The organism is Paenibacillus sp. NPDC056722 (assembly GCF_042790635.1).
Classification (GTDB): Bacteria; Bacillota; Bacilli; order Paenibacillales; family Paenibacillaceae; genus Paenibacillus_AQ; species Paenibacillus_AQ agri.
The window spans coordinates 1-57,671 of record NZ_JBHTYV010000001.1 but is presented as its reverse complement, the minus strand read 5'-3'; the positions used below and the strand labels follow the sequence as shown (position 1 = coordinate 57,671).

The 57,671-nt window shown below is 43.9% G+C and carries 55 protein-coding genes and 2 pseudogenes (1 of these 57 running past the window's edge); 13 read left to right on the top strand and 44 right to left on the bottom strand.

The window, feature by feature from the left end:
* On the top strand, window positions 1-1,162 hold the end of the coding sequence (locus tag ACFRAM_RS00285; RefSeq protein WP_379463892.1) for an MMPL family transporter. The gene continues 1,199 nt to the left of window position 1, outside the view; the window shows 1,162 of its 2,361 coding nt (coding positions 1,200-2,361); its start codon lies beyond the left edge, outside the window; its stop codon occupies window positions 1,160-1,162.
* A gap of 1,630 nt (window positions 1,163-2,792) precedes the next feature.
* On the opposite strand, the gene ACFRAM_RS00280 is transcribed toward ACFRAM_RS00285, so the two are convergent.
* The 4 genes and pseudogenes from ACFRAM_RS00280 to ACFRAM_RS00265 form a co-directional block, all read right to left on the bottom strand.
* Window positions 2,793-3,218, bottom strand: a complete 426-nt coding sequence (locus ACFRAM_RS00280) for an AAA family ATPase (RefSeq protein WP_379463890.1) — start codon at window positions 3,216-3,218, stop codon at window positions 2,793-2,795.
* Between the two features lie 651 nt (window positions 3,219-3,869).
* Window positions 3,870-4,451, bottom strand: coding sequence for a hypothetical protein (locus ACFRAM_RS00275; protein WP_379463888.1), 582 nt, complete (start codon window positions 4,449-4,451; stop codon window positions 3,870-3,872).
* 1,486 nt (window positions 4,452-5,937) lie between these two features.
* On the bottom strand, window positions 5,938-6,513 hold the full coding sequence (locus ACFRAM_RS00270; protein ID WP_379463886.1) for a dihydrofolate reductase family protein: 576 nt from the start codon (window positions 6,511-6,513) through the stop codon (window positions 5,938-5,940).
* 56 nt (window positions 6,514-6,569) lie between these two features.
* A pseudogene (locus tag ACFRAM_RS00265) lies at window positions 6,570-7,093 on the bottom strand (phosphotransferase-like protein).
* A gap of 137 nt (window positions 7,094-7,230) precedes the next feature.
* Between ACFRAM_RS00265 and ACFRAM_RS00260 the strand changes: the two are divergent.
* Entirely contained in the window at window positions 7,231-7,629 is a 399-nt protein-coding gene (locus ACFRAM_RS00260; RefSeq protein WP_379463884.1) for a hypothetical protein, read from the top strand.
* A 300-nt stretch (window positions 7,630-7,929) separates the two neighbouring features.
* On the opposite strand, the gene ACFRAM_RS00255 is transcribed toward ACFRAM_RS00260, so the two are convergent.
* From ACFRAM_RS00255 to ACFRAM_RS00245, 3 genes are all read right to left on the bottom strand, one after another.
* Window positions 7,930-8,565: a class I SAM-dependent methyltransferase gene (locus ACFRAM_RS00255; protein ID WP_379463882.1), complete on the bottom strand. Its 636-nt coding sequence runs from the start codon at window positions 8,563-8,565 to the stop codon at window positions 7,930-7,932.
* 199 nt (window positions 8,566-8,764) lie between these two features.
* A complete protein-coding gene (locus ACFRAM_RS00250) occupies window positions 8,765-9,106 on the bottom strand; it encodes a hypothetical protein (protein WP_379464719.1) in 342 nt (113 codons plus the stop codon).
* A 113-nt stretch (window positions 9,107-9,219) separates the two neighbouring features.
* A complete protein-coding gene (locus ACFRAM_RS00245; protein ID WP_379464718.1) occupies window positions 9,220-9,540 on the bottom strand; it encodes a winged helix-turn-helix transcriptional regulator in 321 nt (106 codons plus the stop codon).
* 211 nt (window positions 9,541-9,751) lie between these two features.
* On the opposite strand from ACFRAM_RS00245, the gene ACFRAM_RS00240 reads away from it, so the two are divergent.
* Window positions 9,752-10,312, top strand: a complete 561-nt coding sequence (locus tag ACFRAM_RS00240; RefSeq protein WP_379463880.1) for an NAD(P)H oxidoreductase — start codon at window positions 9,752-9,754, stop codon at window positions 10,310-10,312.
* A gap of 130 nt (window positions 10,313-10,442) precedes the next feature.
* Here ACFRAM_RS00240 and ACFRAM_RS00235 read toward each other — a convergent pair whose 3' ends face one another.
* Complete coding sequence (locus ACFRAM_RS00235; RefSeq protein WP_379463878.1) at window positions 10,443-11,333, bottom strand: hypothetical protein; 891 nt, start codon at window positions 11,331-11,333, stop codon at window positions 10,443-10,445.
* 922 nt (window positions 11,334-12,255) lie between these two features.
* On the opposite strand from ACFRAM_RS00235, the gene ACFRAM_RS00230 reads away from it, so the two are divergent.
* Complete coding sequence (locus ACFRAM_RS00230; protein ID WP_379463876.1) at window positions 12,256-13,365, top strand: PRK06851 family protein; 1,110 nt, start codon at window positions 12,256-12,258, stop codon at window positions 13,363-13,365.
* Between the two features lie 438 nt (window positions 13,366-13,803).
* Here ACFRAM_RS00230 and ACFRAM_RS00225 read toward each other — a convergent pair whose 3' ends face one another.
* Window positions 13,804-14,400: a dihydrofolate reductase family protein gene (locus tag ACFRAM_RS00225; protein WP_379463874.1), complete on the bottom strand. Its 597-nt coding sequence runs from the start codon at window positions 14,398-14,400 to the stop codon at window positions 13,804-13,806.
* A gap of 497 nt (window positions 14,401-14,897) precedes the next feature.
* Between ACFRAM_RS00225 and ACFRAM_RS00220 the strand changes: the two genes are divergently transcribed.
* Window positions 14,898-15,641, top strand: coding sequence for a suppressor of fused domain protein (locus tag ACFRAM_RS00220; protein WP_379463872.1), 744 nt, complete (start codon window positions 14,898-14,900; stop codon window positions 15,639-15,641).
* A 1,310-nt stretch (window positions 15,642-16,951) separates the two neighbouring features.
* Window positions 16,952-17,299, top strand: a complete 348-nt coding sequence (locus ACFRAM_RS00215; RefSeq protein ID WP_379463871.1) for a hypothetical protein — start codon at window positions 16,952-16,954, stop codon at window positions 17,297-17,299.
* Window positions 17,300-18,188: 889 nt separating this feature from the next.
* Here ACFRAM_RS00215 and ACFRAM_RS00210 read toward each other — a convergent pair.
* The 10 genes from ACFRAM_RS00210 to poxB form a co-directional block, all read right to left on the bottom strand.
* Window positions 18,189-19,406, bottom strand: coding sequence for an alpha-helical endospore appendage domain-containing protein (locus tag ACFRAM_RS00210; RefSeq protein WP_379463869.1), 1,218 nt, complete (start codon window positions 19,404-19,406; stop codon window positions 18,189-18,191).
* 442 nt (window positions 19,407-19,848) lie between these two features.
* Window positions 19,849-20,256: an alpha-helical endospore appendage domain-containing protein gene (locus ACFRAM_RS00205; protein WP_379463867.1), complete on the bottom strand. Its 408-nt coding sequence runs from the start codon at window positions 20,254-20,256 to the stop codon at window positions 19,849-19,851.
* A 39-nt stretch (window positions 20,257-20,295) separates the two neighbouring features.
* Window positions 20,296-21,177 carry a hypothetical protein gene (locus tag ACFRAM_RS00200; RefSeq protein ID WP_379463865.1) on the bottom strand — a complete coding sequence of 294 codons (882 nt, stop codon included), beginning with the start codon at window positions 21,175-21,177 and terminating at the stop codon, window positions 20,296-20,298.
* Window positions 21,168-21,569, bottom strand: a complete 402-nt coding sequence (locus ACFRAM_RS00195) for an alpha-helical endospore appendage domain-containing protein (RefSeq protein WP_379463863.1) — start codon at window positions 21,567-21,569, stop codon at window positions 21,168-21,170. Before ACFRAM_RS00195 ends, ACFRAM_RS00200 begins: the two co-directional genes overlap by 10 nt.
* Window positions 21,570-21,587: 18 nt before the next feature.
* Window positions 21,588-21,902, bottom strand: coding sequence for an alpha-helical endospore appendage domain-containing protein (locus ACFRAM_RS00190; RefSeq protein WP_379463861.1), 315 nt, complete (start codon window positions 21,900-21,902; stop codon window positions 21,588-21,590).
* A 227-nt stretch (window positions 21,903-22,129) separates the two neighbouring features.
* The gene (locus tag ACFRAM_RS00185) at window positions 22,130-22,447 is read right to left on the bottom strand and encodes an alpha-helical endospore appendage domain-containing protein (protein WP_379198308.1); all 318 of its coding nucleotides are present in this window, start codon (window positions 22,445-22,447) and stop codon (window positions 22,130-22,132) included.
* Between the two features lie 216 nt (window positions 22,448-22,663).
* Window positions 22,664-22,978, bottom strand: a complete 315-nt coding sequence (locus ACFRAM_RS00180; RefSeq protein WP_379198306.1) for an alpha-helical endospore appendage domain-containing protein — start codon at window positions 22,976-22,978, stop codon at window positions 22,664-22,666.
* Window positions 22,979-23,217: 239 nt separating this feature from the next.
* Window positions 23,218-23,523 carry an alpha-helical endospore appendage domain-containing protein gene (locus ACFRAM_RS00175; RefSeq protein ID WP_379463859.1) on the bottom strand — a complete coding sequence of 102 codons (306 nt, stop codon included), beginning with the start codon at window positions 23,521-23,523 and terminating at the stop codon, window positions 23,218-23,220.
* 216 nt (window positions 23,524-23,739) lie between these two features.
* Window positions 23,740-24,876 carry a hypothetical protein gene (locus tag ACFRAM_RS00170; RefSeq protein WP_379463857.1) on the bottom strand — a complete coding sequence of 379 codons (1,137 nt, stop codon included), beginning with the start codon at window positions 24,874-24,876 and terminating at the stop codon, window positions 23,740-23,742.
* A gap of 301 nt (window positions 24,877-25,177) precedes the next feature.
* On the bottom strand, window positions 25,178-26,899 hold the full coding sequence (gene poxB, locus ACFRAM_RS00165; RefSeq protein WP_379463855.1) for a ubiquinone-dependent pyruvate dehydrogenase: 1,722 nt from the start codon (window positions 26,897-26,899) through the stop codon (window positions 25,178-25,180).
* Between the two features lie 429 nt (window positions 26,900-27,328).
* Between poxB and ACFRAM_RS00160 the strand changes: the two genes are divergently transcribed.
* Together ACFRAM_RS00160 and map are read left to right on the top strand one after the other, a co-directional pair.
* The gene (locus ACFRAM_RS00160; RefSeq protein ID WP_379463853.1) at window positions 27,329-27,913 is read left to right on the top strand and encodes a TetR/AcrR family transcriptional regulator; all 585 of its coding nucleotides are present in this window, start codon (window positions 27,329-27,331) and stop codon (window positions 27,911-27,913) included.
* Between the two features lie 7 nt (window positions 27,914-27,920).
* Window positions 27,921-28,664 (top strand): type I methionyl aminopeptidase, encoded by a 744-nt coding sequence (gene map, locus ACFRAM_RS00155; RefSeq protein WP_379463852.1) that lies wholly within the window; start codon window positions 27,921-27,923, stop codon window positions 28,662-28,664.
* Between the two features lie 191 nt (window positions 28,665-28,855).
* Here the strand turns inward: map and ACFRAM_RS00150 are convergent, their stop codons facing one another.
* From ACFRAM_RS00150 to ACFRAM_RS00125, 6 genes are all read right to left on the bottom strand, one after another.
* Window positions 28,856-29,623, bottom strand: a complete 768-nt coding sequence (locus ACFRAM_RS00150) for an ABC-2 transporter permease (protein ID WP_379463850.1) — start codon at window positions 29,621-29,623, stop codon at window positions 28,856-28,858.
* Window positions 29,620-30,396 (bottom strand): ABC transporter permease, encoded by a 777-nt coding sequence (locus ACFRAM_RS00145; protein ID WP_379463848.1) that lies wholly within the window; start codon window positions 30,394-30,396, stop codon window positions 29,620-29,622. The genes ACFRAM_RS00150 and ACFRAM_RS00145 overlap by 4 nt, the downstream gene beginning before the upstream one ends.
* Window positions 30,393-31,115, bottom strand: a complete 723-nt coding sequence (locus ACFRAM_RS00140) for an ABC transporter ATP-binding protein (RefSeq protein WP_483875002.1) — start codon at window positions 31,113-31,115, stop codon at window positions 30,393-30,395. Before ACFRAM_RS00140 ends, ACFRAM_RS00145 begins: the two co-directional genes overlap by 4 nt.
* Window positions 31,116-31,198: 83 nt before the next feature.
* A complete protein-coding gene (locus tag ACFRAM_RS00135) occupies window positions 31,199-32,206 on the bottom strand; it encodes a sensor histidine kinase (protein WP_379463844.1) in 1,008 nt (335 codons plus the stop codon).
* Window positions 32,203-32,880 (bottom strand): response regulator transcription factor, encoded by a 678-nt coding sequence (locus tag ACFRAM_RS00130; protein ID WP_379463841.1) that lies wholly within the window; start codon window positions 32,878-32,880, stop codon window positions 32,203-32,205. Before ACFRAM_RS00130 ends, ACFRAM_RS00135 begins: the two co-directional genes overlap by 4 nt.
* A gap of 541 nt (window positions 32,881-33,421) precedes the next feature.
* Window positions 33,422-34,318, bottom strand: coding sequence for a LysR family transcriptional regulator (locus ACFRAM_RS00125; protein ID WP_379463839.1), 897 nt, complete (start codon window positions 34,316-34,318; stop codon window positions 33,422-33,424).
* 129 nt (window positions 34,319-34,447) lie between these two features.
* On the opposite strand from ACFRAM_RS00125, the gene ACFRAM_RS00120 reads away from it, so the two are divergent.
* From ACFRAM_RS00120 to ACFRAM_RS00110, 3 genes are read left to right on the top strand one after another with little or no spacing between them, the layout of a single operon-like run.
* Window positions 34,448-35,461, top strand: a complete 1,014-nt coding sequence (locus tag ACFRAM_RS00120; RefSeq protein WP_379463837.1) for a zinc-dependent alcohol dehydrogenase family protein — start codon at window positions 34,448-34,450, stop codon at window positions 35,459-35,461.
* A gap of 52 nt (window positions 35,462-35,513) precedes the next feature.
* Window positions 35,514-36,161, top strand: coding sequence for an SDR family NAD(P)-dependent oxidoreductase (locus tag ACFRAM_RS00115; RefSeq protein WP_379463835.1), 648 nt, complete (start codon window positions 35,514-35,516; stop codon window positions 36,159-36,161).
* Window positions 36,162-36,207: 46 nt separating this feature from the next.
* The gene (locus tag ACFRAM_RS00110; protein ID WP_379463833.1) at window positions 36,208-36,933 is read left to right on the top strand and encodes an SDR family oxidoreductase; all 726 of its coding nucleotides are present in this window, start codon (window positions 36,208-36,210) and stop codon (window positions 36,931-36,933) included.
* Between the two features lie 591 nt (window positions 36,934-37,524).
* On the opposite strand, the gene ACFRAM_RS00105 is transcribed toward ACFRAM_RS00110, so the two are convergent.
* The 12 genes from ACFRAM_RS00105 to ACFRAM_RS00050 form a co-directional block, all read right to left on the bottom strand.
* The gene (locus ACFRAM_RS00105; protein WP_379463831.1) at window positions 37,525-38,100 is read right to left on the bottom strand and encodes an MFS transporter; all 576 of its coding nucleotides are present in this window, start codon (window positions 38,098-38,100) and stop codon (window positions 37,525-37,527) included.
* 98 nt (window positions 38,101-38,198) lie between these two features.
* The gene (locus ACFRAM_RS00100) at window positions 38,199-38,945 is read right to left on the bottom strand and encodes an aldo/keto reductase (protein WP_379463829.1); all 747 of its coding nucleotides are present in this window, start codon (window positions 38,943-38,945) and stop codon (window positions 38,199-38,201) included.
* A gap of 30 nt (window positions 38,946-38,975) precedes the next feature.
* The gene (locus ACFRAM_RS00095; RefSeq protein ID WP_379463827.1) at window positions 38,976-39,590 is read right to left on the bottom strand and encodes a cysteine hydrolase family protein; all 615 of its coding nucleotides are present in this window, start codon (window positions 39,588-39,590) and stop codon (window positions 38,976-38,978) included.
* A gap of 299 nt (window positions 39,591-39,889) precedes the next feature.
* Complete coding sequence (locus ACFRAM_RS00090) at window positions 39,890-41,665, bottom strand: methyl-accepting chemotaxis protein (protein WP_379463825.1); 1,776 nt, start codon at window positions 41,663-41,665, stop codon at window positions 39,890-39,892.
* A gap of 133 nt (window positions 41,666-41,798) precedes the next feature.
* On the bottom strand, window positions 41,799-42,260 hold the full coding sequence (locus ACFRAM_RS00085; RefSeq protein ID WP_379463823.1) for a DinB family protein: 462 nt from the start codon (window positions 42,258-42,260) through the stop codon (window positions 41,799-41,801).
* A gap of 21 nt (window positions 42,261-42,281) precedes the next feature.
* On the bottom strand, window positions 42,282-43,322 hold the full coding sequence (gene msrA / locus ACFRAM_RS00080) for a peptide-methionine (S)-S-oxide reductase MsrA (protein WP_379464717.1): 1,041 nt from the start codon (window positions 43,320-43,322) through the stop codon (window positions 42,282-42,284).
* Between the two features lie 264 nt (window positions 43,323-43,586).
* Window positions 43,587-44,216 (bottom strand): response regulator, encoded by a 630-nt coding sequence (locus ACFRAM_RS00075; protein ID WP_379464716.1) that lies wholly within the window; start codon window positions 44,214-44,216, stop codon window positions 43,587-43,589.
* A 13-nt stretch (window positions 44,217-44,229) separates the two neighbouring features.
* Entirely contained in the window at window positions 44,230-45,471 is a 1,242-nt protein-coding gene (locus ACFRAM_RS00070) for a sensor histidine kinase (RefSeq protein ID WP_379463821.1), read from the bottom strand.
* Between the two features lie 157 nt (window positions 45,472-45,628).
* Complete coding sequence (locus tag ACFRAM_RS00065) at window positions 45,629-46,177, bottom strand: hypothetical protein (protein ID WP_379463819.1); 549 nt, start codon at window positions 46,175-46,177, stop codon at window positions 45,629-45,631.
* A 46-nt stretch (window positions 46,178-46,223) separates the two neighbouring features.
* On the bottom strand, window positions 46,224-46,760 hold the full coding sequence (locus tag ACFRAM_RS00060) for a hypothetical protein (protein WP_379463817.1): 537 nt from the start codon (window positions 46,758-46,760) through the stop codon (window positions 46,224-46,226).
* Between the two features lie 164 nt (window positions 46,761-46,924).
* Complete coding sequence (locus ACFRAM_RS00055) at window positions 46,925-47,539, bottom strand: cysteine hydrolase family protein (protein ID WP_066366439.1); 615 nt, start codon at window positions 47,537-47,539, stop codon at window positions 46,925-46,927.
* Between the two features lie 30 nt (window positions 47,540-47,569).
* A complete protein-coding gene (locus tag ACFRAM_RS00050; protein ID WP_379463815.1) occupies window positions 47,570-48,142 on the bottom strand; it encodes a TetR/AcrR family transcriptional regulator in 573 nt (190 codons plus the stop codon).
* Between the two features lie 341 nt (window positions 48,143-48,483).
* Between ACFRAM_RS00050 and ACFRAM_RS00045 the strand changes: the two genes are divergently transcribed.
* Complete coding sequence (locus ACFRAM_RS00045; RefSeq protein WP_379463813.1) at window positions 48,484-49,593, top strand: glycosyltransferase family 4 protein; 1,110 nt, start codon at window positions 48,484-48,486, stop codon at window positions 49,591-49,593.
* A 65-nt stretch (window positions 49,594-49,658) separates the two neighbouring features.
* Complete coding sequence (locus ACFRAM_RS00040; protein ID WP_379463810.1) at window positions 49,659-50,399, top strand: YheC/YheD family protein; 741 nt, start codon at window positions 49,659-49,661, stop codon at window positions 50,397-50,399.
* A gap of 177 nt (window positions 50,400-50,576) precedes the next feature.
* Here the strand turns inward: ACFRAM_RS00040 and ACFRAM_RS00035 are convergent.
* The 7 genes and pseudogenes from ACFRAM_RS00035 to ACFRAM_RS00005 all read right to left on the bottom strand — a co-directional run.
* Window positions 50,577-50,816 (bottom strand): annotated as a pseudogene (locus ACFRAM_RS00035) (NADPH-dependent FMN reductase); the annotation flags it as partial.
* 38 nt (window positions 50,817-50,854) lie between these two features.
* A complete protein-coding gene (locus tag ACFRAM_RS00030; protein WP_379463808.1) occupies window positions 50,855-51,661 on the bottom strand; it encodes an aldo/keto reductase in 807 nt (268 codons plus the stop codon).
* Between the two features lie 221 nt (window positions 51,662-51,882).
* Complete coding sequence (locus tag ACFRAM_RS00025) at window positions 51,883-52,461, bottom strand: TetR/AcrR family transcriptional regulator (protein ID WP_379463806.1); 579 nt, start codon at window positions 52,459-52,461, stop codon at window positions 51,883-51,885.
* Between the two features lie 189 nt (window positions 52,462-52,650).
* Window positions 52,651-53,325: an NAD(P)H-binding protein gene (locus ACFRAM_RS00020; protein ID WP_379463804.1), complete on the bottom strand. Its 675-nt coding sequence runs from the start codon at window positions 53,323-53,325 to the stop codon at window positions 52,651-52,653.
* A gap of 295 nt (window positions 53,326-53,620) precedes the next feature.
* On the bottom strand, window positions 53,621-55,705 hold the full coding sequence (locus ACFRAM_RS00015) for a serine hydrolase domain-containing protein (RefSeq protein WP_379463802.1): 2,085 nt from the start codon (window positions 55,703-55,705) through the stop codon (window positions 53,621-53,623).
* Between the two features lie 32 nt (window positions 55,706-55,737).
* Window positions 55,738-56,835 (bottom strand): DUF1648 domain-containing protein, encoded by a 1,098-nt coding sequence (locus tag ACFRAM_RS00010; RefSeq protein ID WP_379463800.1) that lies wholly within the window; start codon window positions 56,833-56,835, stop codon window positions 55,738-55,740.
* Window positions 56,832-57,233 (bottom strand): GntR family transcriptional regulator, encoded by a 402-nt coding sequence (locus ACFRAM_RS00005; RefSeq protein WP_379463798.1) that lies wholly within the window; start codon window positions 57,231-57,233, stop codon window positions 56,832-56,834. Before ACFRAM_RS00005 ends, ACFRAM_RS00010 begins: the two co-directional genes overlap by 4 nt.
* Window positions 57,234-57,671: the final 438 nt, after the last annotated feature.

Here is a 57,671-nt window from a genome sequence, read left to right as displayed (position 1 = left end):
AACCAACAAGCACGGCGTCGCGGACCGCTATGTCAAAGGCGTCGTCAAATACCGCTGGCTGGTTATCTTGGGCGTGATTGCCATTCTCGGTTTTGCGGCGATTCCGGCCACCGAAATGAAAATGGGCATGCCCAACGGATCGACCGCGAATCTGGATACGCCTCAACGCCAAAGCTATGACGCGATATCTAAGGGCTTCGGAGAAGGCTTCAACGGGCCGCTGCTGATTGTCGCGGAACCGAAAGATCCTACGGGTACCATTTCCCCGAAAATGTTGGGTGGTCTCGTTCAGGATATTCAGCAGGTGCAGGATGTGTCAGTCGTCTCGCCGCTCGGTTTGAACCAGGAAGGTAACATTGCCATTCTGAGCCTCATTCCGAAGACAGGCCCGACGGACACGGCGACCCGGGATCTCGTGCAGGATTTGCGCGCCGCCGATTCGAGCATTGCGGAAACCTACGGTGTGACCCTCGGAGTGACGGGGTTCACGGCGATCAACATCGACATGTCCTCCAAGCTGGCAGAAGTGTTCCCGATCTATATCGTAATCATTGTCATCCTATCGCTTATCATTCTGCTACTCGTTTTCCGTTCGATTCTTGTGCCGATCAAAGCGACAGTAGGCTTCCTGCTCAGCATTCTGGCGACGTTCGGCATTTCCACCGCCGTGTTTCAATGGGGCTGGTTAAGCGATCTGTTCGGGTTCGACACCGGTGGACCGATCATGAGCTTCATGCCTATCATGGCAACCGGGATCTTGTACGGTCTGGCGATGGACTACCAGGTATTCCTCGTCTCATCCATGCGCGAGGCGCACGTCCATGGGCATCGGGGCGTGAAAAGCGTGATCCACGGCTATGGCCAAGCCAGCCGTGTCGTCGTGGCTGCCGCCATCATCATGGTATCCGTTTTCGCCGGGTTTATTTTCACACATGACATTATGATCAAACAAATCGGTTTCGCGCTGGCCATCGGCATCCTGATCGATGCGTTCCTGGTGCGGATGGCACTTGTCCCCGCGGTCATGGCACTCTTCGGAGACAAGGCCTGGGCGCTGCCTAAATGGTTGGACCGCATCCTGCCGAACCTGGACGTCGAAGGCGACAAACTGATCGCCCAACTCAACGCCCAGGATGCGGCTGTCTCGAAACAAGTGCACTGATCAAAACAAAACGCCGTGGGCGGTATGTCTGCTTTCGCAGGCAACACCTTCGCGGCGTTTGTTTTACTAGAGTGAGTCTTCAAATTTGAAAGAGAAGAAGGAGTGGGGATTAACATTTTCCAAAAGTTAAGAGCACAAGGTATTCTAGCTAGGAGAGATGTAGCAATCTATTCTGAGGGATCGATAGATTCTGCAGAAGTAGAATCAGACTTACTGACTTTGGAGCTAAATTTCATCAATATGGTTTACTCAAGGAGGATTAATACTCTAAATAATAACTTAATTAAGCGTTTACATTACGGGGGATTCGCCTTTTTTTGTCTGAAGATTGTGGAAGGGGAAGATCGTCACAAATCTAAACTGTCACATACGGATTTGCTTAATTACTTCCATCCTTGGATCCGGATTGCAGTTACCCAAAGTATAGGGTATTAATATTGAGAATTTGGATATGAACAAGGGCAAGTGTACGTACTGCATAAAGAAAACAAGGAATAATATGTATAATTTAGTCAGCAAGCTTTATTGAATCTGGAAAGCTTGCTGGGATCTGGACAGCAGATTCATAACGAAAAATCAGAGCATTAGCTTTTTTTGTATACCGTAAAGTAATAGCCGGCGTTTAACGACGAGATCCATTGAGAAGTTGATCCGGAAATACTCAGCAGCCTTTGGAAACCAGCATTAATTAAACTAATGAAAAGATGAGAAGTCTGATGAATAGAATAGTCTTGATGCAATAAGTTTAATTTTCTTATCAACGGACAATATAGATTAATAACTCGGCTTGCAACATGGTTTCTATAGTACATATTCACAAAACCCGTATTTTGTACATATGTGTGTGAGTAAGAATTAGTCCTCCCATTGACTTAAAAATTGTTTTGTCGGTGGAAAAGAACATGGTCCCATTGTCGACAAAGCCCCTATTCTGGGCATAAAAAAACAACTCAATTGGAGCTGTTTTCAATAATCATTGCTTCTTTATATAATATGACCATTGTTCTTGAATCCACTCCAATGTATCTTTATTTACCCGTTTCCCCTTACTTATAAGAACATATTCTTCCAATAACAATTTGATGTCATCAGTTATTGTATTAGTAAGCAGCTCATATCCAAATCGTCCTCCACTTCGGGCTACATCATTGCTTCGAATATTGGAACGATAAAAACGTTCAGTCTTTAAAAGTGTTTTACGCCAGTTAACATAAGCATAAGCGTATGGACAAATATAAGGAAAGTCTTCCACATCATTTTTTAGTACTACCAAAATTGTTTATGCAATTAGAATGATTCCATAGTACTTTCTTTCGTAAATGTCGACCAACAGTTTGGAATGTATTTACACTATTATTATACAGTTCTTAGTTAAATTGAGTTGAATAATAAAAATCACCTATAAATATCTGATTGTCATCCATAGTAAAAGATTTCATAGATATATATGGATGACAATCAGGTAGTTCTCCATTTCCCTTTTGCTGGTGTAAAAAGCGATCGAACCGTTGTGTCTGCTATTAACCATATTCACTTCATTTATGTATTTTGGCAGTGCACCTTCATCCCGGTCGTAAATATGGACTTCTGGAATACCCATGCTTCAAAAACCGAATATCATGTGGCCCTTCTACACAAACACTTTAACCCGTTGGTCTGGAATGACGCCTAACTGATCGGCAATCCTTTGATATACCGCATCATCATGATGGGTAATTCGTCTATTACCTGCGGCATCCTTCTCAATGAATCTAAGATTTTTAACATCAAGGAGTCCTGCAAGCCCCGGTACATGAGTGATAATCATCACTTGGCAGTTTTCAGTTTGTGAAAGTTCTAAAAGGGCCTCTATTAGCATTTTTTGATTATTTGGATGCTGGGCTGTTTCGGGTTCTTCAATAGCATAAATTACCCCTGAAGCGCCTGCAGCCGCTTGCTTACGTTCGACTTCAGCTCGAAAGAAGTTCAAAAGAACAAGCCGACGTACACCGCTCCCTCGTTTGTTAATTGGGATTTGATCATCTCTGGTTAAAGAAAGCTTAAAAAGCCTTCCCATTTCGGTTCGGACTTAAATTGAGGAGCTAATTCCATTGCGAGAGAGGAATCCATTTCTCTTAACTTTTCCAAGGTTCTGGTTGCCACGTCCATAACCTGCCGATGAACCGTTTCTTTATTAAGTAAATCTTGCTCAAAACAATAACCTGTTATTGTTGAATTCACCGCATAGCGATTTTGTTGTCATATTAAAGTCATATTTAGATAATTATCAAACCGTCAATGGGACTATGTTCTTGTCCACCGATATCTGTCCACCAACAATGATGAGCCACATTATATTGGTTTGTTTATGAGTTGTTCTCCTCACTTAAATACTAAGTTGTTTTTCTTCTTATGAAGTTTATCCCACATTTGAGTCTTCGTCGCAGCCAAGATTCATTTTTCTTCCCTAAATGTAGATCAAGGAGCAAGATCTCCGTGGATCTTGCTCCTTGTTTATTGTGTTTTGGTGTACTTCACTGGATGATCACATGACCGACTGCAGCGGTGTACATTCAACTTTCGTTTCCCGAGGGAGCTTAAAGACTCGATCGATGTTCGGACGAGATTTCCCAACGATAATAAAGTATTCATGTCTATCACGCTCCCGTCCGGCCCGACCTTCTTAGTGACAATGCGCACTGCCCGCTAAACAGACCAAGAAGACCGCTCACCGAGCGGTCTTCTTGGTCTGTGTCTTCTTGGTCTGTGTCTTCTTGGTCTGTGTCTTCTTGGTCTGTGTCTTCTTGGTCTGTGTCTTCTTGGTCTGTGTCTTTTTGCTCTTGTTCAACTGCTGGTACTTCCTCCACCATCGTTCGATCAGGCCATGCCAGCGATAGAACAGGGTGCTTCGAGGGGATCTATGGATGACTCCGAAATCTGGGTCTCCGTAAACCTCCGAGCCGAGGACATGAATGGAGTCGTGGAGCGAGGACGTCAGCAGGAACCGGCCCAGTTCATCCGAGGACTTGAACGAGCCCATACGCTCCACGATACGGTCCTCGGCTTCCTGCAGCTGGCTGTCCCAGCCGGGGCTGGCTTTGACAGCCGATGGGATCCGGGACCATGGCGTCACTCTTTGGAGATTGAGCCCTTGGGCCTTATACCATCGCAGGGCTTTTCTCAAAAAACTTCGATGAAACCGAAGGAACGAAATGCCATCGCCCGGACGCACGTCCCGATTCATATGGCTCATATGCCATCGGGCATGCTCATCCATAAGCCTTTGGGGAAAGTTGGGAATCTCCGCCATATGCTTCATCCTCTTTCTGAGTGTACATTCGTATCTGCATTTTTATATGAGTGCTTCTTTTTATGTATATGTCAGCATGCTGGCGTTGGCTTGGGCGATAGCCCCTTCCCCAGTTGTCCCCCTACTCCCCTTCCAGCGACGTACAGATCAGGGTTCCCCAACCCTGCTGCCGCCCGGTAAACTGTTAATGAGCACAACGACAAAAGACAATCACACGTTACAACCTCTGCAATACTAGTCCTTTGCTCGGGACAAGAACATATTTTATTGAAAGCACTGCTGGATGCGGTTTTTTTGATTTATTGACACGTCATTGTATAATTCACTTCCACTTCCCACCTTTCACATTAACGCCTCTTTGGATGGATATGCCCTATGTGATCATGCTTTTTTTTTGCACTTCAGTTTTATCATTAGTTTGCATACCGTTCCTCATTCCGTCACTCGATACCCATTCTTTAATTGTCATATATTAAGAGAATTCCTTTTTAGAGAGGTTCAATCTTTATCCCTGCACAATAAGAATAAGCAACCTTACGGGAATGACTGGTATCCGAACTCAATACCAAATTATTTTTCAAAATTTATGCTTCCGAATCCATGAGACCGATGATTTCCCGGATCGGCTGTCGTCTATATAAACGAAGGCATAAATGAACACAAACAAATTTGACGAAGAGGTGTTTTGAAAATGGCATTAACGTCCACATTTACGAGCTTCAACCTGCCTGTAAAGTAATGCAAGTTGACCAACTATCGCAGCCTTCACGTCCCCTTTTCCTATTGATATACGACAAAAAAGCCTAATCCAATGACCAGACATTTTGTTTTGTTACTCTTACCGAATTGGGTTTTATGTTAGTCATGCTCATTAGTTTCGTGGCTCTCGGTTTTGCAACATATGCCTTAACTCAATAACTTCAAATATTTCAATACCTTCAAAAAAAGCAGACCCATTTTAAATGCTGCCTGCTTTTTGCTGGATACGTTCAGTAATGATAACAAGTCAACCGATGGCTTGGTTCGGACGCTAGCACTCCATCTGCAAAGCGCATCCTAGTGGAAATTTCTACCTGCACCGGCGACGCTGCAGCGTCACATTCGAATCCATCCATGTGCTAAATAATCGCAACCTAAAAAATTGAAGCAGTAAACCCCCTCTTCAGCCACCATTGAACTAAGAAAGTAAAGTAGTAGATTAAGTGTCACTGGTTGATTCAACGACCATTCCCGCCAGAGTGCATGTCTAGCAAAAACAACATTAGAAAAATGACGTTATCCTCCCTTCCGACGAATATGTTGTAATTGCTGTATTATGTGCGAAACGAAGTCTTCTCCTATTTAGTTTTTGTTCAGATCCTATAATAGGATGTTGCCAGATATGTGTTTAGCGGTTCATTTTGTTTGATGAAAACAAAGTCTTAGACTGCCGCTGTTGTCGTTCCACTAACATTCCCCGTAAGCGTAATCACCTTAAGTAACAAGGTTATCTTACCGTCTGGTAAACGAGACCTATGGCTCCAGAATCAAAGGTCTTGTTTTCGATTAGCTTAAGATTGATCTTCTCCTTGAGACCTTGGAATAACGGCAATCCCTTACCGATCAGGACGGGAGAAACCGTAATTTTATACTCATCAATTAAATCAAGCTGCATAAGGTGGTGTGCAAACCTAGGACTGCCGAGGATGATTATATCCTTGCCTGGCTGCTGTTTGAGGTTATTGATCTCTTCCTCGACAGCTTCTTTCACGAGTCTGGAATTATTCCATTCGACTTTCTCCAGCGTCGTGGAAAAAACGATTTTGGCCGTCTTTTCGATCCACTCGGCATGATTCCGTTCATGCTGCGAAGCTGATGGGTTCGAAGGCACAGATGGCCAGTAACTGTGCATCATCTGATAAGTCCCACGTCCCCAAATGACAGTGTCGGCAGTACTCAGAATTTCTTTCGAATGCTTTTCCAAATCAGCATCGTAGGAAACCCAACCAATGTCCATTTCACCATTCGGCCCTTCTACAAAACCATCAAGCGATGCGTGAAGAAATAGAACGAGTTTTCTCATTTTCAGTTCTCCTTTGTTCATGAGGCATGTCTACATTAACTACATTTTAGCAGAATTCAACTTGGGTTGTTTTTTTTACGTAACTTCTTAAATACAGTATATTCCTTATTGGACTTTATCAAACTTAATATCTTTTCGGCACATTCTGTTGGATTCATCTCTTCCGTATTTACTTCGAGGTCATATTCATCAAAGCAATATACTTTGCTAAACTGTGAAGCTGCTAGTCCAATCCGTCTATCTCCTCTTGTTTGCTCTCTTCTATGAGTTCTTCTTTCGAGCATATTACACCTATAAATAACGTAGGCTGATCGAAAAATTGATCAACAAACTCATTAAACCTTTCGTCATTGTCGATTATGGTATCTACTATTACATTAAAACCAAATTCTAATAACAATTTAATTGTCGAATGGAACACTGAGAATATGGAATCATCAACTATTTGTGAGACAACTTGATGATCTATTTCCTTTGGAGGTTCATCTGGAAATTTATTATTAATAAAATCATTGTAATTTTTAAAAAAATCATCCATTGATAAATGATAAAAAGGAATCTCCTTCTGATTGTTGAGCAACTGATCGATCAGATATTCTTTTGGACTCAGGTATTTTTTTACTATATCATTAAATCTAATATATATAATATGATGAATACAAAAATATTATAGAAGAGGATTTTGTTTCTAATAAATATAATAAGGGGTGCTTGATCGTGAATCTTAAGTCCGTTTTCAAAGGAGTAGTATCATCTGCTCTGGTAGTTTTCCTAATTGCTGGAACTAGTATTATACCTGTCTTTGCGGAGTCGACTGAAAGTTCATCGAAAGATTATGCAGCTAAAAGTGGTAGTTCTTCAGGAACTGAATTTCAGGCTACATACCCATTAAAAAAGAGTAACGGGGCAAAAGTAAACTTCTGGATTAAAAATACTGGGGATGTAAGCGTGAGAATCACAATTAATGGAGATCAGAAAAGAACTCTCGCACCAGGTAAGAGTGGCCACATTAGTGCTCCAGTGGGTTCCTTAAGTAGCGAATATAAATTTAAAGCTGTACCAACGCCGAATGGTGGTGATATTAGTATAGACTATCGTATTGTTCAAAGAGATTAAAGTATAAAAGAGTACGTACTAGACATGAGGAGCTTATGCAAAATGCTCATAGATGAAAGCTAAGAAAATTAATATCTAAATTAATAAAAGCCGATTCTCTTTAACTTAGAGCAAATCGGCTTTTTTATTTAAGGTATTTCCGCAATCACTTTGAGCAATCTTATTTTATAGCATCACTTAATTTCCGAAATTCGAATAACCTCATAGCTAGAGTTGACTTTCTTCCAATTTTATTTGATATCGAGTTATTGAAATTTCCAGAAAGTAAGAATTCATCTTTGAAATGGCTCTTTCCACAATTCAAGGCGTAAGACTGCCTTTTGCTTTCCTGAGTACAATTTTACGATACATCCCGCGCATCAGCAGTGGTCGATCCTCGGTAATGTGCACGCGCTCCTGATGGGGAAGATACAAAAGGTCAAAATCCCGGCCAATATCCGTTCCGAGAACTGATGTCAATGGACGGAGTGCTTTCATAATCGGAGATAAACGGCCATTTGCTGCGAATTTATCAAAAATAACGATTTTCCCCCCCTCCCCTGTTACCCGAACGATTTCTTGCATGCACCGTTCCGAATCCGGTACTACCGATAAGATCAGGTTTGCAATTACAACATCGAAGGATTCGTCCTCAAAATCAAGATTTTGCGCGTCCATTTCTAAAAATGTGATCCTTTCGTCTTCCATGACTTTGGAGCGGGCTTCAGCCAGCATTTCCGGAGAAAGATCGATGGCAGTGATCGATAGGCCGAAACCTGTGATCAAAGGTAAATCCGCACCTGTTCCGGCTCCAACCAGCAATACACGCTGATCTGGTCTTAAATCAAGTCCGGATAGTACCGTTACCCGCGCCTTGGCAAAAGCACCTGAATTGAAAAGCCGATCATACAAAGGAGCCCAAAGCTTATAGATAATTCTGTTCCAGCGGTTGTTCATATAGTCACCGAATGAATTTTTGTTTTACATGTAGTGCAGCAAATAACTTCCAGTCCCTGCATTCGACAGCCCTTTTCAAAATGGGTTTTCATACATATCACTCCTACATATTATATATGAATGATTGATCATATGTTAATTATAAGAGTAAGAAAAGCAATGCGCAACCTGAATTACCAGCTACCGTAAGAGATGTTCATCAAATCGGCAATAAGATCAAGTTCTTGTCCATCAGCAGCCTTGAGGATTCACTTTTTTGAACGAACGTTCCAAAATTATAATAAAAATAGGCAGCTTTACTGCCCGTATGAGCTCCTTTTCTTAACATCAATCTAAATTTGTCTCTGTCCGTTATCGACTTCACCATCACACGAATTCCGACCAAGGCTTTATTAAAATATTGTGATAACCACTCTGCGTTTAGCGTTTTGGAGAGCTCGCCCGATTGTTGTCCGGCTACAATAAGATCATACAATAGAAGTTCTAACCGAGCCCATTCCGTTAGAACCCACTCTTTAGACTCCGCATCGTGCTTGGCCAGCTCAACTGCAGTATTGATGATAAAGCAGCCAGTGACTTTTTATCGCCGAAGGTATCATACATGCTTCCTTTATGATTTCCTGTATGAGTGACGAGATCCTGGATGGATGTCTATTACTTCTCTAAGAAAACTGAACGGTCTCCATTAATTTTCTCCATGTGACTCTCACCCCATGAGCAAAAGCTTTCCAGTACTGTTTTTAGACTCAAACCATATTCGCTTATTTCATATTCCACTTTGGGAGGAATCTCATAGTGTACAATCCGATGGATAATACCATCCTTTTCGAGCTCACGAAGCTGCTGTGTTAGCATTTTAGGGGTGATGTCGGGAATTAATTTTCTCAGTTCATGGGTACGCTTCTTGCCGTTGTCCAAATGATATAAAATGCTACTTTTCCACTTCCCCCCGACAATCTCCAGTGCGACATCCATACCATTGTTATACTTCTTCAAGTAACCAACACTCCTATCTCACTAACAGTATAAAAAATATACTAATAGACTTCAAAGTACCTACTGCACTTAAAAGTGCATTCTTCACATTAAGTTGTATTTCATCCATAATAGCACCTGTAACCGGTTATGGACTACTGATTTGCCTAGAAGCAGCCGAAAATATGATACAAAGGAAGGTCGTTAACTCATGAAAGCTCTTGTTACTGTCACTCACCCTCGCCAGGATTCTCTCACACATCAGGTCATGCAGCGTTTTGTAGAAGGCTTGAAGAAGAATAACCATGAGGTAGATCTGCTCGATTTACATCAAGATGGCTTTAATCCCATATATACATTGGAGGACGAGCGGGAATGGTATAATCCTGACAAAGCCCACACGCCCGAGGTCCGCAAGGAAATGGACCGAATTCTGGCTGCAGACACTCTTATCTTTGTATTTCCATTATGGCAGTATAGTGTACCTTCGATGCTTAAGGGGTACTTGGATAAAGTATGGAACCTTGGCTTGTTCGGAAAAGTTGAAGGAAAGAAAGTGCTATGGATCTGCCTGACTGGAGGAGATCAGGAGCACATGTCCAAATACAAGCGTGAAGAAACGCTGACACACTATCTCAATGTTATTCTCGCTGGCTACGCCCGAATGAAGGAATCCCGTGTCGAGCTGTTGACTGATACGCTTTCGGAATCTACAGAGCATATTGAGGACCTACTGGAACGTGCCAATCAGCTCGGATACGAGTACGAATAATGTAACCACACGCACTTTCGCATACAGTTTGACCACATCGATGTATACCAAAAAAGGATAGCTGACTCCATTACGAGCGGCTATCCTTTCTTAAGTCATACGAGGAACGTAATTTATTAACGCTTGCTAATCAACTCTGGAATTCATCAACATAATCATCTTCGTAATAAATGGTAGGTTCCATCTCTTCTAATCGCTGCATAACAACAGGATCATCTTTGAATATTTCTTTAAAATCCCCTGCTCGCCAACCCAGGTCTTTCCATAACTTGGCGGAAGCCGGATCATCCAGATTATAAATCAAGTATTTAGACCATATTTTTTTTCTGTATTCATGTTGATCGAGGTTAACAAGGATCAGTGAATTAATATATACATTCTTGGCGTTACTCCCCCCTACTTTAAGATAAGGTTGTACGATTATGCGCAGCAGCTCCGGATTCCGGTCTCCGGCTTCAAATGCAAACCTGATCATTTGGGTTCGAATGCCTTGATTTTTTTCAGTAGGGATAAACTTAACAAACATATTTACAGCCGAGTCTCCGTATTTATCAACAAAAAGATAATAAATTGCCCATCTAACCCGGAAATTTTTATTCTCAGCCAATTCCTTCTCTAAAACCGCTTGTTGATTGGGCGTAGTGATCGCGAGCAGCATTTTGTATGCCGAGATTCGCTTGGCATTGTCTGCTGTCGGATAAGGCTCGAGTTCATTAAGAAATAACACATAGTCCTTCATTAAATAACGTGAAAAGAAGTCTACGACCATCTTTTGAGATGTTTGGGACTCTCCTGCTACTTCTGCAAGGGCATGCAAGAGTTGTTTGCGGTCCAGTGACAGTAAAGCGTTTAGATTTTTAGCTTCATTTTTAGATAAAGTCTTGTACTCTTTTCTGTAAAGAGAAGGAAGATTTGTTTTTACGTTTTGGATAAAAGCTTTGGGAACAACAACATCCTCAGCAGAAGCATAGGAAGTTTGGGTTAGACCTGGAATAATTAGCATGGATACAACCAAAAACATACAAAGTGCTCTTTTGAAAAGTATATTCATTCGGGGTAAAGCTCTCCTTTCAGGAAGATATAGATATAGATATAGATATAGATATTATACTATCCATATTAATCCTTCAAGGGAATAATATACCACAAAAAACGACAGCCCTGAGTCTGCCGTCTCTTTCTGCTATTTCACTCCGTTTTTCCACTCTCATTGTGAGATAAGAGCAATGGTCCATTGCGGGCACCTACTAAAGATAAATAATAATTTCTAACATGAAATCCGCTGATCCGCACGATCGATTCCCTATCGGCAGATTAATCATATTAGGAGACAGATCTAATAATACTCAATTTTGTTTTATTATACTTTTGTTGAGGTGCTTTCAGCTTCCTTCATTATTGTCTCCGCCGCTTCAATCTTTTCGTGGTTTGCGGACAAAGGAAATAACAATAGCAATGACTCCGAGTATATACTCCGCCTGACCGCATGCGAAGCTCAATGAAATGCGACGCGTATCCGCTACATAGATCTGCATCTGTAAGGTCCCCGGCTTGTCCCCTACAGTTTTATTATCTTCGAATATTTCAGAGGGTACCTGGAAGCAGCAGAAGTTAGCAAATAGAGTTCGTAATACTAGGGTTAAAGGTATTTCCAGATAACTCAATTTGCCGACGCTCGCTTTCCTCCTGCTCCATAATGGTTCTGTTCGATCGACTTGAAACCCTCCGACTCTAAAAACCAACTAAGTGCAGGCAGCGGCTCAAGTATTTAATACTACGTTCGTCATAATCTTCTGTAGTCACGTCAACAAAAAAAGAAAAAATTGGAGAGGACGAACACCACTTTTTAAAATGCAGAATATACAATTGAATAGGCACTTATCCCAATCATGCTTATTCTGCAATCTTTGCGAATCGGAATAGGCACAAAGGAGTGTTTCAAGTTGGCATTAAAATCATCTCACTATTTTGCCCAAGGCAACACTGCGCACGGAGCTCATTTCTTGTATAAATCCGCATTTGATGGGCTAAACAAGATATTCGTCCTTACGGGGCCCCAAGGTACGGGGAAATCGACGGTCATTCAAAGTTTGGCGGATAGTCTGCTGGATAAAGGCTTGCATGTGCAATGCTTCCACTCCCCTCTCCGTCCCGAAGAACTCGATGGCATTATTTTAACGGAATTGAAGGTTGGTATTGTCGACGGGCAAGTCTGTAAGGGGATTTCTGATATCGGGGCCTGTGAAATCATCTATATCCATTTCGGGGAAGCGTTTGATAACAGTCTTATTTTACCGGAACACAACAGAACGATAGAAGAACTTAGAGGCGAGCTTGGGAGGACCTATTCAAAAACGTATGAAACGTTCGCAACAGCATTGCGGATTCATGACGAATGGGAAAAAATTTATATCGAAAACATGGATTTCTTAAAAGCCGATCAGATTGCGCAGGATTTGATTCAAGAATTATACGCCGATCATGAAAGCGATTCGCCAACGGCTCCGCGTCACTTGTTTTTCGGAGCCGCGACTCCGAGGGGGGCTTTCGATTTTATTCAAAGCTTAACCGCTCAGCTGGAAAGACGGATATTCATCAAAGGAAGGGCGGGATCTGGCAAATCGACTCTGCTGAAAAAGCTTGCCTCCGCTGCCGAAACGAAAGGAATTGAAGTCCAAGTGTTTCATTGCGGTTTTGATCCGAACAGTCTTGATATGCTGATATTCCCGAGACTTGGAACAGCTATCTTCGACAGTACAGCTCCTCATGAATACTTTCCAGATCAGGATGGGGATGAGATCCTAGATATGTATGCATGGACAATAGCTCCTGGAACAGATGAAGCCCATGCTGCCGAAATAGCCGGTATCAAAGCACGCTACTCGGCAAAAATGAAAGAGGCCACCTCACATCTGGCGGAGGCCGAAGCCATCGATTCTAAAATAAAGGCTTACTATGTTGCGGCCACAGATTTTTCGATCGTAGAGAACCTCCATCTGCAATTACAGTCCGAGTTGAATGAATTGATTGGTTCCATTCAGCTTTCAAAATAAAGTTACAACCCAGAAGAGTTCTATTTCAGACGGGGCTCAGCCGTCTAATGCAAGCTGAGCCCGTTTGGGATAGAATGTATTTCTACTTCTCCTATGCCTTTCTGCAGAAAGTCATATCCTTTTTTGATTCCTAAATGGCTTCGGTGTCCAAAGCAAACGCCGCCACCGCCGGTTCGATCTCATTCAACGAACTGTCAAAACAAATAGAGACCTACCAAAGTAAAGGTTATAATCCCTTTGATGTCTTTGGTTAGTCTCTTTGTCTTTAGTATGTCGTATTGAGAGGCCATATCCTTTTTATTTTTGGTATCCCACTAGGTTACTCATGCTCACTAAGATGTGGATTTTAAATATTTAGAAGGTTAGAAAAATGACGTTATCCTCCCTCACGACGAATATGTTGTAATTGCTGTATTACGTACGAAACGAAGCCTTCTCCTATTTAGTTCTTTGTTCAGATCCTCTTACCGTTTGGTAAACGAGACCTATGGCTCCAGAATCAAAGGTCTTGTTTTCGATTAATTTAAGATTGATCTTCTCTTTGAGACCTTGGAATAACGGCAATCCCTTACCGATCAGGACGGGAGAAACCGTAATTTTATACTCATCAATTAAATCAAGCTGCATAAGGTGGTGTGCAAACCTAGGACTGCCGAGGATGACTATATCCTTGCCTGGCTGCTGTTTGAGGTTATTGATCTCTTCCTCAACATCTTCTTTCACGAGTCTTGAATTATTCCATTCGACTTTCTCCAGCGTCGTGGAAAAAACGATTTTGGCTGTCTTTTCGATCCACTCGGCATGATTCCGTTCATGCTGCGAAGCTGATGGGTTCAAAGGCACAGATGGCCAGTAACTGTGCATCATCTGATAAGTCCCACGTCCCCAAATGACAGTGTCGGCAGTACTCAGGATTTCTTTCGAATGTTTTTCCAAATCAGCATCGTAGGAAACCCAACCAATGTCCATTTCACCATTCGGCCCTTCTACAAAACCGTCAAGCGATGCGTGAAGAAATAGAACGAGTCTTCTCATTTTCTGTTCTCCTTTGTTCATGAGGCATATCTATATCAACTAAATTTTAGCAGAATTTAACTTGGGTTGTTTCTTATAGGTTGCTAATCCCAAGTCCTACCCGTTAGCTTAATAAAACATCGTCAGTCTTATACATTATTTTCTCAGTCTACAGCTTTATACGAATTATGTCTTAAAAGCATTCATTGCAAAAAATCCTCGCCCGGCGCGGATTCCATTCGGACTATGTTCTTGTCCTCTTACACGTTATAAGCCTGCAGTTGTGGACCTAAAGACCTCCGTTCACGTGCAATTGAGATTTACGGGCGCTCAATTCCAGATATCCCATTTTTGCATGGATATCCCGGGCAATTCGAATCGATAGCCCCATCGCTCCGGGGATATGCCTTTTGTTATACTTTCAAGTGGGGTTTCAAACCTCCTAGAATCAGGAATTTAATCGCAGCATTCTTTATTTCGCTCGTAATTTCAAAACCCTTACAGAGGAGCGCAAAGACATGAACTTTTTCAAAAAACTGTTTGGCGGCAAAGAAATAGGTAAATCGGAAGACGGCACCACAATTTACGGCTATGACGCTCCGGATGAGCGACAGCTTACGCCTCCCTCCGGAATTTTATACATGGAAGAATTAAACGAGCATTTTAATAAAGTCTTTCCAAACCGGGAAACCGGCGTGTTCCATGAACTGATTTCAGACATCGTACATATTGATGTGAACATTATGGAAGCAACACCTGACGAGCCATACCGAGTGCTATACACCAATGGGATGAGTGATCTGCCGATGACCCTCCCACAGGAGATCCGTGAAGAGTACAAGCATCTTGAACGCACGGAGCTGATGATGTTTTTGCCGGCGGACTGGCCGCTTACGCAAAAGGATTTTGAAGCGGAGGAGAACTACTGGCCGATCCGGCTGATGAAGATGCTTGCTCGGTTCCCGCATATGTATCAGACGTGGCTTGGATACGGGCATACCATTCCCAACACGGAGGAGTACGAGCCATATGCGCCAAACACTGAGCTGTCTGGCGTGATCCTGTTTGCTCTGCCGGAAGAGGTCAGCACAGTCCATACGAAAGATGGCAATCAGGTTCAGGTTTATTTCTTGGTTCCGCTTTACCGGAAGGAAATGGAATCCAAACTGGAGTCCGGTATGGATGAACTGGTTGCCAAGCTGTCCGAGCTGCCCGGTGATTTCCTCGTTCTGAATCCGAATAGACTCCATGCTTGTAAATAACTGCCCGGTTTAACGGGTTTGAGACAGCTTTAAAATGCACTTATATAACTCACGTGTAGCTCTAGTGTTGCAGAGCAGTCACTGCGGCAAATTTGGAATTCCGGCAATGCTCTCTTCCCTCAATCTCCATATGGGTTCTGTTCGATCGACTTCAAACGCTCCTACTCTAAAGACCGAATAAGTGCAAGCAGCGCCCCGCTTTGCTTGACTACGTCACCGGCGTTGATCTTTTCCCGGCTTCGTCGAGAAGCAACCAGGTGCTCGGAGCTGCAGGAGCTGGGCACACCGCCGATACCCGAATCTCGCGTAATCAGTGATCCAATGCTCCTTAATAAATAAGGGGTTAAATATACCTCTTATTAGTCTGGTATTACTATGTGGGTACCCTCCGGCCAACCTATCAGTAAATCAAAGATCTTCTAATTCAACCTATCGAGATGACTTCATAGAATATTATGAAACTATGTCTAATTTTATTCCATTGTGGAGCCTCGTGACTGAGCTATTCATTGTAACGAGGGTGGGATTTTGTATGAACTAATTCCAGGGCTTGGTGAGGGGGCCTTTGGAATGCACCTGGAAAGATCCAGTAAGTGCGATAGAAGTTAATAAGTTCTTACAGGATAATGATTGGCACTTTCCAGAGGATTATAAGCAATTTCTTCTGAAACATAACAGGGCAGTTTTATTTCAGCATCCCTAATATGGTGGGGGAACTGAAATATTGAGTCTAGAACAAATAGTATTAATATCCAAGACATACGAGCAGATTCAGTCCACTTGCTATCCAATTGCTTGGACAGATCATCGGATTGGAGCAATATGTATTGATTCAGTAAAATGTCAGCAGTGAGAAACACCATATCTGTTCTTTTTAGACGCAATGGATCATATTGAAGACGCCATTTCCAATTCCGCTTACCTTTACCGAATGGTTAGAACGTCTAATTATCTGTCATGGACAAGAATACTGGAACTGGTAATTGGATCTTCGTACTCTTTTACACTCAGTTTATCTAATGCTTGGTCATGTGCCTCTTCTTCACGAATGTATTTTGCTACGGTGGCTTCATCTTGTTTGCCATCTAAGACCATTCCTATCGTTTGAGCCTGAACATCTCAATTCTATTGGAATGGTCTTAGGGGTCAAACTCTCCTTCTTCCCACCCGCTATGCGGGTTTTTTGTTTCGCTCGTTTCACGCACTCAACTGACTAAAGCCATAATACAAAAATCCGCATAATTGTGGAGAAATTTCTATGTATAATTTTTAAAAATCGTTAAATATTACATTTAAAAAGGTGGTCAAAAATGAAATCCAAAATAAACATAATTTTGATTCTGTCAATATTTATACTTGCAATGAGTGGAGGTGAAATTTGTTTAGCTGATCCAAACGATCAAGTTGAAAAACCGGTAAAGGACATACGAACCTACACGTTATCCATTCTTTCTGAAAATTTCAATGACTCGATATCAAAAAAATTTGGTATTACTGATTGGATGTTTTACCCTAAGCAAGTCTGTGAAGTAAATGGCACTAGTCTTACTTTAGAAGGGGATCTCAAGGACAATAAAGTCCAAAGAAAAATTAGAATCGATTTAGAGAAGAAGGTCAACTCAAGCTATGAGATTATTCGAATTTCGGAAATCAAGTGATTAACTGCGATAATTGTAATCCGAAAGATCAGGATACGCCGCCCTGCTTTGATCCACAAAGGGACACCGGAAGTGTTTCCGCAAGCAGCTTAAGCAGCAGATCTCACCAGTTGATGCATTCGCAGGATGACAAGAAGCACGGAGTATCGGGAGACATTAAGCAAAAGGGCTCGGACCCGTTCCGTTAGAAAAACCGACCTCCACCCCTTAGACAGATGTGACGAAGGAATGAAAGGGCTTAGACCCGTTGAGACCTGGGAGTGAAAATCGCTAGGGGCTACATGGAGACGTGCAGGATATGGAACAAATTGGGTGATATACTCTCACCTTTATTCTTGCACGCCCTTACAGGTGTTCCAAGCCAACGCCCCCTCTGTTCCCTTCTTATTTGACACTTTGCTTAAGGTGAAATCCTGCGAATTCATGAGCTTGAATGAGAAAACTAAATCATATTGAGGGAGCTTAATAAGGGTTAATTTTCGTGAGAATCGGCTGACGGGCTCGAATTCATAATACCCGATGAACTGGCTCTTGTTATTGCCGGGATACCCGCCTCCTCCGAGTGGGTTGGCATCGGTCAAAAATCCTTATACACGACCAAAAAAGTAAACGCAAGGCGATAATGTTTGTTGTAGTTTTCTTGCTGTTGTACTCTTTGAATTAAACAAAGAAAAAACGAGTGAGGATGAGAACTACACCACGGCGAAATGGTTCGTGGCCTCTTCCACACTCGTTAAAAGGTTTGAATAAGCAAACACAAAGGCTCTCAGTAAATCTCTATTGAGAGAGACATACAAAGAGGTAAACCGTGAATTTTCGAGCCGTGTCCACATAGCCAACCGATTGGACAACGAGTGCGACTTCTTCAGGCGTCAGTATGGATTGAAGATTACCCTATTTGTACAAATGTTAGTGAAGACGCATTAGAACCACTTATACCATTTGGTGCAAATGAAAGGGTTACTGTCGGTAAGTTACTAGAGATTAAACCAATTGAAACATGGTCTCCTGCTGCTAGACTAAGAATATTAGTTAGATTAAGTTGCGTTGTTCCGTTTATGTTTCCTGTATTACCAAAAGAATTTAAAAACGGTACTGCTATCCCTCCCCCATTGACCTGTATTCCAAAAGTTCCAGAATTTTCTGCAGCGAGATTGACCATTGCTGATACTTCATAAATACCAGCTACATTTACGGTAACGGAACCATCTAGATTTAATGTAAATGCTCCAGGAGTGTTTATAGGTGCTGCACTTGCACCAGTCACAGGAATAATAGTTCCAGAAGTCATGACACCGGAAGGGATAAACGGTCCGATGGTAGTGACATTTGTAAATGAACCGTGGACACCAGAGAAAGTTCCAGTTGGACCTGTAACGCCTGTTAAGCCTGTAGCCCCAGTAGCCCCAGTAGCCCCAGTAGCACCACTAGCTCCAGTAGCTCCGGTAGCTCCCGTTGGTCCTGTTGGTCCTGTTGGTCCTGTTGGTCCGGTGGCCCCAGTAGCTCCTGTAGTCCCAGTATCTCCGGTAGCTCCAGTAGCTCCAGTAGCTCCCGTTGGTCCCGTTGGTCCTGTTGGTCCGGTGGCCCCAGTAGCTCCTGTAGTCCCAGTATCTCCGGTAGCCCCAGTAGCTCCGGTAGCACCAGTAACTCCAGAAGCCCCAGTAGCTCCTGTAGTCCCAGTATCTCCGGTAGCTCCAGTAGCTCCAGTTACACCCGTAGCGCCTGTTGTGCCCGTAGCGCCCGTTAGCCCTGTAGGCCCAACGGGTCCGCCTGCTGGCCCTGTTGGGCCTGTTGCCCCTGTCGGGCCGAGAAGCGATGGTGCTGCAAGAACGCTATCCAATTTGGTAGCCAGCAGTAGCTCTTTCTTGATAAGCTCCGTCATTGTACTTTTTACGCTACTATTAATCGCAAGCAAATCGTCGATGGTTGCCGGAACGCTGAGACCCGGCAAAGTACCTATCGCATATTGGATTTTCTCAGCCTCGGCATTAATAACGTGACCCAGACCCAGTTCTTCGATCGCAATTGACGCCAACAACAGATTCAACGCATCTTGTCTTGTTACGGTAATACTTGGCGTAATATTCGGAATATTCGCTTGTGACACCAACGTCACCCTCCCTTATTACCTTCATTCTTCTCAGTTATACTATGCTGTTCAAGAATTTAGGTGACAAGATACTCGGCAAAAGGCAAAAAGCCCCTCCCACAGGAGAAGCTCAATTATAGAGCAGTATATACATGATCTGCATCTTGTATGTATGGCATGCTACTGAACTTCCGTCGTTCGATCACCCTGATCTCATCCCCTAGTCGAGCCACAGCACAAAGTCCTACGAAGCCGTATTGAAAGCCAATAAATAGATAAGCTCGCTCTTATCTGCTCCACTAATTGATTCAATTGTGACATATACGTAGTGGTGGCTCGCTGCGACTCAGAGAAATCATGTAGCTCTCTGCTGTTCCGGTACTCTGCCGAATACAGCTAATAAGCGCGATTCTATGGCAGGATGATAAAATGCAGAACATTTGTCATTCCCTTTTCAAGACTACCAACCGTCGTTAAGGTCCCAATAATCCCACTCCACATAGTACCCCTTATGTTTTTCATTCACATTATCGCGTTTGCGGTTCTGTGCCTCGTAAAGTCCCGAAGCAACATTCTTATCCCCCTGATCCAATTGTAGAGCAGTATCAAGTTTTTTGAGCAGCATCCATTCAGCCATCATGAACGAGTCCATAAACTGGATAACTGAATGGTTGAACTGGATAATTTCTCCTGCCGTTGATCCGCTCTCACCGAGTTTCTCTTCGCAGAAAGCGCGGATATGCCCGGCTTCCGTCTCCAAGAGACTGGAGAGTGCATTCTCTTCAGATGCAATGGATTCGATCAGATGAGATATGGCTTCGTTCATTGGGGGAACAGGCGTGGTTGATGCGTTTCCTTTGACCACCATCTAGATCCTCCTCCATCTCCTATTCTTCCATGCCTTCCGTTAGAAAGATTTCAAATAACGAACGTAACGAGTCTGTCCGATGCTTATACTGGCTTTACTAAAAAATGCAGGGGGCTGCACAGCTGGAGAACGCTTTCCACGATTAGAGGGAGAAGCTGTGTTCCTGCCCTTCTCTTTCACTCCAATGCGCGGATTATTGAACACTTTAGCTTGGGTATTCTTCAGACCCTCCTCTTCTAGAGGTTCTAAAGGCTCCCATACCGGCTTCACTTGAGGCGCTTGAGGGTCCGGAGAGTCTTTGTCCGCTATCTGTTGATTATCCCCAGGCTCCTCATGAATAGACCGGATCTGTGTTTCGATATGCGCTTCTGTCTGAAGCTCTATTTGATCTTTTGCTTGAACTGCCGTCTGCTCTTCAATGAGAGCTTCTACTTGCGCTTGTGGCTGTTCATGCACGTCTGGTTGAGGAGCGTAGCATGTGGACAAATAGTCAAGGTTCTCGAACACACGCTCCATACAATACGAGTTCTGTACCGGCTTTTGCTGCAGCTTTTCCATAAAGGTGTAAAGCTCAGGCAAGTGGGTATGCTCAAGGGCAGAGCCGCTAAGCTGATCATCCCTGTAATCGCTCAATCCAGCGGTTGCATCCATATAATCCATGGCAATCTGCTTTCGCTTCGCTTGAATATGAAGCTGAACGAGTGTCTGAAACATGTTCATCATCTGAAATTCAAGCTGCCTATATTCTTTATCTGTGCCTGCTCTTGTTCTATCTATGATTCCAGTGCAAATGTGAACGACGGAGGCTGTCATTTGCTTAAGAGAATTATGATCGTTCAGCCCGGGTTTATTCTTCACAGTCTCCACCCTTTTCTTACCCGATTTGTTGTCCTTCTGCTCCACGTTGCTTGCTACTTCCAATCATCATCGAAAATACACCCGTCTTCCCAATATATATCTTGCATATCCTCTAAATTTCTCAGTTCTTTACGGCTTTTTTCCTGAGAATAACCTTTCCATTTTTCCTGATCCAGTTGAAGCACAGTCTCCAGCTTTTTGAGCAGCATCCATTCAGACATCACAACAGAGTCCATGAACTGGGTAATCGATTTGTTGAATTGAATAGTATCTGCTGCTGTAGAACTGCTCTTCTGGTCCTGATTTTGCTTGGAGAAGACACGGATATGCTCCGCTTTCGTCTCCAGCAGTCTCGATAGGGCTTTTTCTTCGGATGCAATGGATTCAATCAGATGAGATACAGCTTCGTCCTTTGCAGGAACAGAGCGGATTGACGTGATTCCTTTGATCTCCATGCTTCTCCTCCTTCACCCCTATTCTTCCATGCACTCCTTCACACACACAACCTGTTCTTCCAGCCTCACCACATCTTCCAGCTTGAAATGCAGCAGTATCTGATTTTTGATTACCGTCCTTAATGTCCGTTCGGCACTGTCATTAATCTGAAGTGCATCTTGCAGGCTGAAACAGTGCTCTTGAATCACTTTCTGCAGCTTCTCTGCTTCTGCATTGACAATGTGTGACAGACTGATCTCCTCCAGAGCAATGGACGTAAGGAGAAGATTGATAACCTCGGGCCTAGTTAAAATAATCTCAGGCTTAATATCCGGAATATTCGGCATACTCATCTTGTTCATCCCTTTCTGCTACTATCACTCCCGTCATGATGCCGGATGCACGAAACGGCTGCATCTGCATATGATGGTTACTAAGCCGGGCGGGTATTATACAATCATATCTATGTACGAGTCGTTCCATCCATGAGCTTTTCCGAAAAAAATCATAAAAAAAAAAGCGTGGCGGGTCTGATTCTCATCAGCACTCATCACGCTCTTCCAATCCACTTTTCTGACTTTTAAGGTGTCGTCGTAGTTACTGGCACAAGCGGCACGACGCCTTCCAGTTTCTGCAGCAGCAGAATTTCCTTACGCACTACTTCTTGTAGTGTTTTACGCACACTATCATCAATGGTCAACAGATTAGATAACGTAGCTGGCGGGGTAAGACCAGGCCCCAATGTTCCCAGTACGAATTGGATCTTCTCTGCCTCAGCATTAATGATGTGGGCGAGGGCCAGCTCTTCAAGTGCTATGGAGCCTAACAGTAAGGCTACCGTCTGGTTAATTGTGAGACTAATCGTAGGTGTAATGTTCGGGATGTTCGCTTGTGACAAACTAATCACCTCATTCATTTTTTTGGTGAAACTTCATTACTAACGACAGGAAGATAATACTGTAGTGAGCAGTATTGCTCTTCCTCTTCGTTCTGTTAATTTTTATATGCTGCATGGCTTGATCAACTGAACTGAAAATTCGAAAAAACTTTATTTTACTTTCAAACCAAGTAACACATAAACCGGCTTGAACGGTCGAGCAAAAGCTCCCACACCTTATTCTTCGATGAATTCCTCTATAAACACACGCTGTTCCTCCAACCTCACTACATCTTCCAGCTTGAAATGCAGCAGCATCTGATTCTTGATTACCGTCCTTAATGTCCGCTCGGCACTGTCATTGATCGCAAGCGCATCTTGCAGACTGAAGCAATGCTCCTGGATCACCTTCTGCAGCTTCTCTGCTTCCGCATTCACAATATGTGACAGGCTGATCTCCTCGAGAGCGATAGAAGTGAGGAGAAGATTAACAACCTCCGGTCTCTTCAGAACGATCTCCGGCTTGATATCCGGAACATTAGGCATACTCATCTTGTTCATTCCTCTCTATTCGATATAGTCCTTAACAGTATTCTTACCGTGCGTATAGCTTCTTGCGAGGTTTTACCCCTTTCTGTTGACTTGAAGAGTAAAACCTGTTTTCCTAATGTACAATGATGTATATGTACAGGGTATTTTATCCATGAGCTTTTCCAAAAATGAAGTCATAAAAAACGTGGTAGGGACTAGTCCGCATCAGTATCCCTACCACGTTCATTCATAATTTATTTTTAAACTACAGGCACAAGCGGTAAGACCCCTTCCAACTTCTGCTGTAGCAGAACTTCTTTTCGTACCACTTCCTGTAGCGTCTTGCGAACACTATTATCAATTGCCAACAAATCAGCTAAGGTAGCATGTGGGGTGACACCAGGCTTCAGTGTTCCCAGAACGAATTGGATTTTCTCTGCCTCAGCATTTATGATGTGGGCGAGGGCTAGCTCTTCAAGTGCTATGGAGCCTAACAGTAAGGCTACCGTCTGGTTAATTGTGAGACTAATTGTAGGTGTAATGTTCGGAATGTTCGCTTGTGACAAACTAATCACCTCTTCTAAATTTTATCGATCCAGGAAATTAACGTACAGTTGACACGGTAGTTCCTCTTACTCTCTTCCCTCCTTATTGGTGAGTCATTCATTATATATACTGCATAGCTTGTATTTCTGAACTAAAACTTGATCCGTTGTAATAAAAAAGCCGATCCCTCCAATCAGGAGAGAGCAGCTTCTTCTACAATACAAGTGTTTCGCCCTTCAGGCCATGAGCTCAGGGTCGATACAGTTGATGCCGATCTTGGTGAGTTTTTGCACCACCTGGTCATCAGACGGCGCATTTTCAATAATGATGTTCACTACTTCATCAACATCATCGACAAAGCGAACATATCGGTTGTATTCCCTCAGTGTCATGTTCTTCGTACCAACGAAGAGTTGCTGAAGCAAATCCGTTACTGGCATGTGGACCTTGCCATCTGGGGCTTCTGGCAGTGTCCAAAATTTGCTGTCAAGGAACACCACTGAGGTAATCGGAGCGTTATTTTTCTTGTCGCGGTAATAGATTTGTTCCGCCCGCTGGAACACTTCCTGGATTGTGCCTCCCCGCCCTTCGGAAAAAACGATACCGCATGAAGCCAGCGTCAGGAGGACATCCTCCCTTATGCTATTAAGAAAATATTTCGCAACATGGGTCGTAAGCGGCGTAAAAGGTTCATGACCGAAATGCCAAGTAGGCACTGCCAAACTGTAATTGATTGGTGTGAGTTGGCCCTCCAGCTCTTTAGCAATTTTCCAAGCGGGAAGCATCCATGCGTGAAGTTCACGTGCAATATTTTCATCGATTGCCCACGTCGTCCCTTCTTTTTCTTTAAAGAGGACATTCTCCATGTTCTGCGGCAATTCGGTAAATGATCCATCTGCCAATCTATCAATGGCGGAAGTAAGCGAGTCTGCAGAACGTCCAGCGTAAAGTGCACCAAGATGGGCTGCCTCCATACAGCCCGGGCCGCCGCCGCTGGCGACGATAAAGCCGGATTCAGAAAGCAACTGAGCAATTCGTGCAATCTCGCGATATGTCTTGCTGCCACGTGGCTCCCGGGTCCCTCCCATAATTCCGACAGGACGCCGCCCTGTCTGCACCTCCGCTGCCAGGAATGCATTCATTCCCCGCACAACTGAAGCGTCATGTAACGCTTCCATCATCGCAGCGTAAGGGTCCAAGATGGTAGTACGTCCTTGTTGCTGAAAATATACATAGTTCTGAAAATCGGGCGTGGCCGTTACACTCAGTGCATTGTCCGGGTCAAAGTGTTTAAGTAATTCCAATGGTTGATAAACTTTATCGTGAATGGGGTTGAATGGAGGGTGAGTGATCATATCAATCGGTTTTTTCATAGTGGGCTCCTAAGCTATTCCTAAGTATTTTCCTTTTCCTCCTAGTTATGATGTGCCGTTAGCTGCTTCCGAATCAGAACGACCTGTCCTGCGTGATACGCATCATGCATGATCCAATTGAGCAATTCTTGCCCGAGCGTAATTTCGCTTATGGTATATGGTAGCACTGTTATTTCCCATCAAAGTGATAAATTAATCAAGCAAATATCCGTTGAACTTTTATAAGATCAACGGCTTAAAATTCATTTTTTAAATACGACAGATTAGTCTTCAACAGGCATTTTAAGAGTCCCCCTATTTATTACCGAAGGAGATTGGTTTTCGCCAGTTCGATGATTTCGTTGCCTTGCCCGTTCAAAACGGCTTTCAGCATCCACATCGTAAATCCGCGTGCCTGCTCGAAGTTAATCTTTGGCGGCATAGCCAGCTCCTGACGATTGACTACGACGTCCAGCACTACTGGACCGCCATGTTCGAACGCTCGGCGAACGGCGCTTTCCAAGTCATTCGGATCCTCGACCCGTATTCCTTCGATTCCCATGGCTTGAGCTAGCATCGCAAAGTTTGGATTGTCGAGTTCCGTTCCGAATTCTAAAAAGCCGGCTGCTTTCATTTCCAACTCAACGAATCCAAGCGCACCATTATTAAAGACTACAATCTTGATCGGGAGCTTATGCTGACGAAGGGTCAATAGATCTCCAAGCAGCATGGTGAGTCCCCCGTCCCCTGACAACGATACGACCTGGCGTCCCGGCTGTGCAACCTGTGCCCCAATTGCCTGAGGCATGGCGTTCGCCATTGTCCCGTGACTAAACGAGCCCAAAAGCCTTCTTTTTCCATTCATGCTCAAGTATCGGGCAGCCCACACAGTCGGCGTCCCAACATCGCAAGTCAGAACGGCATCCTCATCTGCGAGATCGCTGATTACCTTCATGAGGTATTGGGGATGAATAGGTGCTCGGCCGGGATTTGCAAGATTGTCCAGTTCCGCGCGGACTTTGGCATAATATGCTACAAAGTGCTGCAGATGATCTGGGGAGTGTGATTCCTTTAACAAGGGTAACAGCATTTCGACCGTCGTCTTCACGTCTCCGCACACCCCGTATGCGAGCGGCGTTCGCCGGCCTAGTCGGGAGGAGTCCAAATCAACCTGAAGGATGGTCGCTTCTTGCGGATAGAATTGCCGGTATGGAAAATCGGTACCCAGCATGAGTAAGACATCACATTCCATCATGGCATGGTATCCGGAAGAATATCCAATTAGGCCGGTTAATCCGACGGAATAGGGGTTGTCGTATTCCAGATATTCTTTTCCTCGCAGCGCTATGACCATCGGGGATTGCAGCTTCTCGCACAGCTTCATGAGTGAAGCATGAGCTCCTGCACAGCCGGCACCGCATAGCAAGGTGATCCTCTTGCCTTTGTTTAAATAGTCAGCAAGCGTCTTCAATTCATCCGTAGAAGGGCTTACAATCGGCCGGGTGGAATGGATGACGCGTTCCGGAACCGGGCTTTCATCGTATTCGAATGCGGCTACATCACCAGGAAGAACTAAGACAGACACCCCCGATCTTGCCGTCGCGGTTTGCATCGCCATCGTAATTGCTCGAGGGATTTGCTTCGGCCCGGTTACGACCTCACAAAAGAAGCTGCATTCCTGAAACAACATGTCCGGACGGGTCTCTTGAAAAAAGCCGCTGCCGATTTCACTGCTCGGAATATGTGCGGCAATCGCAAGTACTGGCACCCGGTTTCGATGGCAATCGTACAATCCGTTAATGAGATGCAAATTACCTGGTCCGCTGCTACCCGCACATACGGCAATTGCCCCACTGAACGTGGCATCTGCGCCAGCCGCGAACGCTGCAACCTCTTCGTGGCGGACATGGATCCATTCTATTTTTCCGGAACGGCGTATTGCATCGAGCAAGGCATTGAGTGAATCGCCGATAATGCCATAAATTCGCTTCACGCCGGCGTTCAGAAGGGATTCCACAATGGAATCGGCTATCGTTCTTCTCAAAGGAATCTCTCCTTTCTGTTTTTATTATATTGCCATAATACGAGCAGCCTATTCTTGATTTCACAACGATTTAAGTCTGAACCAAGAAGAAATTTCGGAAATCCACATTTCGGAAGTCTCTAAAATGACACAAAGTCTCTACTTTGATGGAAAAATGCTCAATTGGCTATATTCATCGAGTAAATTTAGGACTTGTTCTGTATTTCTCAAGGAACTTCTCCAGTTAAGTGAGTATAAAATTTCAAAGTTGCGGTATTGGTCAAACGCAGGTGCAGGCAGGGCTCAGCCGCACAGTTTCTTCCGCTGCAGCCAGCTTGTGTGCGCTACACCCTAACGAAAACCTTTAAAATTTTTTGCATTTCTCCATCTCAAGCGTTAGTATTTTTATATCGACATATTTGCAGGTCTATAAAAGGAGGTTGACAGGCTATGTGCCCCCGTACTAAAGAACAAAATGAGCTCATACGCATACAGCGCAGAGAACAGATCCTGGACGTTGCCGCCCTCTCCTACTTTCGCACGGGCGGCAGCTTTGATATTCGCGACGTCGCCCGCGAGGCAGGGCTTGGTTACGGCACAGTATACCATTATTACCCCAACCGGCATCTATTAATAGAAGATGTGTTAGGAAGCAGCTTCGAGCGGTGCGAGCAAGTTATTGCAAACTGGGCGAACATCAGCGGAAGTCCCCCGGATGACGGGCAGATGTTGATGTATTGTAAAGCGCTACTCCGGCTGTGGCAGTCCGACGCCCGCGCATATCTCGTCTTCAAAATGGCGGCGGAGCATTATACAGGTTTGCCTGAAAGGGATAGACACCACGCCAAAAGAAAATTTATGGAGCGGCTGTACGTTCCACTCCAATCGATCGCCCAGTGCGAAGACGACAGCGTCGACCATATGCTTGCCGTGCTGGTCGGTTGCTGTGGACTGCACTACTATGCGGGCAATTCCAACCTGGACGTCGATCGGATTGCACGACTCGCTATGCAAGCTATTACGAAGGAGTCCTGATACGAACATGATCATTTTAAAAAGCAAGCATGAAATTGAGGCTATCCGCAAGGCATGCCAAGTGGTGGCTGAATGCCATCGCACAATCGCCCCGCTAATCAAACCGGGTATTACCACCAACGAGATTGAGCGCATATTCGAGGACATTATGTTGAAGCACGGAGCAAAGCCATACCAGAAAGGCTATAACGGCTATCAATATGCGACTTGTGCCTCCGCCAACGATGTGATCGCACATGGCTTCCCTAGCAATAAGCCACTTGAGGAAGGCGATATCGTGACGATCGACACGGTCGCTGAGCTCGATGGCTGGCTCGGCGATTCGGCCTGGAGTTATGCAGTCGGGCAGATCTCGCCGACAGCCGAGAAGTTGATGCGTGTCACGAAGGAATGTCTTGACCTGGGCATCGAGCAGGCGAAGCCCGGCAATCGACTCGGCGACGTGACGAGCGCAATTCAGCGGCATGCGGAATCACACGGTTTTGGCGTCGTGCGAGACCTTCTCGCCCATGGCATCGGCCGCGACTTGCACGAGGAGCCGACTTATATGCATGTCGGCAAGCCTGGAAAAGGCATTCGTATCAAGGAAGGTATGGTGTTCACAATTGAGCCCATGATCACCGAGGGCAGCTACTTCATGACAATCGATCCGGACGGCTGGACCGCACGGACGATGGACAGCAAGCTCGCTGCCCAATACGAGCATACGATCGCCATCACGGCTGAAGGTCCACAAATTTTGACCGCGTAATAGAAAAAAGAAGTCGACCAACGAAATGGTTGACTTCTTTTTTCGTAATCGGCATAGCATATTTCTTTATTTGCCGTTTCATATTCTAACATATAAGAAAGTTCAACAATCATCTTGCTTTACACGCAATAAGGTAAGGATGAAAATCGGCTTTTGAAAAACACATACAAGTAAAATAAGGAATCCTAAACTTAGGCATCCCGTTTACAGTAAAATACAATAGCTAGTGTAATAAAGATAAGTGTCCAGAACATTGAAATACCTGTCCCTTGCATTGGTGTAAGGACATTTATATTATCCGGGGAACGCGGCATATACATATAATTTCCTGCCGTATCCGGAAAATAATTTAGATATTTATTAATACTAGGTAGAAAAATTCTCATCAATGGACCGACAATGAAATAATAACCAAGTAGTACCACTAAAGCAGGTGTGGTTCGTCTTAATAAAGCACCTATAGCTGCACTGAGAAGTGTGGTTAATGTTAGATAGCCTGTTGCACCTATTAATGTTGTTATTATTATGTCTATTTCAATCACTACTGCTGTGTCTCTTATCATAATAAAAGTATAGAGTACACCTGATGCAGCAATAATAAACGCCACAGGAATAGTTATAATTGCCAATGCCAAATGCTTCATGGATAATTGAAGCCCACGCCAAGGTATCGTAGTTAAAGTAGTTCGAATCTGTCCGCCAGTGTACTCCGAACAAGTAGCTAAGATACCAAGAATAATGAAGCCTGCTTGAAGATATTCCATAGAAGCAAGTCCTATATTCAGTACACTTTTCGTTCCAGCTGTCCCTTGTAGACCAGCAAAAGTAAAAGCTGCAGCTAAAGCTAAATTAAGAATGAATGTACCCATAAGGGTGAGCCATATCAATAGTAATGTAATTAATTTATCCAGTTCAGCACCAAGGATTTGCATTATCTTCCTACTAGATGAGACATTCATGCTGCAACGTCCCTCCTATGGAATACAATAGCTGCAATAATGAAAATAACGACGACCCAGGTAAACATGATTAAACCGCCTGTGAAAGGAGTGTGAAATCTGTCAAATAAACTGCCTGTAAACGGGGTGTCGCTCGTAAACATAAACATTTCAAGGCCAGCCCTATCGGGTAAATAAAGCGCCAGCTTTGTAACCTTATAAAGCAGAACACTAAATGATACAACGGATGAATTGATCATGAGCACAGCAAGCGGGATGATGCCATTCTTAGTTAGCAAAGTAATCCCAAGTGCTAAAAGAGCAGTCAATGTCCAGTAACAAACTGCACCGATAAGTCTAGGCCATTCAATTGCAGGAGCATATTCACCAAGAATAAGATACGTTGTGGACACAGTTGTCATAATAGCAACAATACACAGCAATATGCTGACCACTGTCACAGCGCCTGCTTTTGCCAGCAAAAAATGAAGTCGTGATGCAACAGCAGTTAAACTTGTTGTAATCTGCGCTCCTCCACCAGATTCACTGCTCTCTGTCAAATACTCACTGCTGACAGCAAGCACACCAAGAATAATGACACCTTGCACACCAAGAGCGAGTCCGATATAGCCAACTTCCGATAGCCGTGTGCTAACTCCAGCTATAATCTCCTCTTTTTGTACTATACTGTCTAAGGCAGTAATGACCGCTGGGGCAAATGCTCCAATAAGAAAGGCAAGCCAAATGCCCGGCAGGGAGAACAATTTAGACAGTTCCGCGTTGAAAGCTCTCATACAACATCACCTGCATGTTCAGTTGTCAGGGCAAAAAAGGCTTTCTCTAGCGTGGAATGGTTACCTATTACTTCATCCAATGTTCCATCTGCGACGATTGTTCCATGCTTAATAATCACCACATCATCAACAGTCTCTGCAAGCTCTCCCATGAGATGACTGGATAGTAACACCGTGTTTCCAGACTGGGCACGTTCACGTAAAAATGTCCGAATCCACCGGATTCCTTCTGGGTCGAGCCCATTTACGGGTTCATCTAAAATCAATATTTTCGGATCACCAAGTAGTGCAGCCGCCATGCCAAGTCTTCTTCCCATGCCAAGAGAATACTTCCCAACCCTTTTATCAGCTGCATTAGTAAGACCTACGATTTCGAGAACTTCCTCGACACGTGAGTAAGACAATCCTGCGGCACGAGCAATCCAACGCAAGTGTGCTCGTCCTGTTCGCATACGGTGAGCTCCAAATCCATCAAGCGCAGCACCTACTGTTGCTAGAGGATTTTGCAATTCTGCGAATGGCTTCCCATTAATTAGTGCACTTCCTGAGGTAGCACGATCTAATCCAAGCAGGATGCGAAGTGTAGAGCTTTTACCTGCCCCATTTGGACCTAAAAAACCAGTTACTCTACCTGGTCTAGCTTTAAAGCTGATACCTGATAAGATTTCCCCAGTTCCACGATGTTTGACTAAGTTATTAATTGTAAGCAACCATAACACTTCCTTTCTGTTATGGTTCTAATTATAAAGAAGCAAAGTTACATCTCGGTTATCATGCGGTTTACTTCTGGGTTAACTTTAGCTTAAGGTCTAGCAATAGCTACTCGTGTGCCATCCTCATTTGATGTAAAGTCAGCTTTCAGCTTCATTTTTTTCAACATATAATTTGAAATCGATAAACCAATCCCCGCCCCATGCTCATAGGAGGAGTTATCCATACCTGGACCTCTGTCTGCAACAATGATCTGCTCTTTTACTACATCAACCACGATTTTTGCATATTTCCCCTCTGCTGCATGGCGAACAATATTCTGAAATAAATTATCCAGTACCCGTGTCATCCATTTAGGATCCGCTTCCCAATAAAAAGTCTCCTCTGCCGGTAAATCAATATCCAACTGAATTTCTTTTTCTTCAAATACAGGATACCATGCAGCAACAGATGCTCTTACTAAACGTCCAATATCTGTTGAAGTAGGCTCAAAAGGATGTTTCCCTGATGTAAGCAATGTATAGGAAAGTAAATCATCCATAAGATCTCCGACTCTTGTAATCGTATGATTCATTTCCGCTAATGAATTTTGTCCTTCTAGACTCATTGATTCTTTATTTAATCTGGTGATATGTCCTCGCAAAATGGTAAGTGGCGTTCGTAGGTCGTGAGATAAATTCGCGATGAGTCGATGGCGTAACAATTCCTCTTCATATTCTCGCTTGCGGCTGTCTTCAAGCTGCTGAATCATCCAATTAAATGAACTTCCTAACTGGTCTATTTCATCCATACGATCACTTTGAATAGATATGGGTATAGGAAATGAGTTATGATTAGCTGAAAATGACATGACCTCCTGTAAGCGGGTGAGACGTTTGCGAAGTCTCAAGAAGAAAATCCAAGATATTACAACAAATGCGATAATAATAAAACCAAACAAAAGTAATAAAACGTAAAATAGATTTAACGTATTCATCTCTTTTCCATGGGGAGAAACTCCAAAGAACGCAGAGAAGAAAATAAGCACCATTGGAGGAAAAAAGATAAATAAAAAATGTCCTTTTAGAAAATGCCGAAATAATGATCTAGTCTGTTTCATAGTTTCACCCGATAGCCTATCCCCTTCAATGTTTCAATAATCTCCGGGGAATCTGGATGACGTTCCAACTTTTGCCGTAGTCGATGAATATGTACCATTAATGTTTTATCACCAGTGATATAAGCTTCTTCCCATATGGCTTCATAAATTTGTTCTTTTGGTAGAACTTGATTAGGGTGGCGTAAGAAGTACATTAAAATTTGATGTTGTTTCCCTGTCAAAATAATTTCTTCTCCTGTGTGCTTATCAGTTACCATTTGGGCATCCGGATCAACTTCAATATGATTTCCTAATAAAATGCGTTCGAAATGTGTTACACTCCTTCGACGGATTAACACTTCTAATCTTGCAACTAATTCATCCGTATGAAATGGTTTCGTTAAATAGTCATCAGCAAATTGTAAACCATCCACCTTATCATCTATCGATGTTCGAGCAGATAACAGCAATATAGGAACCGCAGGAGCTACCTTTTTTAATCGTTTTCCTACAGTAAATCCGTCTAAACCGGGTAACATGATATCTAAAATAACGATTTCATGCTGATTTACTTCTTTATCCGCTCCTTCACCAGAGCGCAGCCACTGAACTGAAAATCCCCGCTGTTCCAATTCTTCTTTTAGAAAGCTGCCTATTTTCTCATTATCTTCAATATATAATACGTTTCTTTTCAAGTAACTTCCCTCTCTCTACATCGAGTTCACTATTAGACAGATTAACACAATCTAAAGAATTGTTTCCAGTTGAGACAATTTCATCTTCGTAGATAGAGTTTCATAAAAAAAAGCCTATCTAACTGATCGGCTCCTTCTCTTCCAAAATGAATAAAGCTGTGTGAAACTAAATAATCACTCATTCCAATTCGTATTCAGCTCAAGTAGCGCTTCAATAATATTCAAATGGTTTCTAATCAAGGTTTTTAAATCGGATATTAACATCCTTCATCCTTCACTTGTATCTACTCATTAGCACAGTAATATTCTGTTGCCCTGCTCCAGCTCAAATTTGATGTTGGCTATGTAATAGGAAGTTCGACTTTTTTCTAAAGAAGAGAATAATAAAAAACGAGCCTCTAGAATTGATTCTAAGGCCCGTTTACGTATCAGATATGTCTGCCCCCATAATATTTGTTTTTTTAAAGGCTACTTTTTCAGTGGTCTCCGCTATCCAATTCCTAAGGTAGCAGTAGCAGCATCAGCCAACTCCATCGATTGGTTAAGCTAGTGACTCATTAATCTTGTCACATGACTCTTTTACATAATCAATAAATTTTTTAACTGCTGGTGATAGCTGTTGAGAAGTTCGCCACTGCAGCCCTACCTCCCAATTCCAATGCTTCTCTTGAATGGGAATCCAGGACAATCCCTCTAACCGCATTCCTGCCGTTCTGGGCACCAGTGAAACACCGAGGCCTGCAGCAACAAAGCCTGTGACAGTAGTCAAATCCTCTGCTTCATAAATTTGAGTTAGCTCCGCATCAGATCGGATAATGCAGGATTCCAGTAAAAGCTTTAGACCGCAACTGCTTTTCAGTCCGATATAGTTCTCATTCTTCAGCTTATGAATGCTGAGAGATGATGCGCTTGCGAGTCTGTGATTGTTGGAAACGATAATGTAGAGCGGAGCCGTTTCTAACGTTATCCAACTATACTCTTCGGACGTCGGTCTCAAAGAAGTGATGCTCAGATCGCACCTCCCTTGGCTTAACGCCTCATTAATAAGCTCATGGTTACCCTGCTCCAGCTCAAATTTGATTTTGGGATAGATATTCTGATAATTTCTCACCAGTTTAGGTACAAGATCAGCTCCCAAAATATTGAGAAAGGCCATGCTAATAAGTCCTGTCTCAGGGTTTGTCCATTCCTCCAACGTTTTTTTGCCGTGCTCCAACTCCCGTAAAGCCCGCTCCACATTCTGGGAAAACAAACTGCCATATCGACTCAGTTGAACATTCCTGCCTTTTCGTTCAAACAATTGAACGCCGAGCTCAGTCTCCAGTTTGGAGATAGCTTGGCTAAGCGCCGGTTGCGTAATGGATAGAGCCTGAGCCGCCCTTGTCATGTGTTGATAACGTGCCACTGTAAGAAAATATTCCAGTTGAGTTAACTCCATTAATCTCCCCCGCATATTCGAAATTCATAATTAGTATTTATTATTTTTATAATAATTATCAATTAGACGTTATGAATCGTCAATGATAAAGTTAAGCCCAGATTTATTTAGCTAAAAGGAGAAATTACTATGAAAGCATATGTTGTAAAAGATGGACTTGGAATTGATTATTTGAAAGAAGCTGATCTTCAAATTCCTACTCCAGGGAAAGGCGAAGTTCTAATCCGCATGAAAGCAGTATCCCTCAATTACAGAGATATCTTTGCACTCGATGGTTATTTCAATAATGGATCAACGGCTCCTTTCATCCCGGTATCAGATGGAGCTGGGGAAATTTTCGCTTTAGGAGAAGGAGCCGATAAATTTCAAATTGGAGATCAAGTTGCCGGTATTTTTAATCAAAAATGGATTTCTGGAGAAATGTTACCCGATTATAATGACGGTGAACTTGGTGGACCATTAGACGGAATGCTTGCTGAATATGTCGTATTACCACAAGAAGGATTAGTTCGCATCCCTGATCATTTATCTTACGTAGAGGCAGCCTCATTACCTTGCGCCGCAATTACAGCCTGGCATGCAGTAGTTGAAGATGGCAAAGTTAAAGCTGGAGATACTGTCGTTATTCAAGGTACCGGTGGTGTATCCATATTTGCAATGCAATTTGCAAAACTATCAGGTGCTAACGTGATTATTACTTCAAGCAGCGATGTTAAACTTGAGAAGGCCAAGGCTTTAGGTGCAAATTATTCTATTAACTATAAAACAAACCCTGATTGGGAGAAAGCCGTTTTGGAGTATACAAACAATCGTGGCGCTGATCTTATTATAGAAGTTAGCGGTTCAACCTTAAATCGTTCAATTGAAGCGTTAAGACCCAATGGACAAATTAATCTAATTGGTGCTTTATCAGGTATGGTAGTTGAAAATCTCTCACTCTTGCCTATTTTCACAAGAAAAATACGCCTTCATGGCGTTAGGACTGGCAGTCGCGAAATGTTTGAAGCGATGAGCCGTGCTATTGAACATAATGTTCTTCGACCTGTTATTGATCGTGTATTCCCATTCACAGAGGCAGTTGATGCTTTTAAATTTTTACAAAATGGAGATTATTTCGATAAGATATGTATCTCTTTTGAATGAGAATTAAACTTGTTCTTTATGATTTCTGGAAATAAAAATTCAGGAGGCACTTATGAGTAAAAAATTAGCCGTAATCGTTGGCGCAGGACCAGGTGTTGGAAACCACGTGGCCAAAAAATTCGGATTAAACGGCTTCCGCATTATTCTTATCTCTCGTAGCTTGAACTCTTTGAACACATACGTTGATGCTTTAAGATCTGAAGGTATTGAAGCATATGGAATAACTGCCGATGCCGGAAGTGCTGAATCCCTGGAACAAGCGTTTGATCAGATCAAACAATCTTACGGTGTTACTGATGTGCTGGTCTACAATGCTGTTACTCGTGTTGGAGGTAAACCAACCACGTTGACTCCAGAAGTACTGTTGAACAATCTAAGCGTTGATGTAGGTGGTGCATTAACAAGTGCATTGCAAGTCATTCCGGATCAACGAAAACGAAAAGAAGGAACTATTTTATTTACAGGTGGCAGCATTGCTATGCATCCATCTCCAGATTATTCTTCTTTATCTATTGGAAAAGCAGCCATGCGAAATCTGGCCCTAACTTTAGCAGCCGAATTAGCCCCGGAAGGCATTTTTGTAGGTACCGTTACGATTTCAGGTGTTGTTCAAGCTGTAACTGATTATGATCCAGAACAAATTGCCAATGTATACTGGGACCTATTCGAAAAACGAGATCAACATGAGGTAATCTATTAATTCATAATTGTTAATCGATTACCCGAAAATGGAAAGAGGAAAATATATGCAGCAGAAGACTGTTCTGATTACTGGAGCAAACAAAGGGATAGGGTACGAAGCGGCAAAACAGTTGGGCGCGTTAGGCTTCACGATTTTGGTTGGTGCGCGTAGCGAGGACAGAGGTAAGGAAGCGGCAGCGAAACTGGTAAGTGAAGGCATTAGCGCCTCCAACATTGTACTAGACGTGACGGATCAAGCGACGATTGATGCTGCATTTCGTACAATAGATGAACAATTCGGATCGCTGGACGTGTTGATCAATAATGCCGGAGTTTTATTAGAACAAGGAACTTTTCCAAGCCAGCTTGAGTTAATCGATCTGAAGGCAACGTTCGAGACGAACTTTTTCGGGATGTTTGCTGTAACGAAAACAATGATTCCTTTGCTGACTAAATCGTTGGCTGGCAGAGTGGTCAATGTTTCTAGCGGTGTCGGCTCATTGACGTTATTGAGCGATGCGGCGTCCCAGTTTGCTAATTTTCATTTACTTGCCTACTCAAGCTCCAAGGCGGCGGTAAACGCATTAACAATAATGTTTGCAAAAGAATTTAAAAATACGCCGTTAAAATTTAACGCGGTTGAACCCGGACCCACCTCCACTGATTTAACCGGAAATGCTGGTTTTCGTTCGGCGAATCAAGCCGCCAAAATTATCGTTGATCTAGCCACGATTTCGGAAGAAGGACCTACCGGTGGTTACTTCGATGAATACGGCAAGCTTCCCTGGTAAGCCGAGTCGAGGGGTTCTGTTATTAGAATATCCCCTATTGTCTATGTAAGGCTGGAGTTGGTTTGAACAATATCAAACGTACTCAATGCTACTGAATTGAAAATTATACAACAATAAAAGTCTGATCAAGTGATCAGACTTTTTGTTTTCTTAGTTTACGTCCATCAATCGCTGGCCTAAGTTAAACTCAAAATCCCCGTGTGGCCCAAATCCAAGCGCCATCTCTTTTGAAACTTTTTCCAGTGTGCCCGGGGATATAGCTCCCGAGATAAATGCGAATCTGGATTCTTGCAACTCTGGGGACTCAGGTAATCGGATACGATTGATTAGGTCACGCCCTGATAGACGGGACAACCTCTCTATTGCACCAGTACCCGGTACGATACTGACAGCGAGTTCCGGCTATCCGAAGACGGCTTTCTCTAGACTGGCAAAGCGCATGTCGCATGCAAGGGCAAACTCGCTACCGACTCCTCGAATCCGGCCCCGAATTTCAACGATACTGACGACCGAAGATTTGGAAAGCCGTGTTGTAAAGTCAATAAGCGGCGGGAGATCGATGTCTCTCGGCGTTTTTTGATACTCCTTTTTTTAATTGGTTTGGACTTGTTTACGACCGGATACATAGTATCGCAGTAGCACGATTAATGAGCAAATACTGATCACAGTCAAGACCACGTACACATTTTTATAAGCATGAACCAGCGAAACCTTATCTTGAAAAGCAAGCAGCATCCCGCAGACCGCAACGGAAAATGAACCGCCGAAAAATTGAATCAGCTGCATGAAGCCCATACCTGAGCCGATTAACTCAGCAGGCAAAATACGAGACGTCTCGTTATTTAAAGACGATAATGAGGTCGAAACTGCCGGTGAGAAAAATAGATACCCGAAGAGAATGACAGCCGAAGAGGCACCTATGTTCGTCCAAATAGCAATCAATACCAAAGCTAAAATGACTTGCCCGATTAACAGGAACCGGAAATTTCCATAGCGGTCGATCCAACGTCCTACGAAACTAGTGAGAACAGCGGATAAAACAGCCCCCGGCGCGATCGTAAAACCGATCTCTAGCGGCGATCTGCCGAACAGGTTGGCCAGCGCAAGCGGCATTAAAAACAGATTACCGAGATTCATGAACAAAATGCAGAATCCAACTATAAGCAATTTCCGATAGATTGCTTCATTTCTAAAACAAACAATTTAAGAACGATCATTCAAAAATGTGTTCGAATGATCGTTCTTAAATTTGAAATCATTCTACCTCAATATTTTTGTAACCACCGCAAACTCAGATTTTCCAGTTTGGCAAATACCTCTTCATTGAAGGCGTCTCCTCTTCGGGTTCCAGCCTTAAAAGGATTCTGCGCACTATATTTACCGGTCAAAGCCCCTTGTTCCAATACCATATAAGAGAAGAATAGCAAGTCATTGGCTTTGCAATACTCAATGATGCCTGCTTCTTCTGAGGACCGGTAGAGTAGACTGTAATGGTTTTGGACGGCGGAGAGCTGAAGTCCCTCTTGTGCCAATATGTCCACGGCGATCTTAATCTCCTCTAAGCTGTGATTAGAAACGCCCACGTATTTGACCTTTCCGCTTTTCATTAACGGGATCAGTTTGGAAGTCCAGCGCCGAACGTTTTTCGGATTGTGAATCCATAAAATATCGACATGATCCTTTCCAAGGCGCTTTAAGCTTCCTGCGAAGGACTCTTCAACAGCATCGTCTGACTGATCTCCCATTGGCGTAAATTTCGTTGAAATCAGGACGTCATCTCTTCCGTGAATGAATTTTCCTAGAATCGTTTCCGAAGCGCCCATGCCATAAACTGCGGCCGTGTCCCAAAGATTCAATCCGGCATTCATTGCCTCATTAAATATAGGCTTTAGATCCTCGTCCATCAGGTTATTCCCAAAAATTGCATCCCCTCCGTTGGCGCCGGTTCCCCAAGACCAGGTACCTAGGGCTACAGCCGGAATATGGGTGTTTTTTAACTGAACGGTTTTCATGGTACATCTCTCCCCTTTCTTCTATAAGCTTTACATCTCAGCAAGAAGTTCTTTTGTTGTTAAAATGGCATGTGCAAAGGTAGGCCCATTAATTTCATGCGCGACACGCATAGCCTCTTTACTGAAAGCAGCTGTGGCATCTTTTACAAGTGTGACATGATAACCAAGCTCCATGCCAAAGCGTGCTGTCGCTTCGATGCACGTATTAGCCAACAAACCTACGACGATTATCTTTTGTACACCATGCATTTTAAGTTGATGATCCAGGTCAGTGTTTGCGAATCCGCTGCTGCCCCAGTGCTCTTTAATAATTACATCACCCTTCTGAGGTTGAAAATCCGGATGGAATTCCCCGCCCCATGAGCCTTTAGCAAATGTCTGTCTTTCTTTAACACCAAGCTGATAAGGTGTTGGGTACAACCAATTTTCAAAATCATCGGGTTCAGATCTGTGGTGAGGAACAAAGAAAACTTGAATGCCAGCTTCTCGAACAGCGTTAACGATTTCTTTTAAATGTTCGAGCAAGTTGACGGAGTCTGCTACTTCTTTAGCACGAGGGAAACTCTTACCTTCAGGTGATAAGAAATCATTGTAAGGGTCAACCAAAAGGAGTCCTGTTATTGTTTGATCGTATAATTTTGTCATGGACTAAAATCCCCTTCTGATATATCAGATTTAATTGAATGCAGACAGAACTGTTTCAATAAGTTGGATATCATTTCTCTGCCGATGTAGTTTTTGCTATAACGTAAATTCCTATACGAGTGTTATGGAATCTATCTGAATGTCTAATATTTATGAACTAGGCTCTGCATGGATGTCCTCTCATATTTGTCTCCTCCTTTCAAAGCAAATTTAACATATTAAGAACGGTCGGTCAAGAATAATTTTTACTGATCGTTCTTAAATGTCAGAGATCATCATTTGGCTTCCCAATTGCTGACCTATAATTTGAAATGCTTCACGAGTAGAAGCATTTCTTCAGATATCTGGCTCATCGATTCCGCCGACGCGGAGATTTCTTCCATAGCTGTGAGCTGTTTCGCTGTGGAAATGGAAATGGTCTGTGCCAGATCATTGGACCAAGCCGCCATGCGATCGATTTCCTGCAGAGAAGCATTGAATTCCTGAGAGCTTGCGGATATTTGTTCAGCTGCAGCGGAGGTCTCCTGTACGTGATACACAGCACTGCGTGTTGCGAGAAGAATTCTTTGGAAAGCCTCCCCCGAGTGCCGGATGGAATCAACGCCAGCCTGCACCTCCTGATCCCCTTGATCCATAGCAATCGCGGCTTTGTTTATATCGATCAGAATAACCTGAATTAGTTCAGTGACCTCCATTGCGGATGTCCTGGAGCGCTCCGCCAGCTTTCTGATCTCATCTGCAACTACTGCGAATCCTTTACCCTGCTCGCCGGCCCGTGCAGCCTCAATCGCTGCATTCAGCGCGAGCAGATTGGTTTGCGACGAAATGGCCGTCATCGCATCAATAATCTCGCCAATCTGATGTGACCGCTCGTTCAACTGATTGATGATCAATGAGAGGCTACCCACCGTTGTGGATACGGCAAGCATTTGCTCCGCTGACTGTGTAATCAGCCCGTTTCCATGTTCAGCGTGTCTTAAAGTAACTTGTGAAGCCTCAAAAGCTGTTGATGAGGTGGATGTGATATGCTGTGCGCTGGCAGACAGCTGCTCCATCGCATAGGTGCTCTCTTGCAGACTTGTTTTCTGCGTTTCAGTGCTCAAGGCCACTTCTTGTGCAGATACGGAAATTCGGTCTGTCGCAGATATCGTTTCTCCGAAGGTGACGGACAAGTCGCGGGAGGCCGATGACAAGGCATCAGCATGAGACAGCAGCCCCTGCGTCAGCTCTCTTAATCGGCTATGCATGGTCTGAAAGGAAGTATACAAGTCACCGATTTCATCCTGGCTATGTATGGCAATCGTACTTTGTGACAAGTCGCCAGAGGCGACCTGTTTAGCCAGTTGCGTCAACTGGACAATTGGCCTGGTAAGATATCTCGCAAGCAAGATAACGATAATCCCGCCAACTGTAATACAGCCCAGCAGCGAGTACACAGTGGCTTGAACTATATGTTGCTGTCCTGCGTTATAATCCTTGGTATAGGATCCAGCTACAATCGTCCAACCCCAGTTTGGCTCCCTTAACGAATAGGCAATTTTCATAGCGTTTACCCCTGAATCGGGTAGTGGCCATCTGTATAAGGTAACTCCACCACCGGGCTGCTGCCCCTTATCGAGCATATCCCGGATATGATAGAAGCCGTCTATTGTTTGCTTGTCCCAAAAGCTCTCCCCTTCCTGTGTCGGGTGGGCAACCAGATCGCCCTGGTCGTTTAAAACAAAAAAATACCCGTGTTCGCCAATATCTATATTTGTATTGATTGTCCGTGTACCATCCGGCTGCTTTGGCCCAAGAAGCAGTTGCTTCATCTTCTCTTGTGCCTCTTCCTTGCTTAATGTGTCTTTCCCCGTGGCATCCTCGAACGAATCGATAAGCTCCGCAGCCATATGAACCGTGTTTCGGAGATTGGTCTCCGTTTCCAAATCGCTTTCACGGGCTGAAATCCAGATACTCATGCTTCCTATGAGCAATGCCGGAATGATCAGGATTGCGAATGCGACGACCAGCAATTTATTCCGGATGGTGAACCGCCATTTTCCTGGATTTGGTTTTGTCTTTATCTTTGTTTTCATGATTATCCCCCCGTAAAACTCCTTGAGCTCCAGTCCCAAATGTAATATTCTATATATCCTAATGAACTCGGATGATCAAAAACAGCAGTCCAAAGTCCCCTTTGAACTGCTGTCATGGCTCAGAATCGGATGATTATTTCAATGCCTTCAGCATGGCGGAGACAAAGCCGATATGATCGGTCGCATGAAGTGTCGTGGACATAATCAGCTCGCCGAACGTCTCAGCATTCAAAAAGTTTTCTTTTACCGGTACGTCCACCTTGTCCACCAGCAATTCCCGGATTTCGTCCGGCTGCTTTCTTAACTGGTCAATCAGCACATCCCATGCTGGCGGTTCACTCTGCCAGTCCGCGGGCTTCGTTCCATAAGCGAAAAAGTTCTGGTAGCTTGCAGGAAGCTTCTTATTCAGTGCGAATTCCGAAAGACCAAATACATGGAACTCTGTCACAGTAAGCACATGACCAAGATGCCAATGTATGCTGTTTTTGAAGCCCTCCGGCACAACTTTACGCTTGTCCTCCGGACATTGGGCAACCAGCTCTACGAATTGATGATGACGATTCTTCAAAATGTCGAAAATGAAATCTGCTCTCATGTTTTATGCCTCCTCATATTACTACTCTTCGAATTGTTCGGCATAAGCGCCGTAGCCTTCGGCTTCAAGCTTATCCTTCGGAATGAACTTCAGTGCTGCCGAGTTAATACAGTATCTAAGCCCTGTTGGCTCAGGACCATCTTCAAACAGATCACCCAGGAAGGAATCAGCATCCCGGCTTCTGACTTGGGTACCCGCCGAGAACAAGCCGCGTTTTTCTTTCAGCAGAACATGATCCTTGTTTAGCGGCTGTGTGAAGCTGGGCCAGCCTGTTCCAGCGTCGAATTTATCTTTAGAGCTGAATAACGGCTCACCGGAAACAATATCTACGTATATACCTTCTTGCTTATTATCCCAATATTCATTCTCGAACGGTCGCTCATCTGCGTCGTTTTGGGTTACATCGTATTGAAGCTTTGTCAATGCTTTTAGCCTCTCCGCTTTGTTGAAGTCCTTCCCGTTGCCGACCTGATCAGCAACCGCTACTGTATGTTCTGCTCCCCAAGTACGGTCCAGATAGGCGTCCCGGCCCGAAACAAACTGGGTAATCCTATAGCTGATCGGATTTTTCTTATAATAGTCCTGATGCTCTTCCTCCGCCATGTAGAAATTAGATGCAGCGGCAATCTCGGTTACAATTGGCTTGTCAAATTTTCCGGAGGCCGCAAGTGCATCTCTAGATGCTGCAGCGGCGGCTTTTTGCTCCGCGCTGTTGTAGAACACAGCCGTGTGATACTGTGAACCAAGGTTATCAAACTGGCCGTCTGCATTTGTAGGGTCAATGCTATGCCAGAAAACCTGAAGTAGCTTCTTATACGAAATCTGGCTCGGGTTATAACGGATTTCCACAGATTCGAGATGTCCGGTTCCTCCTGAAGATACTTCGTTATAGGTGGGATTCTGAGTACGGCCTCCGGTATAACCAGCCGACACACTCAAAACGCCTTCGAGATCCTCAAAATACGGCTCGAGCTGCCAGAAGCAGCCTCCTGCAAAAACTGCGGTTTCATATTTTGTTGCGGAATCGGCATGAGCGATATTTACGGGCTTATGTTCCTCCATCATGTTTGAGGATTGGATAGGTGCATTATAGAAGGAATAGGCCATGACGACAGTAAAAGCAACGGGCACTATGAAATATCGCGTTTTTTTGAACTTCAATTCCAGCCACCTCCTTTTTCTTAATTTGAATTTTATCAAGAAAAAACCCGCAGCAAATGTGCGGGTTGTCATGAATTTTATGCATTTTAAACCGTCTTTTTAGCGATCTGATATGAGGATTTTCATGCCCCCTGCCAAAAGTCATGTTTGTTCGTTTACTTAAAGTTACTTAAAGTTACGCACTGAAAATACCGCCGCCTGAGTTCGGTCGCGCAGCCCGAGTTTGGCCATCAAGCTGGATACGTGGTTCTTGACCGTCCCTTCCGAAATAAGCAGCTGGCCGGCAATTTCCTTATTATTCAGGCCCTGGCCCAATAAAGCCAGAATTTCTTTCTCCCGGTCAGTCAGACTTTCCAGCAGCTCGTTGGCATTTGCATTCAGCAGAGGGGGCTGCATGGACGGGACAGCCTGTATTTTATTCAATTCCTTGAGCAGCATGGCCGTAATATCAGGCTGAAGGACTGTTCCTCCATTGTATATCGTTTGAATAGCGCTGACGATAGCCTCAGAGGGCATGTCCTTCAGCAAATAGCCATGTACACCCTTCTCCAGTACCTGAAGAATCAATTCTGCATCATCGAATGTGGTCAAAATCAATACTTTCGTCTCCGGGAAGTGCCTTAAAATCAGCTCGGAGCCTTCCACGCCGTCCATACCAGGCATACGGATGTCCATTAAAACGATATCAGGCCTAAGTTCTGTGACTTTGGCATACGCATCCCGTCCGTCAATGGCTGTTCCAACCACTTCCATACCTGGCTCCAAATTGAGGATGGTCGCCAGACCCTCCCGCATGAGCCGCTGATCGTCAACTACCAGTATTCTCAAGGACCAGTCCCCCTTTTTCTGTATTTGGATAAGGAATGTTCGCTTGGACCACAAACTGCATTTGGTCATCTTTCCCAAAGGAAACCTGGCCATTCCATTCCTTTACTCTCTCTTGTAGATTTAATAATCCGAAGCCCGGATTCACTTCGTCTGGCACGTCACCGTCATTGCTGATGCAAAGCAAGAAACCTTCCTCCGAGTAGACAATCCGGATGCGGGCATATTCTGCATCCGCGTGCTTCTTGGCATTCGTAAGCGATTCTTGTACGATGCGGTATGCAGTAAGCTGTAGCTCGCCTGGCAGCAGCACAGCGCTGCCCTCGACCTCAAAGCGAGTTGCAACCTGCGCATATTTCGTAAATTCAACCGACAGTTTGTCCAAGCTTTCATGCAAAAACATCGGTTGAACCGGTTCGTCCCTGATCGTCCGGACTGCAAGGCGGACGTCCTGTAGAGCGGAACGTACCAAATCCTCGCATTCAAGATAGACACTCTCGCTGCGCTTGGTATCTACCTGGCTCAATTTGCGGGCGGCTTGCATTTGCACAATCAGACTCGTCAGCGTATGGCCGACTGTATCATGAATTTCGCGGGCAATCCGTACCCGTTCCCTGGAGACAGCCCATTCTTCCGCCTTGGTTGCATACTCCTGAAGATGCTCATGAGACTCCATCAACTGCTCGTATAACTTCAACGTATCCTTACGCGCTTTCTGATAGAAATGGATCAGTGTACTGACAATGCCTGCAAATATAATGAATGAGCAGGTAATGAAGTAGCTCATGCTGTCAAACTGTTTGTATAAGTACCAGTCCACACTACCCATTGTCACCAGATAGAGGATTAGCAAAAAAATGCAAGTTATGATAAGCATGCGGAAATTGTTGAAAAACATGAGAATCGCCAATGCCGTAACCCCGACAAATAGCTGATTTGGAAAATGTCCACCGATAAAGATATAGCCATAAGCAGCGGATACCAGAAAATCCAGGATGAGCAGGTGAAACATCCATTTTTTCCGCTTCTCTGCCCTAGAATAGAATAAATTAACGAGTAGAAACACAGCAACCGAAAATACAAGAAAGCTGAAGCGCCAAAAGGCTTCAATTGAGGTCTCAAAATAAAAAATACCGGAGACGAGTAGACCCAATAAGAGCTTGAACCCGAAAAAGAGCTTCCATGGAGGGGGTCCCCGTTTTATGAATTGTTCATCTTGAAGCATTGATGTTTCCCTTCCCTTCATAGAGTTATATTAGTATTGTACACTTTAATGAACCCCCCAAAAAACCATCGTCAGTGGAATTTGACGATGGTTTTTTGGGGGGAGTTACCAATCGAGAAGGCTCTTTTTATCGAAATGCACGCTGAAAATCAGATATCTAATGCCCTCCCCTACGTGCAGCACGTGCAATACTTTCTGCGAAAAGAGAAGCCTCGCGTCTGTTGTGATCTTCCGATATTTTTTGACGTGACGCAGACGCCTCCTCAAACGTGAGTCCCTGACTCTCGAATATACTCAATAAATGTTCCGACGGATGAGTTACCACGAAATTAGTAAATTCGGTTTGATTGGCGTTAACGGGTTTTACGCTAAGCTCCCATATGACTTGCATTTGGGTTCGTTGCTCGTTCGTAATAAAGATATCGGTCGTGGAGACCATCCGGCATTTGTGTTTCTCGACGACCTCTCCGACATAATGCTGAATCGAAAGACTAGTGCCGATTTTCTCCACGTTAATCGACATTGGTCTTCCGTCTTCCGTCGTGGTCGTTCCTACAGCAATATGGTCGGGAGGACAGCAACGTTGATATTCCGCTTCAGAAAGAGAAAACAACCATTGTCCGATATCGATTTCTTCCACCGGAACGTCGATGATGTGACTAAAGCTTGATTGTGCAAGCGTTAGGTCTTCACGAATCTTGGACATAAGCAAGCCCCCTTAATTTAAAGTACTTGCGATCCATCAGATACAATCACTTGTGTGCAGCACGTGCGATACTTTCTGCAAAAAGAGGCGTTTCGCGTTCATTATGATCCTCTACAATTTTTTGTCTAGCCTTCGAAACCTCTTCGAATGATAACCCCTGACTTTCGATGGTTTTCAAAAAATCCTCGGTAGGATGTGATCTCACAGAATTCGTATATTCTGTCTGATTGTCATTGATGGGCTTTGCGCTAAGCTCCCATATGACTTGCATTTGGGTTCTTCCGTTTGTAAGAAAGATGTCGGATGTAGAGACCATCCGGCAAAAATCCTTTTTGACGATCTCACCAACATAATGCTGTACAGCGAGACTGGTGCCGATTGTCTCAACATTGATAGACATTGGACGACCATCTTCTGTTTGAGTAACACCTACTGCAATATGGTCAGGGGGGCAGCATCGTTGATATTCAGCATCGGAAAGCGAGAACAACCACTTCCCAATATCGACTTCCCCAACAGGAACGTCGATTACATGGCTACAGACGGATTGGGTAAGCGTAAGGTCTTGACGTATAACGGCCATTCAAAAGGCCTCCTTCTTTAATTTTTAACCTTCGTTATTATCAGACTGCTTGGAGGGGATTATTCAAGAACAACTGAACAGATAACGATCATTCTTACGACTACCAGTTGAAAGAATGATCGCTGCAATGACGTCAGTAGGAATCGCAAGTTTTAAATTTGTTCTTATAGTTTGGCAAGAAGTTCTTCTGTTGTGAGTATGGCATGGGCAAATGTCGGTCCGTTAATTTCATGTGCCGCATGCAGCGCTTCTTTTGTAAAAGCTGACGTCGCATCTCTGACGAGCGTAACATTGTAGCCGAGCTCCATGCCGAATCTAGCGGTCGCTTCGATGCAAGTATTGGCCAGCATACCGACAACGATAATTTTTTGCAAGCCATGCATTTTTAGCTGATGATCCAGATCTGTGTTGGCGAATCCACTGCTGCCCCAATGCTCTTTAATAATCACATCGCCTTGTTGAGGCTGGAAATCTGGATGGAACTCCCCTCCCCACGAATCTTTAGCAAACACCTGACCTTCTTTTGCTTTAAGTTGATATGGCGTCGGATGCAGCCAAGTATCAAAATCATTCGGCTCAGATCTGTGATGAGGCACGTAAAAAACACGAATGCCCGCTTTACGCGCACCTTCAACGGTCTGCTTTAAATGTTCAATCATGTTTACGGATTCCGAGACTTCTTTCGTCCGTGGATAAAGTTTGCCTTCCTCTGACAAGAAATCATTATAAGGATCTACCAGAAGAAGTCCCGTTGTTGTTTTATCGTACACGTGTGTCATGGATATGCACTCCTTTTTATTGTTATCGCATCAATTTAATACCGACATATTCATTTCAATGATTTGCCGTAATTTATCCCTGTCCGTTGTAGTTTTCACCATAACGCGAAGACCTATCAGTGAATTGTTAAAATATTGAGAAAGCAATTCCGCGTTGAGTGTCTTGGAAAGTTCCCCCGATTGTTGACCTTCTATTATAAGGTTACATATTAACTGTTCTGTATAATCCCAAAACTGATGAACACAATCTCTTGCCTCTGAATCATGTTTTGCCAACTCAACCGCGGTATTCACGATAAAGCAGCCCGAAGGAAACTCCTCTCCCGGATCAATGGCCCTTTCAAACAACAATCGAATGGCTTCCTTAGCAGAAAGTCCATCTATTCGAATTTTAGACGATTGCTCTAACCTTTCGCTGTATCGCTTTAATGCTTTGATATAGAGTGTTTTCTTATCGCCAAAAGTATCATACATGCTCCCTTTATGAACTCCCATGTGTGATACTAGTTCCTGCATGGATGTTTTCTCATATCCTTGTTCCCAGAATAACCCCATGGCTTTAAGCAAAACGGCATCTTCATCAAATTCCTTTGTCCTAGGCATCCTTCTCTCTCCTTTCAAAGCAAATTTATCATATTGAGAACGATCGGTCAAGATAAATATTGACCGATCGTTCTCAATCAATTGTAGGCAATATTCATTCTACAAATACATAATACCCGTTACTTTTGTGTGTTTTTAACGCTCACTACACCCATCCGCTTTCATTCCTCCGGCATACGATAATCCATATATAAGATGTATGGAGATGAGAAAATGACAAATCCAATTGATGAGTTCATCCCAGCGATTGAGAAAGATCTGGCTACACTACCTCATGTCATTGATTCAGTAAGAAAATATGTAAAGCACCCTACCCGTAAATCTTTGAAGAAGGAATTCCAATGAAACCCTATCATGTCGTCTGGAAGGGACCTGTACACAAAGCAAGCGGTCTTGGCCGTGCCACAAGAGCGTACGTCCAATCACTAAAGCGGCAGGGCATAGCCGTTAGTATTGGAGCGTCAAGCCATCGTAAAAACGGCACCCAAGGCAAAAAGGTGCTGATTTATCACCGCACTCCCAGCAGCATTCAATGGAAAAAAGAGCGCAGCATATATGATCTCATTATTTTGAATACCGTTTGGGAAACAAGCAAGATCCCCAGGGGCTGGCTTCCACATATGAACAGATTTGATGCTGTTTGCGTACCCTCCATGCATAATAAAAGAACGCTAAGGAACAGCGGTGTGAAAGTCCCGATTTTTGTCATACCTCATGGCGTAAATACAAAGGAGTTTCATCCGAACAATAAGAAGATGTCTTTGCCGGGGACGTCAGGCAGGTTTACGTTCGTGTCCGTATTTGGCTTCCAGCATCGCAAAAATCCGGAGGGCCTGCTAAGGGCATATTGGGAAGAGTTTTCCTCTAAAGATAACGTCGTGCTTGTGATCAAAACAAACGGATATGCGGCTCATGAGAACGAAAGATGGATCCAGGCAAAAATATCACAATACAAAAAAAGACTGGGTATTCAAAAAGATACGGCCCCCGTTATCATTATAGGCCGCCAACTTAGTGAAAGCCGGCTAAAAGGTTTGCATACGCTCGGCGATGTTTTTGTTCTTCCGACTCGTGGCGAGGGGGTTGGACTGCCTTTTCTAGAAGCGCTTGCGAGCGGCGTACCGGTCATCGCTACAAGTTGGGGCGGGCAAATGGATTTTCTTACGCATAACAACTCGTTCCTGATTCCATACCAGCTCCGGAGCCCGTCAAGCAGCATGAACAGAGCCATCTCGAAAAAGTTTAGCAACCTGTTTGCACAAAAGGGACAACTATGGGCGGAGCCGAATCTGGGCGGCTTAAAAAAAATCATGAGAAAAACGTACCAAAATCCCAGACTTTGCAAACAAAAAGGACGCCAAGGCAGAAAAGATATGCTTCATTTATCTTGGGACCGGGCCGGGGCATTAATGAAGCGTGCGATTGAAGAAGTCATTCGATCCAAGAAATAAATTTGGAAATGCTTAGAAATATGAATGGTTTTTATACTTCTGCGAAGAAATTGGAGGTAGATCTTGTGAAGAAGGTAAAATATAAAATGGGGAAATTGGGAAAACATGAATTCATGAAGAAGAATAAAATGATAAGCAAATTCTTGCCAGACACTCGAAAAGCAACTTTGTCTAACATTAAAATAATGCTGAAATTGTATAAATCCGTTTTCTTAAAACCCGATGAAGGAACAGGCGGTCACGGGATATATAAAATCACTAGGGGCATGAATAGTCTTACTTTACGCACCGGTTCGAATTCACGTATTTTTAGCTCATTAAATGACTTATATACATCAATTCAAAGTATTCTAATTAAGGATAAATATATTGTTCAAGAAGGAATTGAACTGTTAAAACACAATAATCGTCCCTTCGATATAAGAGTTATGGTTCAAAAAAATGGAAAAGGCACATTGGATGTTACGGGGATTATTGGAAGACTAGCGAAGCGTAATAAAATAGTAACGAATTTTCATTCTGGAGGAACGCCCTTACCTCTAGATATCTTACTCAAGTCACATCTGAATGACGAATCAAGGAAACAGTACATTCAAAGAATGGAACGATTAGGGAGAGATGCAAGCACTGTTCTTAGTGAAAAATATAGAAGTAAACGAGCATTCGGAGTTGATATAGCAATTGATAATAAAATGAATCCCTGGGTCTTGGAGATTAATACCCAGCCTGATATGAGTATCTTTAACACTTTGAAGAACAAAACGATGTACAATAGGATTCAAATGTACTCAAAAAATAAAGGATGAGCAGTATTCATCCTCACTATTCGTCTTAAGGAACTCTTTCAATTAGTGATATACCAATGCGGCACCACGGACAAATCGTATCGAAAAAATATCGACTCAGCAACTACGTTATTATTACTAAAAGGAGTTGCCCTTAAGTCCTGAATAGACTTTTGGACAACTCCTAATAACATCTTAGACTTCATTTCCAGGAAGAAGAGGAGATGAAATACCAAAGGAAGATAAAATTTCTCGCAAATGCAGTTGAGCTTTAACTGTTCCTAAATTACCCATAGAGGCCCCGACGATCCATGATGGTTTGCCATTCATTACTCTGTCCACGCGGGATAACCAATCGATGGCATTCCCTAACACACCCGGAATCGTACCATTATATTCAGGCGTCACCCACAATACTGCATCTGCATCGGATACTTCCTACAATAGCGGCAACTTTCATAGCATAATTACCTACATTAGTTTGTTAGAGCTGCGAAATCTTCTTCGCTTAGTTCGAGAGTAGCTGCACGCAAATTATCTTCCAAGTGCGCAGGAGAAAGTGTCCCAGGAATGGGCAGAATTATAGGTGAGCGTTGAAGCAGCCACTTTAATGCCACCTGCTGCGTTGTAGCATTCAATTTACGGGCGATATCTGCTACCCTTTCTTCTACCTTGGCAGTGTCGCCAAACAAGCCGCCCAAAGGGAACCAAGGAATGAAGACAATCTGGTGTTCGGTGCAATAGTTTACAAGATCCTCATATTTGCGATTGAACACATTGTATTCGTTCTGAACGCTAACTATCGGTGCAATTTTCAGTGCCACTTGAAGCTGCTCAACCGTGACCTCAGACAAGCCGATGTACTTAATAAGGCCTTCATCTTGGAAGCTTTTAAGCAACTGAATCGTTTCTTCCAGTGGAATATTAGCGTCTACACGGTGGAGCTGATAAAGGTCAATTCGGTCTACTTGGAGTCTCTTCAAACTCTCTTCCAACTCGGCTCGTAATTGTTGGGGATCATTCCCATTCGCACCACCTTTTGTGGCCACCAATAGGCCGTTACCGTAAGGTGCAAGAGCGCTGGCAATGCCCTTCTCGCTCTCTCCATCAGCATAGATGTAAGCTGTGTCAATAAAATTAGTACCAAGCTCAAGGGCTCGTTTCAGTAAATTGTGTGCATCCGGTGTGTTGGTGATACGGTTGGTGCCCAAGCCGATTCGATTGACAGTGAAATCGCCTATTGAAATAGTGCCCGCCTGCGCCGCAGAAATAGTTTCTGACATCGTTCTCTCCCCTTTAATCGTTTATTGAACATTAGTACTAAAACATTGTCATAACGGAACAGAACTGTTCTGTTCCGTTATGCGATTAGATTACATTATAGCTTGTACTTTGTCAAGCGACAGTACAATTTATCTTTTTCAAAAAAACACCCCTTAGAATGAACATTAGATTCAATGTTTATTCTAAGGGGTGTTTACGTTGTGCTCTCTCAATTAAAGCTTCAAGATACATGCAAATCGATCAAATGTGTTGCGAGTGCTTTAAGTTGGACTGCCGGACCGGCAGAGCCCAGTGCATGAGCTAATGATAGTGCTCCAGTGATCACAATCATAAGTTGATCCGTCAAATTTTCATCTTGCGCGCCGGCCTGCTGGGTCAGTCGGTTCAAGCGTAAATGCATTGAATCGTTATATTCAACAGTCATTTTCTTGACAAAATGGCTCTCTTCGGGAAATTCAGCAAGAGCGTTTGAAAAAGCACATCCACGATAATCGGGACTCATCATTGTATCCGTAATAGCATCGATAAATGCCAACAATTGCTCTTTTGGGGATCCCTCATGCTTCGCAATAACCTCGTCAAATTGTTTCCAGTCATGTCTGTCCAATTCCACGAGATAAGCGACGATCAAATCATCTTTGGTTGGAAAATGGCGATAAAGCGTCGCCTTGCCAACTCCGGATTTCTCAACAATCGTATCAACCCCTACCGAACGTATCCCTTTACGATAAAACAAATCGCAAGCCACTTCCAGGATACGCTCCCGCGCAGGTTTACGCGATGTCACCAATTCAAACACCTACCAATCTCAATAATTCTGTCCTCATAGTGTATCAAAGCGTTTATATTACAGCAACTGATGGTTTCAGTATAGTAATCCGTCATGCTCTTCTCTTTCCAGAGGCCCTCTTTGAATCAACTCCATCGTCATCATATAATAAAGGCTGATCATCAACAATCTGAAGATCAGCCTTTATTATATGACGTTTTATTTCCTTTGAATCGATAATGCTAATTCTTTTAACTGTTCTCTTTCGAGAACTTCTTTTGTTGTTCCTTTTTTAGCTAAATGCACAATGACCTGACCTAACTGTTCAGAGGTTACAACCGACTTCATTCGTTTTAACAACGGATTTAATGGTTTCATTATATTGTATAGTATACGATACTGTGTTGTTTTTGAACGTTCACCATGCATGGGTAAAATAGCACCTGGACGTAACATGTACGCTGCTTCAAATGGCATACTCAGTAATGTGTTTTCCGTTTTTCCCTCTACTCGTGCCCACATTTCTTTTCCTTGTTCTGTACTATCTGCTCCCATTCCAGAAACATAGATTATTTTCATATTTGGATTGAGTTTCACTAATTGCTTAGCAGCCTTTATTGTCATTTCATTGGTGATACGTGTATATTCAGCCTCGGACATACCTGTTGAGGAAACACCAATTAGATATAAACACGCATCAAACCCTGTCACTTTTTCCTTTACGGAAGAAAGGTCTGATATATCGGGTAGCACGATTTCTTGATATTTGGAGTGCTGTTTTCCCGTTGATTTACGAACAATTGCAACGACCTGCTCTACCTCTGGATCTAATAGACATTCTCTTAATGCTAGCTGCCCTATCATACCGGTTGCACCATATAAGACTACTTTCATACGGACACCCTTTCTTTGAAAAAATAATTTTAGTCTTGTATTGGTTATGAGTTAGTTGCGGAAACAACCAACTATATATATCATCTATTGGCCCTTACTTTATTTTCTTCTCTTATTCTCACAAATGAATAATAAATGATCGTTCACTTAATGTCAAATGATTATCTTTCAAATAAGTTTATTAATCAGAATTCCACTAACGTCTTCCATCCAATTAATCTGCCTGTTAGCGCAACGCGGCAGCCGATCGATGCCGGCAGCCGCGTTTTATAAATATTAAGCTATTGTTTCTCGTTTACTGCGCCAAAATCTGGAACTTCGCGCCGGCATCTCCGGCGAAAACTATCGATCCTCCCGCGGGGAGTTCGATTTTATCTTTGCCTCCGATGACACTGAAGTAGATGCATGTTCCCTTTGCATTATAAACCGAGAAGGAAGCGTTCGAGGACATGTTCACCTTAATGATTTTGCCCCCGTTTGTGTCGCTTATTGTAAACCACCTGGCGTAGCCGCTCGGCGGAATCGTAACGATTGACTGCTTAGAGACGTAGATGGGCTTCACCGCGTTCTCGTTCACTAAGATGCTTCCACCAGAATTCAGATACTCTACACCGTCCTGCTTAAAGAACGTATAACCTGAAAGATCCCTTCCACTCATTCCTGGGATTTGCAATTCGGAGATGGCCGTATTCGGGTCTGTTATTCGCTTATCCAATACATACCCCGGTAATTGTTTCGACACATTCAATTGAAACGGGGGCAACAGCAAATAAATGAGCGACGTATACCTTTCATTCAGCAGATAATATTTCTTGCCGTCGCGCTGCTTCCATGCTTCCTTGGTCGCTATCGAAAGATCTTGTGGCTGGAGCTTCTCGGCGTTGTACACTGACATAGACATCTGTCCAAGACCTGGTAACGAAGCGTACTGACGTATCCATAAGTAGGTGCGGCCGTTCTCCTGCGTCACGAAGCTGAGCTTCGCATTCCCATCCGCACTCCGAAACGTGCCATCCGCTGAATACTTGAAGATCTGGGCCGGATTACCGGGCGACTGCTCCGAAGTGATGGACATGACGCCGCCTTTAGTAATATCGATTTTCACCGTTGCATTGGTCGCGCCATAGATTCCCGAATATTGCAGCACAGATTCCGGCATATCGGCCTTTACCGGCGCTCCAAATGATTTCTCAGGTTTGAAATCGGCTATTGTCCCCTTCTCCTTCAACGCCTGAAGCAGGATTTCGTTCGCCATAAGCCGGTCGATCGTAGCGCTCCCTCCGGAAGTGACAACAGCTGCCGCCATGTTCTGTTCGGGAAGTACAACGAGCGACGAGTGATAGAGAGGCGTGTCCCCGCCTTTGGTCAACCCCTTCATTCCGTATTCGTTGAATGGGTACAGATTGACACTGTCCCAACCGAGACCGTAAGCGTAATCGAATGAGTAGGCCGTATCGTCAGGCCACAAAGGCGTCTTGTACTCATCTTGCGCCATGGCTGCAGCCGATTTACCGGACAAAACTCCTTTCGCTTCCCCTGTGAAAATTTGCGAGAATCGAGCTAAGTCTTCTGCCGTGGAATAGATGCCTCCTGCTCCGATCACGTTGGCTGTCTCGTTAGGAAGTTGTCCTAAGTAGGTAGGATAATAAAGTCCCGCCATCTTCGCTGTATTCGGAGTATCGAGCGGCGTTGTCGTATTAACCATACCTAGAGGCTCCGTAATAAATTTATGGATATAAGAGGTAAAATCCATACCGCTTACACGCTCGATCAAAATCTCGGCTAGCGTAAATCCGTCATTGCAGTAAACCGAATACGCGCCCGGGTCCGCCTTTAAGGTCTGACCAGCTAATTGCCCCAGCAGAGTGTCGTGGGCGTAAGTATCGTTATCTTCGAATAAAAAGGCATTCGTTAGCGACGATCCGTTCAGACCGGAAGAATGATTCAGCAGCATGCGCGGTGTAATCTGCTTGTAACGTTCATCCTTCATCGTAAACTCAGGGACATACTGAACAACCGGCGTATCGAGATCGATTTCCCCTTGGTCGACCAACTGCATGACGGCAACCGTGGTAAACATTTTACTCGTCGAGCCGATTCCATACATCGTGTCTTTCGTGAGCGACTTCTGCCCCTGCTCATCATTCTTACCGGATTGACCGGATGCGACGATTTTGCCATGATCAATAAGAGCGTACTGCACACTGTTCGTGCCGTAAGTTTGCGTGAGGAGATCGGCCTTCTCCTTTGCAGCTTTCTGGGTTACTTCGTAGGTGTTCACTGCTATGTTCTGCATCTCTGCTAGTGCTATGTTATCATTCCAGGGAGTTAACAGTAGACACGAAGCTAGCAGAACTCCCATTATCCATCGACTTTTCATCACTTGAACTCTCCTTCCGAATATTCCTTTATTTAACGAAAATTAAAAATAATTACGAGAATGGCGGTTACCGGAACGGCTACCATCGCAGCGGCTATGGTCTTACCGAGCGAATTAGCCATATTGATCGTCCATCCCAATCCATATCTATCCGGAACGAACAACGCCGGGTCTTCGGGGTTCACGTAAATGCTGCCAAGCCATTTCCAGTGCCTCTCCTCTTCTGACGGAACGTCCTTTTGCTGATCAAGATCTCTAAACCGCAGGTAAAGCAAGACGCCGATCAGCGTTAAGAAGAATACTGTCGTGAACGAGATGTTGTATCGCAAGAGCAGTTTGAGATTCCAGCCGTACAGCATTACAGCTTGTAACAACCCTAAGTTTGCAATCCCTAGAAGCGAAATACCCCAAGCCGTAATCGAGTAGATTTTCTTACGCTTCAACTGTTTCCGCAACGAACCTTCCCGGTCTTGAGAATCCAGCGATGTCCTGGCACGGCTAATCATCAGATTATAGCCGGCGAAGAATACGATCATCAGCGCTTGCACGATGTTGATCATGAATACAGTCCGTACGGACTTGTCAATGTACTGATCAGGAAAACCGCTTCGCCCCATATGCACCGCGATCGACTGTGGAATGTCGTCCCATCTCACAACAACAAAGAAGATACATAATGCCATCACGGAGACATGCACTGTAAACCACCAAAAGTTCAGCACCGAACCATGACTTCGGCCAGCCGCAAGGCTTGCTGTGCGCTTTGTCTGTACGGCAACCTGCCAGCCTCTGGCCGTCTTCAATCGCCGGGCGGACATCTGGCTGATCAGAATGGCTAAGAACGACACAATGATTAATAGCAAGATGGCGGCCGCCCAGTACAGGAAACTCCGCCCCGTCGTTTGATGACGTGTCACTAAAAAGCAAGCTACTCCGGTGACGATCGCAAAACCACCAGTGAGCAAAACGTATTTCCGGCGAATGCCTCGGACAGCCGTATCCTGCAGGGCCTCCGCCGGCAGCGTAATGCCGAACAGCAGGGTCCTCAAGCCGATATAGGATTGTATGCTGATCATCAACGCGATAAACAAATAAAAGCTAGATATTATGATCGTCTCAGGTACAGTCAATGTTGTTCCCCTCCGCGATTTGTAATGGTATCCCGGTATACCGCTCTGCTTTGCTGCGTAAATGTCTCTTCCGACATGCCTCGTACCGCTGCTTCCGCCGCAAGTGACCGCATCTGTCGCTGAAGCTTCGCCTCGAACGCCTCCGTCACGCCGGGCATCCCGTCGGACTGAACGATAACGCCCTGTTTCCGGTGTACTTGAAGAAAACCCTCCTGCTTGAGCAAATTGTAGGATTTATTGACGGTATGAAGATTGATGCCCAGTTCCTCCGCCAATCTCCGAACCGACTGAAGCGGATCCCCCGGTTTCAACTCGCCAGACGCGATCCCTTCGACGATTTGGTCAACCAGTTGTGCGTAAATCGGAGTCTCCGATTGCAGATCGAGCTCTATGAACAAGAATATCCCTCCTTATGGCATTTGCTGCTTGTCTTGAGGTTTTGATATGTGCAAGCCATCTCATATCACACCACCCTTCGCATCTGTTATATTACATGTATAACACATATGGAAATCACATACAAGATAAATATGGCAATTAATCCATCTTAGCTCAAATAAAAACGGCAGCTGATTGTTGGTCAGCTGCCGTTGAGATAAAATCGGGGGAGCGCAAATATAGAAGACAAGTATTCCAGAAACATAGATTATTCTCATATCCGGATTGAGTTTCACTAATTGCTTAGCTGCTTTTATCGTCATTTCATAGCTGATTCGTGTATAGTCAGCCTCTGACATACCCGATGAGGGAACACCAATTAATTAAAATCACGCATCAACCCCCGTCACTTTTTCCTTATAAAGATGTAATATTATTTAAAATTGATAATAATAACA

Excerpts from the sequence above, each read along its gene's own strand:
- ACFRAM_RS00125 (WP_379463839.1), bottom strand. The coding sequence starts at position 34,318 with ATGGAGTTAACTCAACTGGAATATTTTCTTACAGTGGCACGTTATCAA.
- ACFRAM_RS00015 (WP_379463802.1), bottom strand. The coding sequence starts at position 55,705 with ATGAAAAGTCGATGGATAATGGGAGTTCTGCTAGCTTCGTGTCTACTG.
- ACFRAM_RS00055 (WP_066366439.1), bottom strand. The coding sequence starts at position 47,539 with ATGACACACGTGTACGATAAAACAACAACGGGACTTCTTCTGGTAGAT.
- ACFRAM_RS00095 (WP_379463827.1), bottom strand. The coding sequence starts at position 39,590 with ATGACAAAATTATACGATCAAACAATAACAGGACTCCTTTTGGTTGAC.
- ACFRAM_RS00220 (WP_379463872.1), top strand. The coding sequence starts at position 14,898 with ATGAACTTTTTCAAAAAACTGTTTGGCGGCAAAGAAATAGGTAAATCG.
- ACFRAM_RS00030 (WP_379463808.1), bottom strand. The coding sequence starts at position 51,661 with ATGTCAGAAACTATTTCTGCGGCGCAGGCGGGCACTATTTCAATAGGC.
- ACFRAM_RS00020 (WP_379463804.1), bottom strand. The coding sequence starts at position 53,325 with ATGAAAGTAGTCTTATATGGTGCAACCGGTATGATAGGGCAGCTAGCA.
- ACFRAM_RS00205 (WP_379463867.1), bottom strand. The coding sequence starts at position 20,256 with ATGGTGGTCAAAGGAAACGCATCAACCACGCCTGTTCCCCCAATGAAC.
- ACFRAM_RS00190 (WP_379463861.1), bottom strand. The coding sequence starts at position 21,902 with ATGAGTATGCCGAATATTCCGGATATTAAGCCTGAGATTATTTTAACT.
- ACFRAM_RS00145 (WP_379463848.1), bottom strand. The coding sequence starts at position 30,396 with ATGAGAGCTTTCAACGCGGAACTGTCTAAATTGTTCTCCCTGCCGGGC.
- ACFRAM_RS00100 (WP_379463829.1), bottom strand. The coding sequence starts at position 38,945 with ATGAAAACCGTTCAGTTAAAAAACACCCATATTCCGGCTGTAGCCCTA.
- ACFRAM_RS00060 (WP_379463817.1), bottom strand. The coding sequence starts at position 46,760 with ATGGCCGTTATACGTCAAGACCTTACGCTTACCCAATCCGTCTGTAGC.
- ACFRAM_RS00065 (WP_379463819.1), bottom strand. The coding sequence starts at position 46,177 with ATGTCCAAGATTCGTGAAGACCTAACGCTTGCACAATCAAGCTTTAGT.
- ACFRAM_RS00215 (WP_379463871.1), top strand. The coding sequence starts at position 16,952 with ATGAAATCCAAAATAAACATAATTTTGATTCTGTCAATATTTATACTT.
- ACFRAM_RS00160 (WP_379463853.1), top strand. The coding sequence starts at position 27,329 with ATGTGCCCCCGTACTAAAGAACAAAATGAGCTCATACGCATACAGCGC.
- ACFRAM_RS00070 (WP_379463821.1), bottom strand. The coding sequence starts at position 45,471 with ATGCTTCAAGATGAACAATTCATAAAACGGGGACCCCCTCCATGGAAG.
- ACFRAM_RS00050 (WP_379463815.1), bottom strand. The coding sequence starts at position 48,142 with ATGCCTAGGACAAAGGAATTTGATGAAGATGCCGTTTTGCTTAAAGCC.
- ACFRAM_RS00110 (WP_379463833.1), top strand. The coding sequence starts at position 36,208 with ATGCAGCAGAAGACTGTTCTGATTACTGGAGCAAACAAAGGGATAGGG.
- ACFRAM_RS00195 (WP_379463863.1), bottom strand. The coding sequence starts at position 21,569 with ATGGAGATCAAAGGAATCACGTCAATCCGCTCTGTTCCTGCAAAGGAC.
- ACFRAM_RS00275 (WP_379463888.1), bottom strand. The coding sequence starts at position 4,451 with ATGGCGGAGATTCCCAACTTTCCCCAAAGGCTTATGGATGAGCATGCC.
- ACFRAM_RS00255 (WP_379463882.1), bottom strand. The coding sequence starts at position 8,565 with ATGAACAACCGCTGGAACAGAATTATCTATAAGCTTTGGGCTCCTTTG.
- ACFRAM_RS00280 (WP_379463890.1), bottom strand. The coding sequence starts at position 3,218 with ATGGGAAGGCTTTTTAAGCTTTCTTTAACCAGAGATGATCAAATCCCA.
- ACFRAM_RS00135 (WP_379463844.1), bottom strand. The coding sequence starts at position 32,206 with ATGAAACAGACTAGATCATTATTTCGGCATTTTCTAAAAGGACATTTT.
- ACFRAM_RS00180 (WP_379198306.1), bottom strand. The coding sequence starts at position 22,978 with ATGAGTATGCCTAATGTTCCGGATATCAAGCCGGAGATCGTTCTGAAG.
- ACFRAM_RS00045 (WP_379463813.1), top strand. The coding sequence starts at position 48,484 with ATGAAACCCTATCATGTCGTCTGGAAGGGACCTGTACACAAAGCAAGC.
- ACFRAM_RS00150 (WP_379463850.1), bottom strand. The coding sequence starts at position 29,623 with ATGAATGTCTCATCTAGTAGGAAGATAATGCAAATCCTTGGTGCTGAA.
- map (WP_379463852.1), top strand. The coding sequence starts at position 27,921 with ATGATCATTTTAAAAAGCAAGCATGAAATTGAGGCTATCCGCAAGGCA.
- ACFRAM_RS00240 (WP_379463880.1), top strand. The coding sequence starts at position 9,752 with ATGAAAGCTCTTGTTACTGTCACTCACCCTCGCCAGGATTCTCTCACA.
- ACFRAM_RS00170 (WP_379463857.1), bottom strand. The coding sequence starts at position 24,876 with ATGAAAAAACCGATTGATATGATCACTCACCCTCCATTCAACCCCATT.
- ACFRAM_RS00075 (WP_379464716.1), bottom strand. The coding sequence starts at position 44,216 with ATGCGGGAGGGTCTGGCGACCATCCTCAATTTGGAGCCAGGTATGGAA.
- ACFRAM_RS00085 (WP_379463823.1), bottom strand. The coding sequence starts at position 42,260 with ATGAGAGCAGATTTCATTTTCGACATTTTGAAGAATCGTCATCATCAA.
- ACFRAM_RS00245 (WP_379464718.1), bottom strand. The coding sequence starts at position 9,540 with ATGGATGTCGCACTGGAGATTGTCGGGGGGAAGTGGAAAAGTAGCATT.
- ACFRAM_RS00270 (WP_379463886.1), bottom strand. The coding sequence starts at position 6,513 with ATGAGAAAACTCGTTCTATTTCTTCACGCATCGCTTGATGGTTTTGTA.
- ACFRAM_RS00225 (WP_379463874.1), bottom strand. The coding sequence starts at position 14,400 with ATGAGAAGACTCGTTCTATTTCTTCACGCATCGCTTGACGGTTTTGTA.
- msrA (WP_379464717.1), bottom strand. The coding sequence starts at position 43,322 with ATGGAGGAACATAAGCCCGTAAATATCGCTCATGCCGATTCCGCAACA.
- ACFRAM_RS00090 (WP_379463825.1), bottom strand. The coding sequence starts at position 41,665 with ATGAAAACAAAGATAAAGACAAAACCAAATCCAGGAAAATGGCGGTTC.
- ACFRAM_RS00115 (WP_379463835.1), top strand. The coding sequence starts at position 35,514 with ATGAGTAAAAAATTAGCCGTAATCGTTGGCGCAGGACCAGGTGTTGGA.
- ACFRAM_RS00120 (WP_379463837.1), top strand. The coding sequence starts at position 34,448 with ATGAAAGCATATGTTGTAAAAGATGGACTTGGAATTGATTATTTGAAA.
- ACFRAM_RS00235 (WP_379463878.1), bottom strand. The coding sequence starts at position 11,333 with ATGTTTTTGGTTGTATCCATGCTAATTATTCCAGGTCTAACCCAAACT.